The following is a 45,454-nucleotide window of genomic DNA, read 5'->3' as shown; positions in this document are numbered from 1 at the left end:
CCTGCAACTGCTCCTCACGACTCGAGGGACCGGCCTTACCGCCCTCGGCAACCCCGGCCCGGCCGCCCTCGAGGAACTGGGCCTTCCACCGCGACACCGACTGCTCCGAGACCTTGTTCCGCCGAGCGGCCTCGGCGATCGTCATCTCCCCGGACAGCACGCTCAGCACGATCCGGATCTTGTCCTCCACCGGGAACACCGGGGGACGGCTCATCGTCATACCTCCTGCTCAGGAACCTACATAACCCCTGAGCCACAAAGTCTGACGCGCGACAACCGGCGGTACCGAGCTTCGATAAGTGTGCGCGTCCCCAGCCAACGCCCTCACCCCCAGGGCAACTGACTGTAATCACGCTGCTACCGAAGTTCAATGAACGTCGCCCGAACTGTGAACACGCACAGTTGTCAGGCGGAAACCAGCTCGTCGAGCAGGGCCGGTTCGAATGCTTGCCCGATGACCATGAAGGCCGCGCCGAGCACACCCGCGCGTTCGCCCGCACGCGAGGTCACGATGCGCAGATGCTGGGTGGCGAGCGGCAACGACCGGCGATAGACGACTTCGCGAACACCCGCGATCAGGTGCTCCCCGGCCAGCGACAACGACCCGCCGATGACGATCACCGAGGGGTTGAACAGGCTCACGGCGGTGGCCAGCACCTCGCCGATGTCCCGCCCGGCCTGCCGCAACATCGTCAACGCGGGCACCGAGCCACTGCGCGCCAACGCCACCACGTCCGAGCTGGACGACGCGGGCGTGCCCGCGGCCGTGAGCTTGGCGGCCACCGCGGCGCCGCTGGCGATGGCTTCCAGACAGCCGACATTCCCGCAGCGGCACGGCACGTCCGCGCCGTGCGGCAGCTGCACATGGCCCATGTCCCCGGCCGCACCTTGGGCGCCGCGGTGCAAGCGGCCATCGCTGATCAGACCGGAACCGATACCGGTGGCGACCTTGACGAACAGCAGGTCCGACGCGTCCGGCCACTGGGTTCGGTGCTCGCCCAGGGCCATGATGTTCACGTCGTTGTCGACGTAGGTGCGGGCGTGCAGGCGCTGGTGGACATAGCCCATCACGTCGAAGTTGTCCCAGCCCGGCATGATCGGCGGGCTGTTCGGCCGCCCGGTGGAATGCTCGACCGGGCCGGGGAGCCCCACACCCACCCCGAGCAGGTCGTCCGGGTGCCGGTTGACCTGGGCGAGCAGCCGCTTGCCGCCGGCGCACACCTCGTCCAGCACCTTCTCCGGCCCCTCGGCGATGTCCTGCTCGTGGCTCTCCTCGGCGAGCACGTTGCCGTCCAGATCGGTGACGGCCAGCAGCATGTGCGTGGCCCCGATGTCGGCGGCCAGCACCACCCGCGCCGCGGGATTGAAAGCGAACATCGTCGGCGGCCTGCCGCCGGTGGACTCGGCTTTGTCGGCATGCCGCAGGAACCCCGACGCGAGCAGTGTCTCGATCCGTTCGGCGACGGTCGACCTGGCCAAACCGGTCTCCGCAACCAGCTCGGCGCGCGTGCGCGGCTTTCCGTCACGCAGCCGTTGCAGCAGCGCTGCGGTCCCAGCTGCCGGCCCGGGCGGCCGCAGGTCGTTCACCCTCATCGTCAACCGTCTTCCGCTTCGCCGTGCCTCTGCGTCAACCGTAGAACACCGAGGACTTTCGTCATCAGCATCGTGACTTCGAACCGATTGTTGCGCAAGTTTAGCTTGACGTACCTACAAAAGTCCTCGTACGGTTCGGCGCATGACCAATCCGGCGACGACGCCGCAGCCCGCCACCACGGGCCGGTCCCTGTTGCGGATGCAGGGGATCGTCAAGCACTTCCCCGGGGTGCGCGCGCTGGATGGTGTCGACCTGGAGGTCCTGCCGGGCGAGGTGCACTGCGTGCTCGGCCAGAACGGCGCGGGCAAGTCGACGTTGATCAAAGTGCTCTCCGGCGCCCACCAGCCCGACGACGGCACGATCACCTGGGAAGGCGAGCCGGTCCGGTTACCGCATCCGCAGTCCGCGATGGACCTCGGGATCGCCACGATCTACCAGGAGCTCGACCTGGTGGACGGGCTGTCGGTGGCGGAGAACATCTTCCTCGGCCATGAGCCGCGCACGGCGGGGTTCGTCCGTCGTCACGCCATGCGCCGCGCGGCCGCCGATCTTCTCGCGCGCCTCGGACACCCGGAGGTCGACCCGGCCACCGAGGTGGGCAGGCTGTCGGCCGCGGGCAAGCAGATCGTGAGCATGGCTCGCGCGCTGTCGCACGACGCCAAGCTGATCATCATGGACGAGCCGTCCGCCGTGCTCGACCAGCAGGAAGTGCAGCGCTTGTTCGGCGTGATCGGTGACCTGGCCGCATCCGGGGTCGCGGTCGTGTACATCTCGCACCGGCTGGAGGAGATCCGGCAGATCGGTGACCGGGTGACCGTGCTCAAGGACGGCCGGACCGTCGCCGCCGGGTTGTCCGCGGCGGACACGCCGACCAGCGAGGTCATCCGGCTGATGACCGGCCGCACCATCGCCCACGCCTTCCCCGAGCGTCCGACGGGCCGGCCTGCAGGGGGACCGGTCCTGTCGGTGCGGGGCCTGGCCAGGCCGGGCGAATTCGCCGACGTGTCGTTCGACGTGCACGCCGGGGAGATCGTCGGCCTGGCCGGGCTCGTCGGCTCCGGTCGCTCGGAAATCCTCGAGACGATCTTCGGCGCACGCAAGGCGGCGGCCGGGACGGTGACCGTCAACGGTGTCGAGCTGCGGCCGGGCAGCATCGCCGCTGCGGTGTCGGCGGGCCTCGGGCTGTGCCCGGAAGAGCGCAAGAGTCAGGCGTTGGTGCTGGACGACGCGATCTTCCGCAACGTCACGATGGCCAGCCTGGGCACGTTCGCGAAAGCCGGATTCCTGGACCGCGCCGCCGAGCGCTCGGCGGCCGAGGAACGCCTGGTCGACCTCGACGTCCGGCCCGCGGGCGTGGACCGGCTGGTGCGCACGCTCTCCGGTGGCAACCAGCAGAAGGTCGTGCTGGCCCGGTGGCTGCTGCGCGAGTGCAAGGTGCTGCTGCTCGACGAGCCGACCCGCGGGGTGGACGTGGGAGCCCGCGCCCAGCTGTACGAGCTGATCCGCGAGCTGGCCGACGCCGGGCTCGCGGTCGTGCTGGTGTCCAGCGAGATCACCGAGGTCATCGGGTTGTCCGACCGTGTGCTGGTCGTCTCCAACGGCCGCGTGCTCACCGACACCCCGGCGAGCGAGATCACCGAGCACGACGTGCTCGGCATGGTGATGGAAGGTGAAGTCGCATGACTGGCAGTGGTGCCGGTACCGCCGAAGGGGTGCGGGTCGATCGTCCGGAGAGCGGAAGCGGCCGCTGGCCTGTGCTGCTGTCCGGGGCGACGGGCCGCAACCTCGGCTTGGTCCTTGCCTTGCTGTTGCTCTGCGCGGTCGGCGCGATCACCGCGGGCGACCGGTTCGTCGACTTCGGCAACGTGATGACCGTGCTGCGACTGGCCTCGGTCATCGGCGTGGTCAGCGTCGGGATGACGTTCGTGATCGCCGGTGGCGGCATCGACCTGTCGGTCGGCGCGATCGTCGCGCTGGCGTCGGTGTGGGCGACCACGCTGGCCACGCAGCGGATCGCGACCGACTACGGCTGGGTCGTCGTCGTGACCACGGCGCTGGCGGTCGGCGCCGCATGTGGGTTGATCAACGGTCTGCTCATCGCCTACGGACGAATAGCACCGTTCATCGTCACGCTGGCGATGCTGGCAGGCGCCCGCGGCCTCGCCGAGATGATCGCGGGAAAGAAGACGCAGATCGTCACCGTGCCCGGGTTCGTCGATTTCTTCTCCGGCCGGGTACTGGGCATCCCGGTGCTGGTGATCATCTTCGCTGCGGTCGCCGTCGGCGGCTGGATCCTGCTCAACCGCACCACGTTCGGCCGCCGCACGCTGGCCGTCGGCGGCAACGTCGAGGCCGCCCGGCTGGCGGGCATCAAGGTGCAACGGCACACCACGATGCTGTACGTCCTGCTCGGCCTGGCGTGCGGTCTCGCCGCGATCATGCTGTTGGCCCGCACCACCGCGGGCACCTCGACGCACGGTCAGCTCTACGAACTCGACGCGATCGCCGCCGTGGTGATCGGCGGGACGCTGCTCTCCGGCGGCCGCGGCACCATCGTCGGCACCGTGCTCGGCGTGCTGATCTTCACCACGTTGACCAACGTGTTCACCCTCAACGACCTCGACACGTCGACCCAGGCCGTGGCCAAGGGCGTGATCATCGTGGTCGCCGTGCTGCTGCAGCAGCGGTTCGCCCGCCGCTCGGACAGTCCGCCGCACCCCGCCCGAGCCGGCGGAGCTGGGGGTGCCGCCGGCTCGAGCGGCACTTAGACCTGCGCGTTTCTGCCACGCATTCGTTCGATCCCACTCAGGAGGAACCATGGCCAGCAACTCCGCCCGGCTGCGCTCGGCCGGATTACTCGCGGCGATAGGCCTGATCATCGCCTCGTGCACCAGCAACACGCCGGAGGACAGCGGTGGCGGCGGCCCGGTCAACGCGGCCAGTCCGAACGACGACCCCGGCAAGAAGGTGGTGATCGGGTTCTCCGGGCCGGAGGCCGACCACGGCTGGCTCGGCGCGATCAACTCGACCGCGCTGAAGGAGGCGAAGAAGTACTCCGACGTCACGCTGCGGGTCGCCGAGGGCACCAACGACCCGAGCATGCAGATCAGCCACGTCGAGACGTTCATCAACGACAAGGTCGACGCCATCGTGCTGCTGCCCACCGACGGTGCCGCGCTGACCAAGGTGGCGACCGAGGCCATGGAAGCCGGCATCCCGGTGGTGAATGTCGACCGCGAGTTCTCCAGCGAGTTCGCGGCCCGCACCACGATCCTGGGCGACAACTACGGCATGGGCATGTCCGCGGGCACCTACGCGTGCAAGCTCATCGAGAAGGAGAAGATGGGCGACGACCCGGTCATCGCGGAGATCGCGGGCCTGGACTCGTTGCCGCTGACCCAGGACCGTTCGCGCGGCTTCCGGGACGCGCTCAAGGCGTGCGGGCAGAAGGTGGATCACCGGGTGGCGGCGGAATTCACCGTCGAGTCCGGCGAGGAAGCGGCCTCCAACCTGCTGCAGGCGGCCAAGAAGATCGACATCGTGTGGAACCACGACGACGACCAGGGGGTCGGCGTCAAGGCCGCCTTCGACGCGGCCGACCGGGACGAGTTCAAGTTCATCGGCGGCGCGGGCTCGGCCAACGCGATGCGCTGGATCAAGGCGGGCGAGATGGAGGCCACCGTGCTCTACCCGCCGACCCAGGCGGCCGACGGCATCCGGCTGGCCCGGCTGCTCGCCCAGAACAAGGGCATGTCCGACCTGGTCCAGGTGGAGGTCCCGCGGCGCATCGTGCTGAACGCGCCCGTGGTGACCAAGGAGAACGTGGACAAGTACATGCCGCTGGGCTTCGAGTCCTGACAACCGACAGGCAGGGATGAACACCGTGGGTGAACCGACGATCGGCATCGGCGTCATCGGCTACGCCTTCATGGGCAAGGCGCACTCGCAGGGCTGGCGCAGCGCGCGCAGCTTCCTGCGACCCGCGCTCGAACCCAAGCTGGTGGCGTTGGCCGGGCGGGACGCCGATGCCGTCGCCGACATCGCGCGCCGGTTCGACTGGCAGGACACCGAGACCGACTGGCGCGCGGTGATCGAGCGGGACGACGTGGAGCTGGTGGACATCTGCACCCCGGGGGACACCCACGCCGAGATCGCCATCGCCGCGTTGCAGGCGGGCAAGCACGTGCTGTGCGAGAAGCCGCTGGCCAACTCGGTGGCGGAGGCCGAGGCCATGGCGGACGCCGCGGACAAGGCGCGGGCGGAAGGTGTGCGAGCCATGGTCGGGTTCACCTATCGGCGGGTGCCCGCACTCGCGCTGGCCCGGTCGATGATCGCGGCCGGGCGCCTCGGCGAGATTCGGCACGTGCGGGCGCAGTACTTGCAGGACTGGCTCACCGACCCGCAGGCGCCGCTGACCTGGCGGCTGCAGGCCGAGCGGGCGGGTTCCGGGGCGCTCGGCGACATCGGCGCGCACATCATCGATCTCACTCAGCACGTCACCGGGCAGCGGATCACCGGCGTCAGCGCGACGACCAGGACGTTCGTGCCGGAGCGCCCGCTGTCGGACAACGGTGCAGGCACCGGGAAGGTCACCGTGGACGACGCGGTGGCGTTCACGGCCCGGTTCTCCGGCGGCGCGCTGGGCACGTTCGAGGCGACCCGGTTCGCCAACGGCCGGAAGAACGCACTACGCATCGAGATCAACGGGTCACAGGGGAGCTTGGCGTTCGACCTGGAAGAGCTGAACGTCCTGCAGTTCTACGACGGCGCGGCGGGCCAGGAGGCCGGATTCACCCGCATTCTGGTGACCGAGCCGGAGCATCCGTACCTGGCGGGCTGGTGGCCGCCGGGGCATCTGCTCGGCTACGAGCACGGCTTCGCGCATCAGGCGGCCGACATGCTCAACGCGATCGCCGAAGGCGTCGACCCGGAGCCGACGTTCGCCGACGGACTCGCGGTGCAGCGGGTGATCGGCGCGGTGCAGGAAAGCGCCGCGCGGGACTGTGTGTGGACCTCGATCGAGCAAGCGACGGAGGTGGCGCGATGAAGCGGCCGGTCACGTTGTTCACCGGGCAGTGGGCGGACCTGCCGTTCGAGGAAGTGGCGCGGCTGGCCGCGCAGTGGGGTTACGACGGCCTGGAGATCGCCTGTTGGGGCGACCATCTGGATGTGTGGCGGGCGGCCGAGGACGATGCCTACCTGCAGTCGCGGTTGGACATTCTCAAGGCCAACAACCTGCAGGTGTGGGCGATCTCGAATCACCTGAAGGGTCAGGCGGTGTGTGACGACCCGATCGACGAGCGGCACCAGGCGATCGTGTCCGAACGGGTCTGGGGCGACGGCGACCCGGAGGGTGTGCGGCAGCGGGCCGCCGAGGAGCTGAAACTCACCGCGAAGGTGGCGGCCCGGATGGGCGTCCGGACCGTGGTCGGCTTCACCGGGTCGTCCATCTGGCAGTACGTGGCGATGTTCCCGCCGGTGCCCGCCGAATGGATCGACGCCGGCTACCAGGACTTCGCCGACCGCTGGAACCCGATCATGGACGTCTTCGACGCCGAAGGGGTCCGGTTCGCGCTCGAGGTGCACCCGTCGGAGATCGCCTACGACTACTGGTCCACCAAGCGCGCGCTCGAGGCCATCGGACACCGGGAGGCGTTCGGGCTGAACTGGGACCCCAGCCACATGGTGTGGCAGCAGATCGACCCGGTCGGCTTCCTGGTCGACTTCGCCGACCGCATCTACCACGTGGACTGCAAGGACACCAAGATGGCGGTGGGCAACGGCCGCAACGGCAGGCTGAGCTCGCACCTGCCGTGGGGCGACCCGCGGCGCGGCTGGGACTTCGTGTCCGCAGGCCGCGGCGACATCAATTGGGAGGCCTGTTTCCGCGCACTGGACTACATCGGCTACGACGGACCGATCTCCATCGAGTGGGAGGACGCGGGCATGGACCGGCTGCAAGGCGCGCCGGAGGCCTTGCAGTTCATCCGCGACCAGCTCTTCGACCCGCCGGCAGGCGCGTTCGACTCAGCGTTCAGCAACCAGTGACGTCGATGCGGTAGAAACCGCTGCATGAGCGACTGGGCATCCGGGTCGTGGTTGGCTGCCGCCACGACGTGGCTGGACGAGCAGCTGGCCGCGGCGGGGATTCGTCGCACGGGCGAGGTCACCCAGCCCCACCTGAAAGCGTGGGCCACCGCATTGCGTGCGCCGACCGATGCCGGAACGGTGTGGCTGAAGGCCGCAGGTCCGGGGACCGCGTTCGAGATCCGGCTCTACCCGGTGCTGTTCGCGGCCGCGCCGGCCGGCGTGCTCGAGCCGATCGCGGTCGACGAGGAGCGCGCGTGGATCGTCCTCCCCGACGGCGGGCCGACCCTGTTCAAGCAAACCGGGGGCGACTGGGACAAGCTGGTGGAGCGTCTGGTCACAGCGGTGGCCGACTACGCGACGCTGCAGCGTGAAGTCCAGTCGTCGGTGCTCGAGATGCGGGAGCGAGGCGTGCCGGACATGCGGCCGGAGGTCATGCCGGACCGCTTCGACGAAGCCGTGGCCTCGGTCGCGGAATATGCAGGCACCAAGGCTGACGACGACCAGCGCGCGGCGTTCGAACGCGTGCGAGCGATGCGCGACGAGGTGAAGCGCTGGTCCGAGCGCCTCGCCGGCTCGCGGGTGGGCGTCAGCATCGACCATCACGACCTGCATCCGGGCAACATCCTGGGCGAGCCCGGTGAGCCCGCGCGCTTCTACGACTGGGGCGACGCGGCGATCGCGCACCCGTTCTTCAGCATGTTCGTGCCGCTCAACTTGGTCGCCGACGAGGCCGGGGAAGCCGCAGCGCGTCGGTTGCGGGACAGCTACCTCGACGTCTTCGCCGACGTAGCGCCCGAGGCCGAGCTGCGCGAGGAACTCGATCTGGCCTGCCGGTTGACCAAGGTGGCGCGCACGCTCACCTGGCAGCGGGCCTTGCAGCTGGCCGACGACGACCACAAGTTCGCCTCGGCACCACTGAAGACCCTGCTGTCGGTGGAGAAGCCGTCGTACGCGTCGTGAAACGGCACCGCCCCCGGGGGGTGGGATCCCGGGGGCGGTTTGGGGGGCGTCCGGTCCGGGGCATTGCGAGGGCGGTGAGTACCCCGGACCCGGCCCGAGCGCACCCGACACGGCGACCGGAAGGGGAACGGTCACCTGTCCGCCGGCAGGTGACCTGCCCGGCGGTGGTGCGTCCGGCCATACCGTACGGCCTGCGCTCGGCTCATGGCGTGATCGCCGGCCGGCAACCATGCGATCGTGCTACCGACACGGATACCGTCGGGTGGCCGGTTCACTCGGCCGAGTCATGACCTCACTGCGTGGGTGCCGTTCGGTTCAGCGCTGCCGGGTGGCCAGCAGCAGCTGCAGATGACAGCAGAGCCGTTCGCGCGGATCCTCCAGCGTCAGCCCGCCGATCTCGGCGGCCCGGCGAACCCGGTGGCGCAAGGTGTTCGGATGGATGTGCAAACCCGCCGCGGCGGAACGGACGTCACCCATCGCGTCGAGGTAGGCGAGCAGCGAGCGGGCCAGATCCGTGCCCTGATCCGCGTCGTGGTCCACCAGTGCCCGCACCGCCGGATCGCGCAGGTCGGTGTGCTCCTCCAGCAACTTCAACGTCTCGCCCAGCAGCACGTCGGCGCGCCGGTCGGTGATGGTGGCGACGTCGGTTTCCGGGGTGCGGGCCAGCGCATCGAGCACCCGGTCCGCGTCCGACCGCGACACCGGGACGTCGGCCAACGACGACACCGGGCCGCCGATCCCGACCTGCACGGTCTGCCCGGACCGTCGCCGCAAAACGGCCACCACGTCCCGCGCCAACGTGATCAGGCCCGGCTCGGTGCGGTCCGTCCGCACTTCGGGCAGCACCGCGTACACGCGTGAGTCCACCGCGCCGACGAGCGCGCCACGACGAAACGACGTCATGTGCACCGACACCGTGGTGGCCAGCTCGACCCGCTGCAGTTCGAGGGTCGGCCGGTCGTGCTGCGTACCCCGGGCCTCGAACGCCGCCACCACGGCGGACACCGAGGAGTCCAAGCCCAGCTGACCGGCCACCAGGTCCGCGCTCGCGCTGCCGTCGAGCAGCCCGGCGACCAACTCGCCACGCGAGCGCCCGGGCGCCCCGCGGCGCCGCAGGAGATGCACCGCGGCCAGGCGGGCCGCGCCGATCAGCGCGGACTCGGCATGTTCGGAGAACGGCTGATTGCCCTGCTGCACCCAGATCGCTCCCAGGTGCTGATTGCCCGCACGGATGCCGATGGCCAGCCGGGCCCGGATGCCGAGCTCGGGATGTGCCTGGATGCGCACGACTTCGTTCGACGTGCGGAGCCGGTGGTAGACGCCCCACTGCCGGAGCAGCTCCAGATACGGCTCGGGACCCTGCCACCCCAGAATCGACAGCCGCCGCAGGTCGTCGACCTCATCGCCGGAGCGTGAGTAGGCCAGCACGCGCGGCGCGGTGTCCTCGATGCTCACCGCCCCGCCGGTCAACGCGGCCACGGACTGCGCGAGCGCGAACAGATCCTCGGCCGGTTCCGCCTCGGGCGTGCTGTCCGCGTGCACGGCGAAGCTGTCCAGCACCTCGCGGATGACCGCGGCCAGCTGGTCCCACCGAACTTGCGGCCGCACCGCCAGCAACGCGACGCTCGCATCCTCGGCGGCCTCGCGCACGTCCCGTTCACCGCCCGGGCTCGTCTTGACCGCGACCGCCGACGCGCCGTGCTGACCGGCCATCCGGACCGCCCGCGCAGCTTCGCGTCCGCGCGCTCCGATGACCAGCACCAGCTCGTCGCGGTAGCTACCGGGATCGTCGTCGGGATCGAGGATCGCCAGTCCGCGCACGTGTGTCTGCGGGTCGCCGGAGCGCAGATCCATCAACGACGCGCCGACGGCCAGCAGCAGGCGGCTCAACTCGACCATTGTGCGACCTTACAACAGCGACCACGGAGCTCTGTCCGCACGGACAATCCGCACGCCTCGGTAATTCCTTACCGTTCGGTCAGGCATTTTTACCTGGCTGTCCGCTGGTGAGGAGAAACCATGTTGCGAGCGTCGCTGATCGCCGCATCCCGCTCGCGCCGGCTACGCGGTATCGCGGAGCGGTCGGCGTTGGTCGGACGAGTCGTCGATCGTTTCGTCGCCGGGAAGGACGCGCCGACGGCGGTCGCCACGGTGCGCGGGCTCGCCCGCGAACGGCTGGTCACCCTGGACCTGCTTGGCGAGGACACCCGCGACGAAAGGCAGGCCGAGCAGACCGCGGAAGCCTACGAGCACCTGCTGGCCCGGCTGGCCGACGAAGGCCTCACCGACCGGGTCGAGGTGTCGGTGAAGCTGTCCGCGCTCGGCCAGGCGCTGGGCAGGGACGGCGACAAGATCGCGCTGGACAACGCCAGGCGGATCTGCGACGCGGCGGCCGCCGCGGGCACCACGGTCACGGTGGACATGGAGGACCACACCACCACCGACGCCACGCTGCAGACCGTGCAAGACTTGCGGGTCGACTTCCCGTGGGTCGGCGCGGTGCTGCAGGCCTACCTTCGTCGGACCGAGGGCGACTGCGTCGCGCTGTCCGGGCCGGGATCGCGCATCCGGCTGTGCAAGGGTGCCTACGACGAGCCTGCCTCGGTGGCCTACCGCAGCAAGCAGGAGGTGGACGCCTCCTATGTGCGGTGCCTGCGCATCTTGATGAACGGCGACGGCTACCCGATGGTCGCCACGCACGACCCGCGGCTGATCACCATCGCCGAACACCTGGCGGGCCAAGCGGGTCGCACGGAATTCGATTTCGAGTTCCAGATGCTGCACGGAGTGCGTGAGCAGGAACAACAACGGCTGGCGCACGCAGGACGGCGCATTCGCTGTTACGTTCCGTTCGGATCACAGTGGTACCCGTATTTCATGCGGCGGCTGGCCGAGCGGCCGGCGAATCTGGCATTCTTCCTGCGCTCTTTCGTCAGTACCACCTGATTGACTGACCGAGAGGACAACCCATGTCGGTGATCTCGCACATACGGTCGGACATCCTCCGACGCAAACCGCTCGAGCACATCGAGGAGGTCGAGGGCGGAGGGCTGCGCCGCACGCTCGGCTTGTGGCAGCTGACCGCGATCGGTGTCGGTGGCATCATCGGCGCCGGGATCTTCTCGCTGGCAGGCGCGGTGGCCAACCAGACCGCCGGGCCAGCGGTGTTGATCTCGTTCCTGATCGCTGGTGTGGCCAGCGCGGCCGCGGCCTTCTCGTACGCGGAGTTCGCCGGCCTGATCCCGCGCGCAGGGTCGGCCTACACCTACGGCTACGCGGTGCTCGGCGAGTTCGCCGGCTGGTTCATCGGTTGGGACCTGCTGCTGGAGTACACCGCCATCGTGTCCGTGGTGGCGATCGGTATCTCCGGCTACTTCAACGACCTGCTGGGCTTTCTGAACATCGAGCTGCCGCTGTGGATGTCCGGCGCCCCGGGCACCGAGCCGGAGGGCGTGCCGGAAGGCTCGTACGTGGTCAACCTGTTCGCGGTGTTGCTGTGCCTGCTCATCGCGTTCGTGCTGAACCAGGGCATGAAGAGCGCCGCTCGGTTCGAGACCTCGCTGGTCTACCTCAAGGTCGGCGTGGTGCTGCTGGTGATCATCGTCGGCGCCTTCCACATCGACGCGGGCAACTGGGACCCGTTCGCGCCGTTCGGCCTGGCAGGTGCCCTGACCGGCGCGGCGACGGTGTTCTTCGCGGTGTTCGGCTACGACGCGATGTCCACCGCGGCCGAGGAGTCGAAGGACTCGCAGAAGCACATGCCGAAGGCGATCATCTACTCGCTGGTCATCTCGATGGTGCTGTACGTACTGGCCTGCCTGGTGCTGACCGGCATGGTGAACTACACCGAGATCAGCGCCGAGGCCGCCTTCTCCAGCGCGTTCGCCTCGATCGGTCTCGACTGGCTCGGCCTGATCATCGCCGTCGGCGCCATCCTGGGCATCCTCACGGTGCTGTTCACGTTCCTGATGGGTGCCGCCCGCGTCGGCTTCGCGATGAGCCGTGACGGGCTGCTGCCCAAGGGCCTGTCCAAGACCCACCCGACGCGCAAGGTGCCGACCCGGATCACCTGGCTGCTCGGTGTGGCCTCGGCGGTCATCGCCGGGCTGCTGCCGATCGGGGAGGCTGCCGAGCTGACCAACATCGGCATCCTGCTGGCGTTCGTCGTGGTGTGCACCTCGGTGGTGGTGCTGCGCTACCGGCGACCGGAGCTGCCGCGCGGGTTCCGCTGTCCCGGCATGCCGGTGGTGCCCATCATCGGCGTCGTCTTCTCGATCTGGCTGATCACGTTCCTCCAGCCGGAGACGTGGCTGCGGTTCGCCGTGTGGTTCCTCATCGGCTGTGTCGTCTACTTCGCCTACAGCCGCAAGCGGTCCAAGCTGAACGAGCTCTCGGTGGAAGAGAGGTAGGAGCACCGGACGAGGCCCTCGGGTGATCCCGGGGGCCTCGCCACGTGTTGGCCGCGTTCCTGCATCGCGCGGCGCGCTGATCGTCGAATAATGAGGGGCATGACTGACGTGAACGCGTCCGCACGCCTCGCGGAGCTGAAGTCCGGATGCACCCTTGAGCAAGCGCTCGCCCTGTTCGACGACCTGCCGACGGTGCGCTCGACCGAGCTGACCGGCCGGTGGAAAGGCGCCGAGCTGCCCACCGGCCATCCGATGGACGGCCTGCTGACCGCCTCCGGCTGGTACGGCAAGCAGTTCGACGGCCCCGAGGACGTGCACCCGCTGCTGTTCTCCGCCGACGGTGAGGTGTTCGCGGTCGATCCGCGGAAGCTGCCGGTGGGGGTGGCCGACCGACTTCCGCTCGGTGCGGTCGACCGGGTCCGCAAGGCCCTGCCGGTGTTGCGTCCCGCGCTGCGCACCCGCAAGCCGCGGGCTCGGCTGCGTGACGTGGAGTACCGGGGGAAGGTCAGCGCGGCGATGGTCTACGACCACCTGCCGATCATCGACAACTTCCGCCGCGTCGACGAGGACACCTTGCTGGGGGCGATGGACCAGCGGGGTGCGGAGCAGCCGTACTTCTTCCTGCTGTATCGCGAGCGCTGAGCCGGGCTTGCGCCCCGGCCGAGGTGCCGTGCAGCGGGATCGGCAGCGCGTGACGCGGCTGCCGGATGGTCCGGGCTTGCGCTCCGGTCGCGGCGTGGCCGCGTGGCCGGGCTCACGCTCCGGCCACCGTGCCGCGAGTGCCGCGCAGCCGGACCGGCACGCGCGCCGCGGATACCGGGTGGCTCGAGCCGCGCCCCGGCCACGGTGCCGGTGACGGCGCGTGGCCGGGGTGCGCCGCCTTATGCCAGCCCGGCCTTCCGCAACGCCTCGGCCATCGCGCCCTGCGGACGCGGCTCCCGCGAGCGGTTCTGCCTGCCCCGGCCACCCCGGCCGCCCGGCTTCCGCTGGCCGCCCTGGCGCCGGTCGTCCCGGGACCGCTGGGCGGGCTTGCCCGGCTCGTCCTCCAGCCGCATCGTCAACGAGATGCGCTTGCGCTCGGGGTCGACGTCCAGCACCTTCACCCGCACCACTTCACCGGAGCGCACGACGTCCCTCGGGTCGCTGACGAACGAGTTCGACATCGCGGAGATGTGCACCAGGCCGTCCTGATGCACGCCGACGTCGACGAACGCGCCGAACGCGGCCACGTTCGTCACCACACCCTCCAGCACCATGCCCGGCTTGAGGTCGGTCAGCTGCTCGACGCCCTCGGCGAACCGTGCGGTGGTGAACGCCGGACGCGGGTCACGGCCCGGCTTGTCCAGCTCGGCCAGGATGTCGGTGACCGTCGGCAGCCCGAACCGGTCGTCGACGAACTGCCGCGGGTCGAGCTTGCGCAGCGTCGCGCTGTTGCCGATCAGCTCGGCGATCGGCATGCGGGCGGTCTCGGCGATCCTGCGCACCACCGGGTAGGCCTCCGGGTGCACGGCCGAGGCGTCCAGCGGGTCGTCGCCGTTGGGGATCCGCAAAAAGCCCGCGCACTGCTCGAACGCCTTCGGCCCGAGCCGCGGCACGTCCTGCAGCGCCGTGCGCGAGCGGAACGGGCCGTGCGCGTCGCGATGCGCCACGATGCTCTCGGCGAGCGTCGGTCCGATGCCCGACACCCTGGCCAGCAGCGGCACCGACGCCGTGTTCAGGTCGACGCCCACCGCGTTCACGCAGTCCTCGACCACGGCGTCCAGCGACCGGGCCAGCGCGACCTGGGAGACGTCGTGCTGGTACTGGCCGACGCCGATCGACTTCGGTTCGATCTTCACCAGCTCGGCAAGCGGATCCTGCAGCCGCCGCGCGATCGAGACGGCGCCACGCAGCGACACGTCCACGTCGGGCAGCTCCCTGGCGGCGTACTCGGACGCCGAATACACCGACGCCCCGGCCTCGGACACCACGGCCTTGGTCAACTTCAGCTCCGGGTGCCGCCGGATCAGTTCGGCGGCCAGTTTGTCGGTCTCCCGGGACGCGGTGCCGTTGCCGATGGCGATCAGCTCGATGTCGTGCTTGACGGCCAGCTCGCGCAGCGTGGCCAGCGCGGGCTCCCACTGCTGTTGTGGCTGGTGCGGGTAGATCGTGGCGGTGTCGACCAGCTTGCCGGTCCCGTCGACGACGGCGACCTTGACACCGGTGCGGTAACCCGGGTCCAGGCCGATGGTCGGGCGGGTGCCCGCGGGCGCGGCCAACAGCAGGTCACGCAGGTTCGCCGCGAACACGCGCACGGCCTCGTCCTCGGCGATCTGCCGCAGCCGCATGCGCAGGTCGATGCTCAGGTGCAGGTGGATCTTGGTTCGCCAGGCCCAGCGCGCCGTGGTCATCAGCCACTGGTCCGCCGGGCGGCCTTCGTCGGCGATGCCGAACCGGGCGGCGATGATCCGCTCGTACTCCGCACCGGTGTCGGCAGGCTCACCGTCGGCGCCGACCGGCTCGTCCGCCGGCGTGGACAGCTCGAGGATCTCCTCCTTCTCGCCGCGGAACAGGGCAAGGATGCGGTGCGACACCAGCTTGGTGAACGGTTCGGAGAAGTCGAAGTAGTCGGCGTACTTGGCGCCCTCGGTCTCCTTGCCCGGCCGTACCCGGGACACCAGGTACCCGTGCGTCCACATTCGCTCCCGCAGCTCGCCGACCAGGTCGGCGTCCTCGGCGAACCGTTCGATGAGGATGGCCCGCGCCCCGTCGAGCGCCGCTTTGGTGTCCGCGACACCCTTGTCGGCGTCGACGTACTGCGCCGCGGTGGTCTCCGGATCGTGCGTCGGGTCGGACAACAGCGTGTCGGCCAGCGGCTCCAGGCCCGCTTCGCGGGCGATCTGGCCCTTGGTGCGCCGCTTCGGCTTGTAGGGCAGGTAGATGTCCTCCAGGCGAGCCTTGGAGTCGGCCGCCAGGATGCGTTCCTTCAGCTCGTCGGTGAGCTTGCCCTGTTCCCGGATGGACTCCAGGATCGTGGCCCGCCGGTCCTCGAGTTCCCGCAGGTAGCGCAGCCGTTCGTCGAGCTTGCGCAGCTGCGTGTCGTCCATCCCGCCGGTGGCCTCTTTGCGGTACCGCGCCACGAACGGCACGGTGGCGCCACCATCCAGCAACTCCACCGCGGCCCCGACCTGGCGCGGGCTCACACCGAGTTCTTCGGCGATGCGGTGATGGATGGTGGTCTGGACGCTCGGTGTCACGCTTGTCCCTTCTGGTCTTCCTCGTTCCGGCGGGCAATTCTCACCGAGCTGGACTACCCGGTCTGCACCGGGCCGGGATTAGCCCCGGACGTCACTCACCGAACTCGACTACCCGGTTTGCACCGGGCCGGGAACAGCCCCCGACGTCACGCGCGCCGGGCACCGACGATGCGCAGCGCCAGGTCGGCGTAGAAGTCGGCGATCTCGTCGGGCGACCACGGGCCGTCCTCGCGATACCACCGGGCGATGTCGATGCCCAGCGACAACACCGCCATCGCCGCCTTCGGCGGATCCGACGTGTCGAAGGCGCCGGCGTCCACGCCTTGTTGGATCAGCGCCTGCATCTCGTTCTTGATCTCCCGGCGAAGCGCGGCGATCTCGGACAGATGTTCCGGGCTGAGCGAATTGAGTTCGTAATTCACCACGCGCGCGCTGGTGTGCTCGCGCGCGTGGTGCAACGCGAACGCGCGCATCACCGCGACGAGCCGGTCCGCCGGATCGTCGGCGGAGCCGGCGGCGTCGCGAATGACGGCCAGTGTGTGCTCGTGGCCGATGCGGGAGATCAGGTACAGCAGCTCTTCCTTGCTGCGGTGGTGGACGTACACCGCGGCCGGGCTCATGCCCGCGGCAGCCGCGATGTCGCGAGTACTGGTGCCGTGGAAGCCCCGTTCGGCGAAAGCCGTGACCGCGGCCTGCATCAACCTGGTGCGGGATGCATCGGCTCGGGTGTTGTCCGTGCTGCTCATCGGCCTCGCTGTCCGGGAAGTACCCAGCGGGTGTGTTGACGCTGTCGGCGGCGGCGTGCCAGGGTGAGCCTAACGTACTAAGCGGTCGCTTAGTTGGAGTCGAGCTCAGTGGGGAGCGAGATGGGCAAGCGTTTCGCCGGACGCACCGCAATCGTGACCGGAGCCAGCCGCGGCATCGGCCTGGCGATAGCCCAGCGCCTGGTCGACGACGGCGCTCGGGTCGTCATCACCGCCCGGAAACCCGATCCGCTCGCCGAGGCGGTCGAGCAGCTCGGCGGGAGCGATCACGCTCTCGGGGTGGCCGGGCACGCGGATGACCCCGAGCACCAGCACGAGGTCGTGCAGAAGGCGATCGAAGCCTTCGGTGGGGCGGACCTGCTGGTCAACAACACCGGGATCAATCCGGTCTACGGCCCGCTCATCGACGTCGACCTGGGCGCCGCCCGCAAGATCTTCGAAGTGAACTGCCTGGCCGCGCTGTCCTGGGTGCAGCAGGCCTACCGGGCGTGGATGCGTGAGCACGGCGGAGCGGTGGTCAACGTGTCGTCGATCGCCGGGATCGGCACCGCGCCGGGCATCGGCTTCTACGGCGCGAGCAAGGCCATGCTCAACCACATCACCCAGGAGCTGGCGGTCGAGCTGGGGCCGGATGTCCGGGTCAACGCGGTTGCGCCCGGCATCGTCAAGACCCGCTTCGCCACCGCGCTCTACGAGGGCAAGGAGGCCGAGGTCACGGCCAACTACCCGCTCAAGCGGCTCGGTGTTCCCGACGACGTCGGCAGCGCCGTCTCGTTCTTGCTGTCCGACGACGCCGGATGGATGACCGGGCAGGTGGTGGTCATCGACGGCGGGGTCACGCTGACCGGCGGTGGGCTGTGATGGCCGGGCAACGGGTCGTCGTCACCGGCGCCGGCCACGGCATCGGTCGCGCGCTGGCCACCCGGATGGCCGCGGAAGGCTGCCGGGTCCTGGTCAACGATCTCGACACCGCGGCCGCCGAGCAGGTCGCCGGGGAGATCGGTGCGGAAGTCCTCGGCGGGGACGCCGCGTCCGAGGAGGGCGTCGGCAAGCTGGTGCACGCCGCGCGCGAATTGTGGGGCGGCGTCGATGTCTGGTTCGCCAACGCGGGTATCGAACGTGGCCGGGGCCTGGCGGCCAGTGAGGACGACTGGGCGGCCTCGTTCGAGGTGAACACGCTCGCCCATGTGCGGGCGGCCCGGTTGCTGGTGCCGGAGTGGCTGGAGCGGGCCAGCGGCCGGTTCGTGGTGACCGCCTCCGCCGCCGGTTTGCTGACCATGCTGGGCAGCCCGGCGTACTCGGCGAGCAAACATGCCGCGGTCGCGTTCGCCGAATGGCTGTCCGCGACCTACCGGCATCGCGGCGTCGTCGTACAGGCCATCTGCCCGCAAGGCGTGGAGACCCGCATGGTCGCCGAGTCCGGGCCGTTGCGGGAAGTGCTGGCCCACGACGGCATCGTGTCGCCGGAACACGTCGCCGACGTGGTGTGGGAGGCGATGCAGGACGACCGCTTCCTGATCCTTCCGCACCCGCAAGTGGCGAAGTACTACGCGGCGCGGGCGAGCGACACCGATCGCTGGCTGAGCGGCATGAACAAGGTGCAGCAAGGCGTGGAGGCGCACGATGAGCGGAACTGATGCGGTGGAGGACGTCCGCAGGCGGGTCGCGGAGCTGCTGGCCGCGCACGACCCGGCGACGACCGACCGGCTGGAGTTCTTGCGCGCTCGCTACGACGCCGGCTTGGCGTGGGTGCACTTCCCGCCCGGCCACGGCGGGCTCGGCTACCCGCGCGAGCTGCAGGAAGTCGTCGACGCGGAGCTGGCCGCCGCCGGGGCGCCGGACAACGACCCGCAGGGCAACTTCATCGGGCTCGGCATGGCGGCGCCGACCATCCTGGCGTACGGCACCGAGGAGCAGAAAAAGCGCTATCTCCGTCCGCTGTGGACAGGCGAGGAGATCTGGTGCCAGCTGTTCTCCGAGCCGGGTGCGGGCTCCGACCTGGCGGGCCTGGCCACCAGGGCGGTGCGCGAGGGCGATGACTGGATCGTCAACGGTCAGAAGGTATGGACGTCGTCGGCGCATCGGGCGGACTTCGGCATTCTCGTGGCACGAACCGACCCGGACCAACCCAAGCACCGTGGCTTGACGTACTTCCTGTGCGACATGCACGACCCGGGCGTCGAGGTCCGTGCGTTGCGGCAGATCACCGGTGAGGCGGAGTTCAACGAGGTTTTCCTGACCGACGTGCGTATCCCGGACAGTCAGCGGCTCGGTGAGGTCGGCGAGGGCTGGCGGGTTGCCACGACCACGCTGAACACCGAGCGGGTGGCCATCGGCGGGACGCCGACCCCGCGCGAGGGCGGGATGATCGGCGTGGTCGCGCAGACCTGGCGGGACAACCCCGAACGGCGTCGACCCGAGCTGCACGACGAGTTGCTGCAGCTGTGGGTCGAGTCCGAGGTGGCCAGGCTGACCGGCATGCGGCTGCGGCAGAAGCTGGCGGCGGGGCAGGCGGGCCCGGAAGGCGCGACCACCAAGTTGACGTTCGCGCGGCTGAACCAGGCACTGTCGGGCCTCGAGCTCGAGCTGCTCGAGGACGAAGGGCTGTGCTACGACGACTGGTCGTTCGTCCGCCCGGAGCGGGTCAACTTCACCGGGCGGGAGGCCGGCTACCGGTACTTGCGCAGCAAAGGCAATTCGATCGAGGGCGGCACGTCGGAGATCCTGCGCAACATCGTCGCCGAGCGGGTGCTCGGGTTGCCCGCCGAGCCGCGCACGGACAAGGACATCCCGTGGAAGGAACTGCCGCGATGAGCGAGCTGGATCTGCTCTACACCGAGGTGGAAGAGGACCTGCGGGGTTCGGTGCGCTCGTTGCTCACCGACCGGTGCCCGCCCGATGCGGTGGCCGCGATGTACGACGGCGACCGGTCGGTGGTCGACACGTTGTGGCGCGCGGTGGCCGGTGAGCTGGGGCTGGCCGGGTTGCTGGTGCCGGAGGCGCAGGGCGGCTCGGGCGCGTCCGCGCGGGAAGCGGCCGTCGTGCTCGAGGAGCTGGGCAGGTTCGTCGCTCCGGTTCCGTTCCTGACCAGCAGCGTCATCGCGACCACGGTGCTGCTGGACTCGGACTCCGAGCTGCTGCGGCAGCTGGCTTCCGGTGAGCGCACGGCCGCCTTGGCGGTGCCGTTCTCCACGGCTCCGGACACCGTGGTGCCGGTGGTGCGTGCCGACGGCGGCCGGTTGCACGGTGAGGTCGGCAAGGTGGCCGGGGCGATCGAGGCCGACGTCCTGCTGGTGCCCGTGGTGTCGGACGACGGCTGGACGGTGTACGCAACCTCCGAAGCCACGGTCACGCCCGTGACGTCGCTGGACATGTCGCGGCAGGTGGCCGACGTCCGGTTCGACGGGGTCGCCGCCGAGCCGGTGGTGACCGACGCCTTGCAGGCCGTGCGCCGGGCGCTGCGGGCCGGTGCGGCCCTGCTGGCCTCGGAGCAGTACGGGGTGGCGAGCTGGTGCTTGCACACCACCGTCGAGTACCTCCGGCAACGGCGGCAGTTCGGCCGGATCGTGGGTAGCTTCCAGGCGCTCAAGCACCGGCTGGCGGACCTGTACGCCGGTACGGAGTCCGCGGCGGCAGCCGCCCGCTACGCCGCGGCAGCGCTGGCCGCCGACGATCCCGACCTGCCGGTCGCCGCCGCTGTGGCGCAGTCCTACTGCGGTGACCTGGCGGTGCGGGCGGCCGAGGAGGCGCTGCAGCTGCACGGCGGCATCGGGATGACCTGGGAACACCCGGTGCACCTGTACCTGAAGCGGGCCAAGGCCGACCAGATCGGGCTCGGCACTCCGGGCAGGCATCGGGCCGCGCTGGCGGAGCTGGTCGACCTGCCCGCATAGTGCTCGGCGGGGCATCGTGGTCGGTGCCGATCAGCGGGTGCGCAGCGTGCCGTAGACGATGATGTTGTCGCGGTAGCTGTCGACGCGGTGGTCGAACACCCCGCCGCAGGTGATCAGGCGGATCTCCGGGGCTTCGGTGTCGCCGTAGACCTCGTCGGTCGGGAACTCGTCCTTGCGCACTTGCTGCACGCGCTGGACCACGAACGTGGCAGTGCTGCCGTCCTGCCGCTCGACGATGACCTCGTCGCCTCGCTTCAGCTCGCGCAGCCGGAAGAAGATGCCCGGCCGGCCACCACCGTCCACGTGCCCGAGCAGCACGGACGGGCCGACTTCACCGGGCGTCGGGCTGTGGCGGTACCACGCGGCCTGCATCGGCTCGGTAACCGGTGGCACCTCGACGGTGCCGTCGGCATTGAGGCCGACGGGTTCCAGCGACGAGCGGGCGCCGATGCGCGGTATCGACACCGAGACCGGCTGCGACGGCGGCATCCCGTCGTTGGTGACGGCACGCTTCACCGGAGGCGCTTCACGGGTGGAGGCACCAGCAGGCGGCCCGGCATTCTGCGGCGGCTCGGTCGAGCACCCGGACACCCACGCCAGGGCCAGCACCAGCGCGGCGAGTCCGCGGCGGTACCGGCCCTGGCGCACGGTCGACGACATGGTCAGCGCAGGCCCTTGGCCGAGCGGCGACGAAGCAGCACGCCGCCGGCACCGAGCGCCGCGGCGGCAGCGGCCGTCCCGCCGATGAGCAACGCGGAGTCGTCCTCGCTCACCGGGCCCCCGCCGGTCTCCGCGCCGCCCTTCGGGACGACCTCGACCTGCCCCGGTTTCTCCGAGATGTCCGGCCGCGGGGCCGCGGGTCGGGTCGCCTCCGGCCGCTCTTGCGCGCTGGGTTTGGCCGGGTTCGGCGGCTTCAGCGCGGGCGTCGTGGGCCGCTCCTTGGCAGGCGACGGCGGCTTCGGCGCGGGAGTGCCGGGCTGCTCCTTGGCAGGCAGCGGTGGCTGCGGAGTGGCGTCCGGGCCGTCGGCGGCGAGTGCGGGAGTCGAGCCCAACAGGATGGCTGCGCCCGCGCCGAATCCGGCGGCGATCACGCGAAGGGTTCTCATGGCGTTCCTCCTGACGGCCGGTGCGCACCGGCCCTGGTAACGGGTACCTGCGCTTGATCAAGACCGGGGAGGGCGCGCGTGGCGTTCGCCGACATCGGAATTCGTCGGCCTGCTCACAGCGGGCAACGCGGAACGGCAGCTGGGACGTCAGGGCCGGCTCAGTCCACCAGGTCCGGGCGATGACGAAGTCCGTCGCGCGGCAGGCGCAGGAGGTCCGGGCGATGACGAGGCCTTTCGCGCGGCAAGTGCAGGACGTCCGGGCGATGACGAAGCCGTTCCCGCGGCGGGTGCGGGAAGTCATCCACCGGCATCCAACTCGACGGCCAGGGAGGCGGCAGTGTGCCGCGAGAAGGCTTCGACCGAGGTCCCGGGGGTGTTCGACATGCGTGTGGCGTGCTGAAGATCGACACCGCCCGCGGCCGCAGCACCGTGGGGCGGAACGAACCGGTGTCGCCGGGCGCTCGCGTCGTCCTTGGTGCGGAGCGATCGACTCCGCGCAGCGCTCGGCAGGATGCGATCAGCCGGGACCCGGCAGGCCGGCGGGCGGGATGGTGCGACCGTCCGGATTCGTCGCGCTCGGCGCGATGTCCTCGATTCGTTCGGGCGGGCGCTGCGGAACGATGTCGGACCGTGGCGTCGGGGCGCTCGGCCGCATCTCCTTCTGGGCGGGCTCCTCGGAAACTCGCGGCTCGGTCGGGTTGCGTTGCGATGACCGTGCCGGTTCCTGCTCGATGCTTGCGCCGGGCACCAGGTGCGGTGACGGGCCTTGGGTCGGTGCCGAACCGGCCGAGCTCGTGACGATCGCCAAGCCCACCGTGACGGCGGCGACCGCCGCGGCGGCCCCGCACACACTGGCCACCCGCAGCCGTCGTTCCCTGCGCTGGGCCTGAGTCAACAGGGCATCGGGATCGAGCCGCATGTCCGGCTCGGTGCCGAGGGCATCGCCCAGCAGTTCACGGATCCTGTCCTGCTCGACCGGCTCGCTGTGCAGCCACAGCTCGTCGTAGCGCTTCATCGGACGGCCTCCATCGCCAGCAGGTGCGGTTCGCGCGCGAGCAGCTTGCGCAGCGTGGCCAGGCCTTTGGCCGCTTGGCTCTTGACCGTGCCTTCCGCGCAGCCGAGCATCTGCGCCACGTCCTCGATCGGCAGGTCCTCCCAGTACCGCAGCACGATGACCGCGCGTTGCCGGGCGGGCAGCATGGCCAGCACGCGGCGGGCGTCGAGGGTGGCGTCCGGGTTCTCGGCCGGGGCGACGACCTCGGGAACCGAGTCGCTGACACGCTCCCGTCGCCGCACTATCCGTCGGGACTCGTCCACCGCGGTACGCACCAACACCGTGCGCGCGTACGACTCGACGGCCTCCGCCGCCTTGATCCGCGACCACGCCCGGAACAGCTTCAGCAATGCGATCTGCACCAGGTCCTCCGCGCGGTGCCAGTCACCGCACAGCAAGAAGGCCGTCCGGCGCAGGCTCGGCCCGCGGGTGCGGACGAACTCGACGAATTCGGTATCTCGACCGGTCACACCCTGCCTCCATCTCCTGCCGACAAAGACGGATGGCACGTGCCGGGGTGTTGTACCGGCAGCAGGGGAGTGATGCGAGTCACATACGCGGATCGCCCTAGGCTGGCGGACGTGACTGGAACCTTCGTGACGCTCGGCGGGGGCGGGTTCTCGGCCGAGGGCCGGGTGACGCCGATCGACGAGCTCATCCTGTCGACCGCAGGCGGCGGCAAACCAGCCGTCTGCTTCGTGCCGACCGCCACCGGTGACGACGTCGAGTACGCGGCACGGTTCGAGCGCGCGTTCGCCGGCCGCGCCCGCACATCGGTGTTGTCGCTGTTCTGCCGCGACCCGTGGGGGTACACCGATCCGTCGATGCTGCTCGACCAGGACGTCATCTACGTCGGTGGCGGGTCGACGGCCAACCTGCTCGCCGTCTGGCGACTGCACGGACTACCGGACATCTTGGCGCAGGCCGAGCGGAACGGCGCCGTCTTCGCCGGGGTCAGCGCGGGCATGAACTGCTGGTACCAAGGCAGCTCCACCGACTCGTTCGGCCCGCTCGCCCCGCTGCCCGACGGCCTCGGCATGCTGCCGGGCTCGGCCTGCCCGCACTATTTCGGCGAGGCGGAGCGCCAGGAGTCCTACCGCCGGATGGTGCGTGACGGCGAGCTTCCCGCGGGCCACGCCGCCGACGACGGCGTCGCGCTCATCTGGCGCGGCGGCGAACTCGTCGAAGCGGTCAGCGAGCGGCCGAACGGTCAGGCGTTCGCCGTCGCACGCGACGGCGACGACGTGGTGGAGCGGCCGCTGCCGGTGCGCTACCTGGGCTGAGCCTCTCCCTGGCGGGTCAGCGGCACGGGCTCGCTGAGCTTGCCCATCTTGTGCGGGTTGCGCACGCCGTAGATGTGCGTGATCCGGCCGTTCTCGATGCGGAAGCTGAACGTGCCGTCGGGGGTGTCGTCGACGTACAGCCGCAGCGCGGGCGCGCCGTTGAGCACCAGCTCCTCGACCCGGCCGTTGGGCAGCTTCTTCGGGAACGCGGCCACCACCCGGGCCACCGCGTCGATCCCGACGATCGGCCGGAGGAAGGCCTTCACCACACCGCCGCCGTCGGACACCAGCACCACGTCCGGGGCGAGCACCTCCATCAGTCCGTCGATGTCGCCGGTGGCCATCGCGACGCGAAACCGTTCGACCACCTCCTGCTGCTCGCTGCGGCTGACCGCGCGGCGCGGGCGCCGGGCCGCCACATGCGACCGGGCCCGATGCGCGATCTGCCGGACCGCCGCGGGCGACTTGTCCAGCGCCTTGGCGATCTCCTCGAACGGTTCGGCGAAGATCTCGCGCAGCACGAACACCGCCCGCTCGGTCGGCGTCAGCGTCTCCAACACGGTCAACATCGCCATCGACACGCTTTCGGCGAGTTCGACGTCATCGGCGACGTCCGGGCTGGTCAGCACGGGTTCCGGCAGCCAGCTGCCGACATATTCCTCGCGCCTGCGAGCGAGCGTGCGCAACCGGTTGAGGGCCTGCCTGGTCACCGTGCGGACCAGGTACGCGCGCGGATCGCGCACCGCGTCCTGGTCCGCCGCGTTCCACCGCAGCCAGGTCTCCTGCACCACGTCCTCGGCGTCGGCCGCGGTGCCGAGCAGCTCGTAGGCCACGGTGAACAGCAGGCTGCGGTGGGTGACGAACGGATTGTCGGTCACGCTCGCTCGACCTCCCGCTCTTCCCGCTCGGCCAGCGGCGGCAAGCCGCAGTGTGCGGACATCCCAGCGGCCTCGAGCCCGAGCGCTACGCCCATGCGCGCGGTCATGTTCGCGCAGGCGATCCACGCGGTCAGCTCGAGCACACCCGCCGGGCCGAGGTCGGCCTGCAGCTCGTCGACCATGTCGTCGGTCACCGCGAGCGGCAGCTGGCACATGGCCTCGGCGTAGGCCATCACCCGACGCTCCAGCGGAGTGAAGACCGTCGAGGCGCGCCAGCGCGGCACTTCCCTGGCTTTGGCGAGGTCCAAGCCCTCATGCTGCGACTGGTAGTAGCCGAAGTCCAGGCACCACGTGCAACCGATGGTCGACGCGGCGACCATGTGCGACAACGCCTTCAAGTCGGACGGCACGTTCGGCCACTTGTTCGCCTTCCGGCCGAACATGCTGGTGTCCTTGACGACCTTCGGGCTGTGCCACATGACGCCGACGCCTTCGGGTATGTCGCCGCCCATCATGCGCTTGGCCATCGACTTGACGAGCCAGCCGCTGAGTCCGGTGATTTCGGCTTGGGGGAGTCTGGCAGTGCCGGTCATCTTCGTCCTCCTGTATCCGGGTTCGACAAGAAGACACCGGCCGGCACGCCGATGTGACACTCAGTCTCGCCGTTCCACGGTCGCCAGCCACGCGAGCATGTCCGCGGACTCGTTCGGCGTGAGGCCCAGTGCCGGGTCGACGTACGGCGGCACGATCACCCGGTACCGGCTTTCCTGCAGGTCAAGCAGCCGCCAGCCGTCGGTGAACGCGTCCCGGATGTAGTCGTCGGGAATCTGTGGCCCGAGACCAGGCCCGGCATCGGAGAGAGCCAGCACGTACACCCGACCGCCGGGGCGACACACGGCGTGCAGGTTTGCGGCGTACCGCAGTCGTTCCTCGCGCTGACCGAACACGTGGAACAGCGCGCTGTCGACGATCGTGTCGAAGCGGGGCGGCCCGGACAGGTCCATCACGTCCGCGACCTCGAACTTCGCCGGAACCCCCAGTGTTCTCGCCTGCTCCGACGCCCGGGCGATCGCCGTCGGTGAGAAGTCGATGCCGAGTACGTCGTATCCGCGCTGCGCCAGGTAGATGGTGTGTTCACCGGTGCCGCAGCCGGCGTCCAGTACCTGACCGGTGATCCGGCCATCCCGTTCCAGCTGCACGATGGTCGGTTGCGGCTCGTCGATGACCCACGGTGGGGAACCGGCTGCGTAGGCGGAGTCGAAATCCGACTGCGGGATAGATGCTGTCACGCTGTCAGTCTGCGGTACCGCCGTCGCGGCGGGCCACCGAATATCTCCGTCGCGTAGCGCTCAACCCACGTGCTCGGCGGTGGCGAGCCAGGCGGGGATGTCCGCGGGTTGGTTCGGCGTCAGCCCCCAGGCCGGATCGGTGTCCGGCGGCACGAGGACGCGAAGCGTGCTTTCCTGCACCCGCAGCCGCCAGCCTTCGATGAAAGCCTCCCGCAGCGGCTCGTCGCTCATGGCCGGGCCGATTCCGGGGCCGCGGTTCGACAGGGCCAGCACGTGCACGAGTGCGCCGGGACGGCACACAGCGTGCAGGTTCGCGACGTATTTCGCCTGGTCCTGTGCCCCGAAGACGTGGAAGAGGCCGCAGTCGACAACCGTGTCGAACCGCGGCGGACCGGTCAGCTCGAGCGCGTCGGCGACTGCGAACTGCGCCGGGGCGTTGCGGGCTGCCGCCTTCTGGTCTGCCAGCGCGATCGCGCGTGGCGCGAAGTCGATGCCCAGCGCGTCATAGCCCCGCTGGGCGAGGTAGATGGCGTGTTCACCAGTCCCGCAGCCCGCGTCCAGGACCCGGCCACTGATCTGCCCAGTTCGTTCCAGCTGCACGATGGCCGGTTGCGGCTCGCCGATGTCCCAGGGCGGGGTGCTGCCCTCGGCGTAGGCTGAGTCGAACTCGGACCGTGGTCTGGAGGTTGTCACGGCGACAGTGTGCGGTGTCGTCGGCGCTGCCGGCCAGTCGAATCCCCATCAGGGACCTCCGATCAGCACGCGCAGCGGCGTTCGGCGGTGTTGGACACGACAATCCCTTTGATCGCTGATGGCTGTATGCCGCCTGCACGGACGGCGGCCTGCATGGGGTTGTCGCTCGATGAGGTGAAAAAGTGTCGGTCAGCCGCTCGTCAATCCGTGCCGCACCAGGCTCTTCGCGGTGTCGATGACCGCGTCGAGGGATCCCTGGCGGGGGTCCCACCATTCCGTGGTCCAGTTCAGCGCACCCATCACCAGCATGCGCGCGGCGCGCAGGTCCAGGTCGGGCCGGATCGCCCCGGCCTTGCGGGCCTGCTCCAGCAGCCGGCGCCAGAGATCGATGTATTCGGCTCCTTCCGACCGCAGCCGGTCCCGCACCTCGTCGGGAAGCTGACCGAGATTGCGCGTGACCGCGGTGGCGAAGTCGGACAACGTCAACTCCACCTGCAGGTGGGCCTGCACGGCGACCTCGATGCGATCCATCGGCGGGGTCTGGTCGTCCAGCGCCGCGAGCGCGCCTTCCACGTGCTCTCGTAGCCTGCGCTGACCGGTCGCCATGACCTCGGCGATCAGCTCTTCCCGCGAGTCGAAGTAGTAGTACAGCGCGGGCGCACGCACCGACGCGAGCTCGGCGATGTCCACCAACCGCGTTGCCGAGTAGCCCTTCTTGCTCAGCAGGGCGGCCGCGGCTTGCAGAATGCGATCCCGCGTCGTTCCGGCAGCGTTCTTGGTGTCCTTGGTGCCGTTGTCGTTCTTGGTTGCCACCTGACCGTCCCATCGCCTCGTGGCATGCCTCAGGGCATGGAATATCCGCCGCTGACCGAGAACACCTGCCCGGTCACCTGCCGCGCGGCGCGCTCCGAGGAAACCCAGACGACGGACGCGGCGATGTCCTGTGCCGTGGTGAGGCGACGTAGCGGGATCTGCTTGCGGATGTAGTCGATCTGGTCGGCGTCGAACACCGAGTCCTGCCCGACCGCCCACAGGCTGGTCGACCCGATCGCGTCGTCGTCCTCCGGCAGGACCAGGCCCGGGCACACCACGTTGGACCGGATGCCGTGCCTGCCGTGTTCTTTCGCCACGGTCCTGGCCAGCGCGAGCACGGCAGCTTTGGTGGCGCCGTAGACCCCTTGCCGGATCTCGCCGAAGGCCGCGTCGCTGGAGATGAACACGATCGAACCCTGTCCCGCTTCGCGCATCGGGCCGATGGCGGCCTGCGTGCACTCGATGGTGCCGTACAGGTTGACCTCGACCAGGCGTTGCCAACGCGCCCGATCGGTGTCCTCGGCGATGAATCCGGGCACGCTCCAGCCCGCGTTGTTCACCAGCACGTCGATGCCGTCCCACAGCTCGAGCACCCGGCCGACGACGCGAGCACCCGCGCCCTCCTCGGTGAGGTCCTGCTGGACGACCTCGGCCGCCGCGGCGCCCCGCTCCAGGGCTTCCTTGCGCACCCGGCCGGCCTGTTCGCCGTCGATGTCGCAGATGGCCACGCGAGCGCCTTCCTCGGCGAACCCGTGCACGATGCCGCGACCGATGTTGGCGGCCCCGCCGGTGACGAGTACCCGAGCTTCCCGCAGGCCGAGATCCATTCCTGCCCTCCATGCTGGGCGGCCGTGGTTGACGGTCGCATCCTACCTAATTTATCTTCAATTCGAAATTCATGACCGTGCGGCAAATGAGGACGAGCGTGCGGATGCGCGCAAGTACCGACGGGGAACGCTCGCCCGGATCGGGGCGCAGGAGGCGATGACTGGTGTCGGAATCGGACGTGCGAGCCCTCCTGGGGGCGCCGTGGCCGTGGTAACCACCGGCGAGGACGGGCCGGTCGGGCACATCGTGCTGAACCGGCCGGAGGCGATGAACGCCATCACGGTCGAGTTGGGCGAGCAGCTCGAGCGGGCGCTGCGCAGCCTGGCCAGGACGGCGACCGTGATCGTCATCCGCGGCGCGGGCGGCAACTTCTCGGTCGGCGGCGACTTCAAGGAACTGGCCCGTCTGCGCGAGTCCGGCCCGGACGCGCTGCGGCCGCTGTTCGAGAACTTCCACCGTGCCTGCAACACCATCGCCGAACTGCCCGTTCCGGTGGTCGCGGTGGTCGAGGGCTACGCCATGGCGGGCGGCTTCGAGCTGATGCAGGCCAGCGACATCGCGCTGGTGCGGGCCGACGCCAAGCTCGCCGACAACCACGCCAACTTCGGCCAGATCCCGGGCGGTGGCGGGTCGCAACGGCTGCCGCGACTGATCGGCAGACAGCGCGCCCTCGGACACATCCTGTCCGGCGAACGGATCACCGGGCGGCAGGCCGCGGAGTGGGGCCTGGCTTATCGCAGTTTCGAAACCGAGGAGTTCGCCGACGGCGTCGACGCGTTCGTGGCGCGCTTGGCCGAGAAGGACCGGGCCGCTCTCGGCAAGATCAAGCGGCTGGTGCGTCGGGGCTTGACCATGGCGGAGGCCGACGGTCTGGCAATGGAGCTGAACGCCGTCGTCGAGCACGTGGGAGGCGATGCGGCAGGCAGCGGGATCGCCTCGTTCACCGAAGGCAAGGGAGCCTGACATGACCGAGGAAGTGATCGGTGCCGGCCCGGTGTTGCTGTCGTACGAGCCCGACGGCATCGCCCGAGTGCGCCTCAACCGTCCGGATGCCGCCAACGGCATGAACGTCGAGCTGCTCGAGGCGCTGCACGCGGCCGTCATGCGCATTCACGGCGACCCGACGGTGCGGGCCGTGATCCTCTCCGGCGAGGGCAAGAACTTCTGTGCGGGTGGCGACGTACGCGACTTCGCCAGCAAGGGCGACGGGTTGCCGGACTACCTGCGGGAAGCCACCGCACGGCTGCAGATGGCGGTGTCGGCGCTGGTGCAGCTCAAGCCGCCGGTGATTGCCGCGGTGCACGGGTTCGCCGCGGGTGGTGGCGGGTTCGGCCTGGTGTGCGCCGCCGATTTGGTGGTCGCGGCCGAGGGGGCGAAGTTCTTCTCCGGTGCGGTCCGGGTCGGGATGGCGCCCGACGCCGGCGCGACGGTGACCCTCAGCAGGCTCGTCGGGCTGCGCAAGGCCATGGAGATCCTGCTGACGAACCCGACGTTGACCGCGGCGCAAGCCCTGGAAGTCGGACTGCTCACCAAGGTCGTCCCGGACGAGTCGGTCTTCGACGAAGCGCTGGCGCTCGCGCGGACGATCGCCGCCCTGCCGTCGCAGGCCATCGCGGCGACCAAGCGCCTGGTGTGGCGGGGTGTCGGCTCGTCGCTGGAGGAGCAGCTGCCCGAGGAGGCGCGTACGGTGGCCGAGCTGTCCGGTACGGCCGATGCGTTGGAGGGCCTGGCTGCGGTGATCGAACGCCGGCCCCCGCGATTCACCGGGAAGTAACGATGGCCGACTGTGTGCTGACCGAGGATCGCGGGCCGGTGCGGGTGATCACGTTGAACCGCCCGAGCAAGCGCAACGCGATCGATCTCGAACTGCGCGTCGAGCTGGGGGACGCGGTGGAAGCCGCGATGGCGGACCCCGGCGTGCGTGTGGTGGTGCTCACCGGAGCGGGCGGCACGTTCTGTTCCGGCGGCGACATCTCCACCATGCGGCGGATGCCGCGCGAGGAGACGCTGCCCCGGTCGAAGGCCGCGCAGCGCGTGATCAAGGAGATCTGGCGCGGACCGAAACCGGTGATCGCGGCGGTCGAGGGCTATGCCTTCGGGGCGGGCGCCGCGCTCGCGATCGCTTGCGATCGGGTGGTCGCGGCTTCGGACAGCACGTTCAGTACCGCGTTCACCGGTGTCGGCCTGGCCGGTGACATGGGCATCTTCGCGTCACTGCCCGCCCGGATCGGGCCCGCGGCTGCCCGGCAACTGATGCTGTTGCCGCGCAGGCTGTCCGCCCAGCAGGCCAAGGACATCGGGTTGGTGGACGGTCTCGCCGAACCGGGGGAGGCGTTGCCGGATGCGCTCGCGGACGCGGCCGCGATGGCGGACGGACCGCCGCTGGCGCTGGCCGAGATCAAGGCGATGTTCGCGGCGTGGCCCCGGGACCCGTGGCGGGTGCTCGACGAGGAAACCGAGGTACAGGCTCGGCTGTTCGACACCGAGGACTTCGCCGAAGGGGTGGCCGCCTTCCACCGACGGCGGCGGCCGAACTTCCACGGGCGGTGAGGCTCGCCGGGCTCGCGTCCGGCGGGCATCGAGATCGTTTTCTACTTTGAATTAGGTGCCGTGGCCATGGGTAACCGTTCGAGGGCGGCAGGGTGTCGTGAGCGTCCGGCGGTGCTGGCGCGGACGGTTCGTGGCGCGGCTCACGCCGATGTCGCGCTCGAGCGATCTTTTCGTGTTCAACTTGCCCGTTTTGCACGCATTCGCGGCAGGGTGAACGGCTGCTCGTAAGCGAGGACTCGACAAGCGGAGAAGGGGTGTTCGTGTTGGTTGTGCCCCGTAGGTGGATCAGTTAATCTAACTACGATTAAGGAAGGAGGCCTGCCGTGGCGACCGACATCGAGCAACGACGCTCTAGGCTCCGGGCAAACTTTTCCGAATGGGTGCCGCGCACCCTCGGCGGGTGGCTCGACTACTGCACCAGCCAGTTCGCCGACCGGCCCTTCGTCATCACCGACGAGCGGACGATCAGCTACGCCGAGACCGCGGAGTGGGCGAGCAAGCTGGCCGACGGGCTGGCCGCGCTCGGCGTGCGCCCGGGTGACCACGTGGGCATCCTGATGGCCAACTACCTGGAATTCGCGCCGGTGAAGTTCGCGATCGCCAAAGCAGGCGCGGTGGCCATCCCGTTCAACTACCTGTACCGCACCGACGAGCTGAAGTACGTGCTGCGGCAGTCGGAGTGCTCGGTGCTGATCACCATGACCGGCTTCGGCGACCTCGACTACCTGGCCATGCTCGACGAGATCGCGCCGGGCTGGGAACAGGGGCAGTCGGACGAATTGCCGAACCTGCGCAAGGTCGTGCTCTTCTCCACCGACCAGCGGCAGCGCGACGGCGTCCTCGACGTGACCGGGCTGGCCGAACTCGGCGAGCAGAATCCGGGCGCAGCGAGCGACGAGGCGCAGCCGGACGACATCGGCGACATCCTCTACACGTCGGGCACCACGGGCTCGCCCAAGGGCGTTCAGGTCACGCACGACGCGGTGCAGCGCACCGGTTACGCCTCGGCATTGACCCGGGCGTTCGAGGACGGGCGCCGAATCCTGTTCTCGTTGCCCTGCTACCACATGTTCGGCTACGTCGAGGGCATGCTCGCCGCGATGGTGGTGGGCGGCGCGATCATCCCGCAGACCGCGTTCGACCCGGTCCGCTACTTCGAGGGCATTCAACGGCACAAGGCGACCGACATTCTGTGCGTGCCGACCATGACGGTCCCGCTGCTGGAGCATCCGCGGCGCAAGGAGTTCGACCTGAGCTCGCTGTCGGCGATCCTGTCCGGCGCCGCGCCCGCGCCGGTGTGGCTGTGGGAGCGGGTGCGCGACGAGCTCGGCGTCGACGAGATCGTCACCGGCTACGGCATGACCGAGTGCGGTGGCGCCATGACGATGACTCAGCCCGAGGACGACCTGTTCTACACGGCCAGCACGGTGGGCAAGCCGAAGCTGGCCGGCAGCGCGGGCGTGCCGGGCCAGGACGCGCTGACGGTCTACAAGACGGTGGACCCGGTGACCGGGGAGGACCTGCCGCCGCACACCGAAGGCGAACTGGCCTCCAAGGGCCCGACGAACATGCTCGGGTTCTTCAACAAGCCGGACGAGACCGCCGCCGCCATTCAGGACGGGTGGATCCGTTCCGGCGACCTGGGCCGGGTGCGTGAGGACGGCTACCTGGAGATCACCGGCCGCAGCAAGGAGCTGTACAAGAGCGGCGGCGAGCTGGTGATGCCCAAGGAGATCGAGGACCTGCTGAGCAAGCACCCGGCGATCAGTCAGGTGTACGCGGTGGGCATCCCGGACGAGCGCTGGGGCGACGCGGGCTGTGTCTGCATCGTGCGAGCCCCCGGCGAATCCATCACCGCCGACGAGGTCATCACGCTCTGCAAGGAGAAGCTGGCCCGCTTCAAGGTGCCCAAGTACGTGCTGTTCCTCGACTCGGCCCAGCTGCCCACCACGCCGACCGGCAAGGTGCAGAAGTTCCGGCTGGTGAAGTGGGCGCAAGAGCAGCTGGCGGCGACCAAGGACAACTGACCGAAGGGGATGGACTGCGTGACTGCCACAGTGCCCCAAGCAGGCACGGATCGACCCGACTACTCGGCCTTGATCCAGCCGGAACGGGTGCACGGAAGCCTCTACACCGACCCGAGGATCTTCGCCGAGGAGCTCGAGCGGATCTGGTATCGAACCTGGGTCTACGTGGGCCACGAGAGCGAAGTGCCGCAACCGGGCGACTACGTGCGCAAGAACATCGGACCGCAGGACCTGGTGATGACCCGTGACCGGGAAGGTCAGGTCCACCTGCTGGTGAACCGGTGCGCACACCGCGCGAACCTGGTGTGTGAGGACGAGCGGGGCAACTCGAACTCGTTCCGCTGCCCGTACCACGGGTGGACGTTCCGGAACAACGGCGAGCTGCTCGGGTATCCGTACCACCAGGGTTACGGCGGTCGCGGGAAGCTGAATCTCGGCATGGCGACGGTGCCGCGGGTCGAGTCGTACCGGGGTTTCGTGTTCGGCAGCTTCGCCGAGGACGGGCCGACGCTGACCGAGCACCTCGGCGCGGCCGCCGGGGAGATCGACCGGTTGTGCCGGCTGTCCCCGGAAGGCGAGGTCGAGCTCAACGCGGGCTGGCTCAAGCACCGCACGCGAGCGAACTGGAAGCTGCTCGCCGAGAACGAGACCGACGGCTACCACCCGCAGTTCGTGCACGGCTCGATCTTCAGCGTCACCGGCAGCCCGATCGGCGCGCTGTACAGCGAGAAGTCCACCGCGGTCACCCGCGATCTCGGCAACGGGCACAGCGAGAACGACCTGCGCCCGGAGTTCCGCAGGCACGGTGAGCCGATGCGGTGGTTCGGCACGACCCCCGACCGCGTGCCGGATTACGTGGCGAAGATGCGCCAGGCCTACGGCGACGAGGCGGAGCAGATCCTCGTCGAGGGCGCCCCGCACGTGATGATCTTCCCGAACCTGTTCATCGCGGAGATCCAGGTCTTCGTCATCCAGCCGCTGTCGGTCGACGAGTGCGTCCAGCACTCGACCGCGGTCCAGCTCAAGGGCGCGCCGGAGTTGAACCGGCGGATGATCTCGCAGTCGATCGGCTCGGTCGGGCCCGCGGGCATGTTGCTGGCCGACGACACCGAGATGTACGAGCGGAACCAGGTCGGCGCCGAGCAGCTGCGGCCCGAGTGGCTGGAGATCCGTCGCGGCATGCACCGGGAGCGGGTCGACGAACGGGGGCTGCGCGTGGGCACCGCCACCGACGAGACCGGGATGCGGGGTTTCTGGTCGCACTACAAGACGTTGATGGAGGACGACAAGTGACCGCGGTAGCCGATGCGGGGCTGGACCTGCGGCAGATCGAGCAGTTCCTGTACCGGGAAGCGCGCTACGCCGACGAGCACGACTACGACGCGTGGGAGGCGTTATGGACCGACGACGCGCTCTACTGGGTGCCCGCGGGTGACGACGCGGCCGACCCGCGCAGCCAGGTGTCGGTCATCTACGACAACCGCAACCGCATCGCCACGCGGCTCAAGCAGCTACGCACCGGCAAGCGCTATTCGCAGTCGCCGCCGTCGAACTTGCGGCGGGTGATCTCCAACGTCGAGATTCTCGGCACCGAGGGCTCCGACACCGTGGTCGGCGCGAACTTCGTGCTCGTCGAGTCCCGGACGCGGGGCATGGAGATCTGGGCCGGGCGCGTCACCTACAAGTTGCGTGTGGTGGACGGCGAGATCCGCCTGGCGTACAAGAAGGTCAGCTTGGTGAACAAGGACCAGCCGTTGCCGACGCTGGCGTTCTTGATCTAGGGGAGGACCGATGAGTGACGAACAGGATCGCCCCGGCGTGGTGGTCGGTCCTTCCTCGCCCGAGGTGGTCGGCAGCGAGTTCGCCGAGGTCGCGGTGAGCGTCGACCACGAGGGCAACGGCCCACGGTTGAAGCTGGAGGACCTGCGGACCGGTCGGGTGCGCTACCTCGACGCGCTGGAGCTGGAGACCGTCGTCTGGTTGCCGGACGGGCACCTGCGGCAGCTGCTGGACCCCTCGGCGCATCGCTGGCGAGAGGACAAATGAGCGTATGCCGCCGGTGATCGTGCGGCCGGACGAGCTCGACTTCGCCGAGTTCGTCCGGCCAGGGGACACCGTGGTCTGGGGCCAGACGTGCGCCGAGCCGGTGACCCTGACCGAGGAGCTGATGCGGCAGCGACACCAGGTGGCGCCGATCCGGTGTTTCGTCGGCATCCCGGTCACCCGGACGCTGCGGCCGGAGTTCGCCGACGCGATCTCGTTCGTCTCCTACTGCGGCAGCGGAAGCAACCGACGGATGCTGCGAGCCGGCGCGATGGACGTCGCGCCCGTGCACTACTCGACGTTGCCGACTCTGTTGACCGAAGGTCCGTTGCGCGCAGACGTCGTCCTGGTGCAGGTGTCCGCTCCCGACGAGCAGGGGCGGTACTCGCTAGGCATCGGCGACGACTACTACTCGGCGGCCATCGACACCGCCCGCGTGGTCATCGCCGAGGTCAACGACCAAGTGCCGCAGACGCGGTGCACGCGCTGGCTGACCGATGACGATCTGGATGTCGTCGTGCCCACGTCCCGGCCGCCAGCGGAATCGGCCACCCCGGCGCCGAGTCCGGTCATGCAGCAGGTGGCTGCCAACGCGGCGGCGTTGATCGACGACGGTGCGACGCTGCAGTTCGGGATCGGCGCGTTGCCTGCGGCCGTGCTGGCTCAGCTCGCCGACCGTCGCGACCTGGGCGTCCACTCCGGACAGTTGAACGACGCCGCCGCGGACCTGATGGATGCCGGCGTGATCACCAACGCCCGCAAGAGCATCGACCGGGGCGTGTCCGTGGCCGGGATGCTGATGGGCACGCGGCGGGTGTTCGCGTTCGCGCACCGCAACCCGGCCGTGCAGCTGCGGGACTCCGGCTACACCCATGACGCCTCGGTGCTGGCCGCACACGACCGGTTCGTGGCGATCAATTCGGCCGTGGAGGTGGATCTGTCCGGACAGGTCAACGCCGAGGTGGCCGCGGGCGACTACGTCGGAGCCGTCGGCGGTGCGGTCGACTTCCTGCGTGGGGCAGCTCGGTCGAAAGGCGGTTTGCCGCTGGTCGTGCTGCCGTCCACGGCGAACGGCACAAGCCGGATCGTGCCGAGTGTGTCCGGGCCGGTGAGCACGGCGCGGGCGGACGCCGGTGTGGTCGTGACCGAGTACGGGGTGGCCGACCTGCGTGGTCAGCCGTTGCGCGCCCGGTACGAGCGGATGCTGGCCATCGCGCATCCCGATCACCGCACGGCGCTGGCAGAAGCTGCGGAAGAATCTTTGCGACGAAGTGGAGTGCTGGTATGAGGCGAGCGGCGATCGTCAGTCCGCTGCGCACACCCGTGGGTGCTTTCGGCGGCACGCTGCGCCCGGTTCCCGCCGAGGACCTGGCCGCGCACGTGGTCAAGGAGCTGATGACGCGCACCGACGTCGACCCCGGCCGGGTCGAGGACGTGGTGTTCGCGCAGTCGTACGCCAACTCCGAGGCGCCGTGCATCGGGCGGTGGGTCGCGCTGCACGCCGGGCTGCCCATCGAGGTCCCGGGTCTGCAGACCGACCGACGGTGCGGGGGCGGGCTGCAGGCGGTGGCCACCGCCGCGATGATGGTGCAGACCGGCAACGCCGACGTGGTCATCGCGGGCGGCGTGGAGAGCATGAGCAACATCGAGCACTACACGACCGATCTGCGGTGGGGCAGGCGCGCGGGCAACGTGACCTTCTACGACCGCCTTGATCGGGGCCGGGAGCGTTCCCAACCGGAATGGCGGTTCGGTCCGATCAGCGGCATGATCGAGACCGCCGAGAACGTCATCAGTCGCTACGGCATCACCCGCGACGAGGCCGACGCGTTCGCCGCGCGCAGCCATCAGCGGGCGGCCGCCGCATGGCAGGCGGGCAAGTTCGCCGACGAAGTCGTGCCGGTGGAGGTGCCGCAGCGCAAGGGGGACCCGGTCGTTTTCGCCCAGGACGAAGGCATCCGGCCCGACTCGACCCCGGAGAGGTTGGCCAAGCTGCGGCCGATCATCCCGGGCGGCACGGTCACCGCGGGCAACGCGAGCCAGCAGAACGACGCCGCCGCGGCGTGCCTGATCGTGGCGGAGGACGTCCTGGACGAGCTGAACCTGCAGCCGCTCGGTTTCCTGCGGGCGTGGACGGCCGTGGGTTGCGATCCGGCGACCATGGGCCTGGGCCCGGTGCCCGCGGTGGCGAAGCTGTTCGACCGCACCGGGGTGTCGTTCGACGAGGTCGACCTGATCGAGATCAACGAGGCGTTCGCCGGCCAGGTGCTCGGCGTGCTGAAGGGCTGGGGCGTCAAGGAAGAGGAGATCGCCGACCGGCTGAACGTCAACGGCTCGGGCATCTCGCTCGGTCACCCGATCGGCGCGACCGGCGTGCGAATCCTGACCACCATGCTGCACGAGCTGCACCGCCGCGGCGGCAGGCTCGCGCTGGAGACGATGTGCATCGGCGGTGGTCAGGGGATGGCCGCGCTCATCGAGGGGGTGGCATGACCGCGCTCGTCGCCTACGCCACGTACCTGCCGAAGCACCGGCTCCAGTTGTCCGAGGTGGCGAGCACCCTCGGGACGGGGTCGGGTCGCGGTTCCCGCGTGGTGGCTTCGTTCGACGAGGACAGCACGACGATGGCTGTGGAGGCCGCCGCCGCGTTGCTGCGGTCGTATCCGGCGACGCCGCGCAGCATCTATTTCGCCACCACCTCGCCCGCGTATCTCGACAAGACCAATGCTTCGGCCATCCACGCCGCACTGGGCTTGCCGCCGGAGGCGTTCGCCGCCGACCTGGCCGGCTCGGCGCGGTCCGGCATGGCTGCCTGGCGCGCGGCCAAGGCCGACGGCGGGCTCGCGGTGTCGGCGGACGTGCGGGTCGGCCGGCCGGGGTCGTCGGACGAGCGGACCGGCGGTGACGGTGCGGTCGCCCTGCTGTTCGGAGACCCGAAAGGGGCGATCGCCGACGTCCTCGCCGAGCGTTCGTGGTCGACCGAGATCTTGGACCGGTGGCGGGCGCCCGGCCAACTTGCGGGCGAGGGGTGGGAGGAGCGGTTCGGTGTCGAGCACTACGTGCCGCTGCTGAAGCGGGCGGCCGGGGAGATGCTGGCTGAGGCCGGACTGGAAGCCGTCGACCACATGGTGGTCGTCTCACCCAATCCCGGCGTCCGCAAACAGGCTGCGCGACTTTTCTCCGGGGCGGCCACCTCGCCGCTCGGTCACTCCGGTGCCGCGGACTTCGGGCTCGGCCTGGCGTCGATGCTGGATCGGGCCATGCCGGGGGAGACGATCCTCGTGCTGTCCGCCGCCGACGGGTGTGACGCCGTCCTGCTGCGGGCCACCGAGAACCTGGTGCGCAAACGGCAGCAGCGCACAGTGGCCGACCAGCTGGGCGGCGGCATCGACGTTGCGTACGCGACTTATCTGAGCTGGCGTGGGTGGCTGGAGCGGGAGCCGCCGCGCCGCCCGGAGCCGGACCGGCCCGCCGGCCCACCGAGCGCCCGCGCAGCCGATTGGAAGTTCTCGTTCACCGGGAGCGTGTGCTCGCGCTGCGGGTTCACGCATCTGCCGCCGATGCGGGTGTGCAAGAACTGCGGTGCGATGGATGAGATGGAGGCACGTTCGCTGGCTGCGGCTACCGGAACAGTGGCGACGTACACCGTCGACCGGCTGGCCTACTCGCCGTCACCGCCCCTGATCGAAGCCATCGTCGATTTCGACGGCGGCGGTCGATACACGCTGGAGGTCGCCGACGCCCAGCCGGACGACCTCGCGGTGGGAACACGCGTCGACTTGTCGTTCCGGCGCCTGTACACCGCCAGAGGCGTGCACAACTACTTCTGGAAGGCGCGGGTGCTCGCACCGGAACGCAGCACGCCCGTCGGAGGTGCGGTATGAGCAAGGGAATCCGCGACAAGGTCGCCGTCGTCGCCATGGGGTGCACTCGCTTCGGCGAGCACTGGTCTTCCTCGGCGGAGGACCTGCTGGTCGACGCGACCAAGGAACTGTTCGACTCCACCTCGGTGAGCCGGGACGACATCGAGGCGTACTGGCTCGGCACGCTGGCCTCCGGCCAGTCCGGGCTCACGTTGAGCAAGGCGCTGGCGCTGGACTACAAGCCGGTGACGCGAGTGGAGAACTACTGTGCGACGGGCTCCGAGGCGTTCCGCAACGCCTGCTACGCGGTGGCCTCCGGCGCCTACGACCGGGTGGTCGCGGTCGGGGTGGAGAAGCTGAAGGATTCCGGCTACTCCGGCCTGTTGCGCTCCGACCCGCCGGGAGACGGCACGGCCGCGGAGCTGAGCCTGACCGCGCCCGCGGCCTTCTCGCTGCTGGACCCGGCGTACTGCGCACGCTACGGCGTCGACCCCGCGGACATGCGGGCCGCGATGACCCACGTGGCATGGAAGAACCACAGCAACGGCGCGCGCAATCCCAAAGCGCAGTTCCAGTCGCAGGTGACCAAGGAGAAGATCGAGGCAGCGCCCAAGGTGGCGGGCCGCCTGGGCGTGTTCGACTGCTCCGGGGTGTCCGACGGCGCGGCGGCCGCGCTCATCGTCCGCGCCGAGGAAGCGCACAACTACACCGACCGGCCGATGTACGTCAAGGGGCTGTCGCTGGTCGCCGGCCCGGCTCGCGGCGCCGCCGATCCGGACTACGACTACACGACGTTCCCCGAGGTCGTGCGCAGCGCCCAGGACGCCTACGAGCAGGCCGGGGTGACCGATCCACGCAGCGAGATCTCGCTGGCCGAGGTGCACGACTGCTTCACGCCCACCGAGCTGGTACTCATGGAGGACATGGGCTTCGCCGAGCGCGGGCAGGCGTGGAAGGACATCCTCGACGGCGCGTTCGAGCTCGGCGGGAGGCTGCCGGTCAATACCGACGGCGGGTTGAAGTCGTTCGGTCATCCGGTCGGCGCCAGCGGCCTGCGCATGCTCTACGAATGCTGGCTGCAGTTCCGTGGCCAGGCGGGCGAGCGGCAGCTGGACGACCCGCACCTGGCGCTCACCCACAACCTGGGCGGCCGTCCAGGCAGTTGCGTGTCGTTCGTGTCGGTGGTCGGATCCGACCGAGGCTGACGAAGAAAGGAGCGGGCGTATGCAGGTCGGTAACGCGGTCGCGCTGGTGACCGGTGGCGCGTCGGGGCTCGGGCTGGCAACGGTCAAGGAGCTGCACGGTGCAGGCGCCAAGGTCGTCATCGTGGACCTGCCCTCGTCGCAGGGCGAGGCGATTGCCGAGGAGCTGGGCGACGGGGTGACCTTCGCCGCGGCCGACGTGACCGACGAACAGCAGGTGTCGAAGGCACTGGACGCGGCCGAGCAACTGGGCACGCTGCGGATCGTGGTGAACTGTGCCGGCATCGGCAGCGCCATCAAGACCGTCGGCAAGAAGGGCGCCTTCCCGCTGGCCGAGTTCACCAAGGTGATCAACGTGAACCTGGTCGGCACGTTCAACGTGATCCGGCTGGGCGCGGAGCGCATCGCCAAGACCGATCCGGTAGGTGAGGAGCGCGGCGTCGTCATCAACACCGCGTCGGTGGCCGCATTCGACGGGCAGATCGGGCAGGCGGCGTATTCGGCGTCCAAGGGCGGGATCGTCGGCATGACGCTGCCGATCGCCCGTGACTTGGCGAGCCTGCAGATCCGGGTGGTGACGATCGCGCCGGGGCTGTTCCACACGCCGCTGTTCGCGACGCTGCCGGAGGAGGCGATCGCGTCGCTGGGTGCCCAGGTGCCGCACCCGTCGCGGCTCGGCGACCCGGCGGAATACGCGGCGCTGGCCAGGCACATCGTGGAGAACCCGATGCTGAACGGGGAGACGATCCGGCTCGACGGGGCCATCCGCATGGCGCCGCGCTGATCGGGGCTGACGGTCGACGGGCCGGCTGCCGGGTTGCGGTGCCGGTGGCCGGCCCTTGGTGCGTGTTCGACGCGCCCTCGGCCCTTCCGGTAGCGCGCGGTCGACGTCTCGGCTGCAGTTTCTTCCTGCGCGTACTCGATCCTGTCTTCAAAATTGGGTCCGAGTGGGTGACCGTAGCGTGCTGTGAAGGGTGCCACCCTAGCCACAGTTTCTTATTTACGTTAAATTAGAAGACGAATCGCGGGAGGTGAGGCCGGTGGACCGGGCGGCAGCGGAAGAGCTGGCCAGACGGCTGTATCGGGCACTGGCGTCGGGCGACCGCCAGGCGCTCGAGGAGGTGCTGCATCCCAGCTTCACGGGCCACACCACCGAGGGGCTCCCGCTCGGGCTCGGCGGTGATTACCAGGGTCCGCAGGCGATGCGCCGGGAGTTCTGGGGGCGGATCGGCTCGAGTTTCGTCGCGCGCGCCGAGCCGGAGGAGTTCGGTTTCCTCGAGGACGGACGGTTGCTGGTGCGCGGGCGCTACACCGGCAAGGCCCGCGCAGGCGACGCCCCGCTCGACGCCGAGTTCATGCACGTGGTGTCTTTCGCGGACGGCCGCATTCGTGAACTCGTCCAGCTCACCGACAGTGCGCGGTGGAACGAGGCGCTGGACCGGCCGGGCCAGGTGCTGCGAACCGTGGACTTCACCGTCACCGACGGCCTCGGCGAGATCCGCCTGAACCGCCCGGAAGCCCGCAACGCGTTGAACCAGCAGGCGGCCGACGAGCTGTACGAAGTCGCGTTGCGCTGCGCCGCGACGCCCGAGCTGAGGACTCTGCTCATCACCGGTGAGGGACCCGCGCTCACCGTCGGCGGGGACATCGCGGAGATCGGCAACCATGCCACGAAAGACCTGCCCGCGGTCTTGCGCCGGATGACCACGCCGTACCACGAAGCGCTGCGTATCTTCAGCGAGTTGAAGGCTCCGGTCGTGACGGCCGCGCACGGTGCGGTGGCTGGCGGTGGGCTTGGCCTGGTCTGCGTGGCCGACATCGCGTTCGCCGCCGAAGGCACCAAGTTCGCCACCGGATTCGCCGCGCTCGGACTGTCCGGGGACGGCGGCAACTCGTGGTTCCTGCCCAGGCTCATCGGCCTGCGCCGCGCGAAGCAGATGTATCTCGAACAGCGCGTGCTGAACGCGCAGGAGGCTGCCGAGTGGGGCCTGGTCACCGACGTCGTCGCGCCCGGCGAACTCGAGGACCGAGCTCGGGCCACCGCGCAACGGCTGGCCGAAGGGCCCACCGAGGCCTACGGAGCCATGCGCAGGCTGCTGGCCGGCTCCTGGTCGGCGACGCTGCCTGAGCAGCTCGCCGCCGAGACCGAGGCGATCACACGCACCGCCACCACCGCCGATGCGCGGGAGGGCGTGGCCGCCTTCCTGACGAAATCCACTCCGACATTCAGGGGACGGTAATCATGACGGGCCTCGTCATCGACAACGACGACCACCGCTTGCTGCGGGAGAGCGTGGCGAAGATCGCCTCGAAGTACGGGCACGAGTACTACGCCGAGCGTTCGCGGCGCGGTGAGCACATCGACGAGCTGTGGAGCGAGCTCGGCCAGGCGGGCCTGCTGGGCGTGCACCTGCCGGAGGAGTACGGCGGCGGTGGTGCGGGCATGTCCGAGCTCGCCATCGTCATCGAGGAGCTGGCGGCACACGGCATGCCGTTGCTCATCACGGTCATCTCGCCCGCGATCTGCGGTTCGATCCTGAACAAGCACGGCTCGCCGGAGATGAAGGCGAAGTGGCTGCCGGGCATCGCCGACGGCTCGCTGAAGATGGCGTTCGCGCTGACCGAACCTGACGCGGGGTCCAACAGCCACAACGTGTCCACCACCGCACGCAAGGAAGGCGACGGGTGGGTCGTCTCCGGCGGAAAGTACTACATCTCCGCCGCCGACGAGTGCGATGCGTTGCTGCTGGTCGCGCGGGACGGCGACCTGGCGACCGACGAGCGCAAGGCGTTGTCGCTGTTCGTGGTTCCGCTCGATTCGCCCGGGTTGACGCTGCAGCGCATCGACACCGCGCTGACGTCACCGGACCGCCAGTTCACCGTGTTCCTCGACAACGTACGGCTGGGGCCGGACAGCTTGATCGGGAAGGCCGGCGCCGGCCTGCGACAGGTGTTCGCCGGGTTGAACCCGGAGCGGATCCTGGCGGCGGCCCTGTGCACCGGCGTTGGGCGCTACGCCGTCGGCAAGGCCGGCGAGTACGCCAGGCAGCGGCAAGTGTGGTCCACGCCGATCGGTGCACACCAAGGTATCGCGCACCCGCTCGCGGAGTCCTACATCGCCGTCGAGATGGCGCGCCTGGTCATGATGCGAGCGGCCGAACTGTTCGACGCCGACGCCGATGCCGCCGAAGCGGCCAACATCGCCAAGTTCGCGGCGGCCGAGGCCGGTTTGAAGGCACTCGACCAAGCCATCCAGACGCACGGCGGCAACGGGCTCTCCCGCGAGTACGGGCTGGCCGACCTGTGGTTCGTCATCCGGCTCATGCGGACCGCCCCGGTCAGCAGGGAAATGGTGCTCAACTACGTCGCCCAGCACAGCCTCCGATTGCCGGACTCCTACTGACCGGCGGAAAGGCGAGTTGATGACCAGCACAGACAGGACTTTCGACGCGCTCGTGGTCGGTGCGGGCGCGGGCGGACTGTTCGCCGCCGCCCGGCTGACCAACCTCGGGTACCGCACGCTGGTGGTGGAACGCCTCGAGCACCTCGGTGGGCGCGCGTCCACCAGGGACATCGACGGGTTCAAGGTCAACAACGGTGCGATCGTGATCGAGGTCGACGGGATCACCCAGCAGACGTTCGAAGAGGTCGGCGCGAAGTTCGACGTCCGACGGCCGAAGCCGCCGATCCTGTATCGCATCGGGGGCAAGGACATCGACGTCACCGGCGGCGGCTGGGGTTTCCTGCTGTCCAAACTGACCCGCCAGGGCGCCAAGCTGCTCAACGGTCTCGGCGCGGCCCGCAGCGACGACGGGCTGCCGGACCACGAGCTGTCGACCGCGGACTGGGTCCGGAAGTTCACCAAGAACGAGAACGTGCACGGAATCTTCCGCAACATGTGCGGCTCGGTCTTCGCGGTGGGTTCGGAGGAGCTGCCCGCGCGGGTGTTCCTGACGTATTTCACGCGCAAGAGCGCGTTCAAGAAGTTCGGGTTCTGTCCCGAGGGGACGATCGGTATCTGGCGTTCGCTGGCCGAGGCGATCACCGCGAAAGGCGGCGAGATCTGGCTGTCGTCCGAGGTCAAGGCGTTGACGGTGGCGGAGGGCAAGGTCACCGGCGCTGTCGTCGAGCGGGACGGGGAGCAGATCGAGGTCGCTACGCGCATCGCGGTGAGTGACGTCGGCCCGGCCGCGACCGTGCAGCTGGTGGGCCAGGAGCATCTGCCCGGCGACTACCTGGAGCAGGTGCGCCGCGGCGATCGTCCGTGCGCGATGATCACGGTCAACTTCGCCAGCCAGGAGCGACTGGTCGACGTGCCGGGGATGCTGAGCTTCGCCAACACGCGTCGGCTCTGCTACGTCGCCAACTTCACCGACACCTGCCCGGAGATGGCGCCGGAGGGATGGAACCTCTACGTCGGCACATCGGTGCCGAAGCCGGCGGTCGGGGCGTTCGACGAAGAGGCGGAGAAGGAGCTGCTGCTCACCGATCTGCGGGAGCAGATCCCGGGTTTCGACCGGGCACGCATCTTGTCGTGGGCGGTGACCAAGGACGACTGGCCGCCGCAGCGTGCGGTCGCCGGGTTCGACCTGCCCAACACCACCCCGATCGCGAATTTGTGGAACGTCGGCGACGGCGTGAAGGAGTACGCCAACGGCGGGACGACCGCTTGCGCGGAGACGGCGAAGCTCGTGGTGGAGCAGATCGCCGAGCGTTTCCCGGTCGGCGCGCACGCCTGAGTCGTGTCGCTACGCCTGCGGCCCCCGCCAGTGGCGCCGCGGGCTCGGCCTGTGCTGGCCGCACGCGCCATCTCCACGCGTGACCACGTCCGAATCCGAAAGGAGTGAAGGCTTGTGAAGATCTCCGTTGACCGCAGCAA

The 45,454-nt window shown here is 69.6% G+C and carries 45 protein-coding genes (1 of these 45 cut by a window edge); 30 read left to right on the top strand and 15 right to left on the bottom strand.

All coding sequences use genetic code 11. From position 1 onward, the window contains the following. Both YWM_RS0109735 and YWM_RS0109730 read right to left on the bottom strand, forming a co-directional pair. Positions 1-214 (bottom strand): helix-turn-helix domain-containing protein (locus YWM_RS0109735; RefSeq protein ID WP_028849833.1); only part of this gene is annotated, 214 nt, incomplete at its 3' end. Between the two features lie 191 nt (positions 215-405). Continuing rightward, the gene (locus YWM_RS0109730) at positions 406-1,593 is read right to left on the bottom strand and encodes an ROK family protein (protein ID WP_028850577.1); all 1,188 of its coding nucleotides are present in this window, start codon (positions 1,591-1,593) and stop codon (positions 406-408) included. A gap of 142 nt (positions 1,594-1,735) precedes the next feature. Here YWM_RS0109730 and YWM_RS0109725 point away from each other — a divergent pair, with 142 nt between their 5' ends. Genes YWM_RS0109725 through YWM_RS0109700 form a run of 6 tightly spaced genes read left to right on the top strand, consistent with a single transcriptional unit; the run spans position 1,736 to position 8,644 of the window. Then, positions 1,736-3,277, top strand: coding sequence for a sugar ABC transporter ATP-binding protein (locus YWM_RS0109725; RefSeq protein WP_245565986.1), 1,542 nt, complete (start codon positions 1,736-1,738; stop codon positions 3,275-3,277). Continuing rightward, positions 3,274-4,362: an ABC transporter permease gene (locus tag YWM_RS22905; RefSeq protein WP_052344723.1), complete on the top strand. Its 1,089-nt coding sequence runs from the start codon at positions 3,274-3,276 to the stop codon at positions 4,360-4,362. The genes YWM_RS0109725 and YWM_RS22905 overlap by 4 nt, the downstream gene beginning before the upstream one ends. A gap of 49 nt (positions 4,363-4,411) precedes the next feature. Next, positions 4,412-5,452 carry a substrate-binding domain-containing protein gene (locus YWM_RS0109715; RefSeq protein ID WP_043660317.1) on the top strand — a complete coding sequence of 347 codons (1,041 nt, stop codon included), beginning with the start codon at positions 4,412-4,414 and terminating at the stop codon, positions 5,450-5,452. A gap of 16 nt (positions 5,453-5,468) precedes the next feature. Next, entirely contained in the window at positions 5,469-6,641 is a 1,173-nt protein-coding gene (locus YWM_RS0109710) for a Gfo/Idh/MocA family protein (RefSeq protein ID WP_028850574.1), read from the top strand. Beyond that, the gene (locus YWM_RS0109705; RefSeq protein ID WP_028850573.1) at positions 6,638-7,642 is read left to right on the top strand and encodes a sugar phosphate isomerase/epimerase family protein; all 1,005 of its coding nucleotides are present in this window, start codon (positions 6,638-6,640) and stop codon (positions 7,640-7,642) included. Before YWM_RS0109710 ends, YWM_RS0109705 begins: the two co-directional genes overlap by 4 nt. Positions 7,643-7,666: 24 nt before the next feature. Beyond that, on the top strand, positions 7,667-8,644 hold the full coding sequence (locus YWM_RS0109700) for an aminoglycoside phosphotransferase family protein (protein ID WP_028850572.1): 978 nt from the start codon (positions 7,667-7,669) through the stop codon (positions 8,642-8,644). A 315-nt stretch (positions 8,645-8,959) separates the two neighbouring features. On the opposite strand, the gene YWM_RS0109695 is transcribed toward YWM_RS0109700, so the two are convergent. Beyond that, entirely contained in the window at positions 8,960-10,543 is a 1,584-nt protein-coding gene (locus tag YWM_RS0109695) for a PucR family transcriptional regulator (RefSeq protein ID WP_028850571.1), read from the bottom strand. 120 nt (positions 10,544-10,663) lie between these two features. Here YWM_RS0109695 and YWM_RS0109690 point away from each other — a divergent pair, with 120 nt between their 5' ends. The 3 genes from YWM_RS0109690 to YWM_RS0109680 all read left to right on the top strand — a co-directional run bounded on the left by YWM_RS0109690 (position 10,664) and on the right by YWM_RS0109680 (position 13,695). Next, positions 10,664-11,590, top strand: a complete 927-nt coding sequence (locus YWM_RS0109690; protein ID WP_028850570.1) for a proline dehydrogenase family protein — start codon at positions 10,664-10,666, stop codon at positions 11,588-11,590. Between the two features lie 23 nt (positions 11,591-11,613). Continuing rightward, entirely contained in the window at positions 11,614-13,053 is a 1,440-nt protein-coding gene (locus tag YWM_RS0109685; RefSeq protein WP_028850569.1) for an amino acid permease, read from the top strand. Between the two features lie 99 nt (positions 13,054-13,152). Further along, positions 13,153-13,695, top strand: a complete 543-nt coding sequence (locus tag YWM_RS0109680; protein WP_211232471.1) for a DUF4334 domain-containing protein — start codon at positions 13,153-13,155, stop codon at positions 13,693-13,695. A gap of 239 nt (positions 13,696-13,934) precedes the next feature. Here the strand turns inward: YWM_RS0109680 and YWM_RS0109675 are convergent, their stop codons facing one another. Together YWM_RS0109675 and YWM_RS0109670 are read right to left on the bottom strand one after the other, a co-directional pair. Further along, on the bottom strand, positions 13,935-16,289 hold the full coding sequence (locus tag YWM_RS0109675; protein ID WP_028850567.1) for a Tex family protein: 2,355 nt from the start codon (positions 16,287-16,289) through the stop codon (positions 13,935-13,937). Between the two features lie 146 nt (positions 16,290-16,435). Then, positions 16,436-17,035 carry a TetR-type transcription factor C-terminal domain-containing protein gene (locus YWM_RS0109670; RefSeq protein ID WP_028850566.1) on the bottom strand — a complete coding sequence of 200 codons (600 nt, stop codon included), beginning with the start codon at positions 17,033-17,035 and terminating at the stop codon, positions 16,436-16,438. Between the two features lie 120 nt (positions 17,036-17,155). Between YWM_RS0109670 and YWM_RS0109665 the strand changes: the two genes are divergently transcribed. The 4 genes from YWM_RS0109665 to YWM_RS0109650 are packed head-to-tail and all read left to right on the top strand — an operon-like array spanning position 17,156 to position 20,946. Beyond that, positions 17,156-17,914 carry an SDR family oxidoreductase gene (locus tag YWM_RS0109665; protein ID WP_028850565.1) on the top strand — a complete coding sequence of 253 codons (759 nt, stop codon included), beginning with the start codon at positions 17,156-17,158 and terminating at the stop codon, positions 17,912-17,914. Beyond that, positions 17,914-18,690 (top strand): SDR family NAD(P)-dependent oxidoreductase, encoded by a 777-nt coding sequence (locus YWM_RS0109660; protein ID WP_028850564.1) that lies wholly within the window; start codon positions 17,914-17,916, stop codon positions 18,688-18,690. Before YWM_RS0109665 ends, YWM_RS0109660 begins: the two co-directional genes overlap by 1 nt. Next, complete coding sequence (locus YWM_RS0109655) at positions 18,677-19,867, top strand: acyl-CoA dehydrogenase family protein (RefSeq protein WP_028850563.1); 1,191 nt, start codon at positions 18,677-18,679, stop codon at positions 19,865-19,867. The genes YWM_RS0109660 and YWM_RS0109655 overlap by 14 nt, the downstream gene beginning before the upstream one ends. Beyond that, on the top strand, positions 19,864-20,946 hold the full coding sequence (locus tag YWM_RS0109650; protein ID WP_028850562.1) for an acyl-CoA dehydrogenase family protein: 1,083 nt from the start codon (positions 19,864-19,866) through the stop codon (positions 20,944-20,946). The genes YWM_RS0109655 and YWM_RS0109650 overlap by 4 nt, the downstream gene beginning before the upstream one ends. 30 nt (positions 20,947-20,976) lie before the next feature. Here YWM_RS0109650 and YWM_RS0109645 read toward each other — a convergent pair whose 3' ends face one another. From YWM_RS0109645 to YWM_RS0109630, 4 genes are all read right to left on the bottom strand, one after another. Continuing rightward, on the bottom strand, positions 20,977-21,606 hold the full coding sequence (locus tag YWM_RS0109645) for a class F sortase (protein WP_028850561.1): 630 nt from the start codon (positions 21,604-21,606) through the stop codon (positions 20,977-20,979). Between the two features lie 2 nt (positions 21,607-21,608). Continuing rightward, positions 21,609-22,052: a hypothetical protein gene (locus YWM_RS22900; RefSeq protein WP_156914719.1), complete on the bottom strand. Its 444-nt coding sequence runs from the start codon at positions 22,050-22,052 to the stop codon at positions 21,609-21,611. A 517-nt stretch (positions 22,053-22,569) separates the two neighbouring features. Next, positions 22,570-23,067 carry a hypothetical protein gene (locus YWM_RS0109635; protein ID WP_028850560.1) on the bottom strand — a complete coding sequence of 166 codons (498 nt, stop codon included), beginning with the start codon at positions 23,065-23,067 and terminating at the stop codon, positions 22,570-22,572. Continuing rightward, positions 23,064-23,576: a SigE family RNA polymerase sigma factor gene (locus tag YWM_RS0109630; protein ID WP_028850559.1), complete on the bottom strand. Its 513-nt coding sequence runs from the start codon at positions 23,574-23,576 to the stop codon at positions 23,064-23,066. Before YWM_RS0109630 ends, YWM_RS0109635 begins: the two co-directional genes overlap by 4 nt. Positions 23,577-23,687: 111 nt before the next feature. On the opposite strand from YWM_RS0109630, the gene YWM_RS0109625 reads away from it, so the two are divergent. Beyond that, on the top strand, positions 23,688-24,389 hold the full coding sequence (locus YWM_RS0109625; RefSeq protein ID WP_043660310.1) for a Type 1 glutamine amidotransferase-like domain-containing protein: 702 nt from the start codon (positions 23,688-23,690) through the stop codon (positions 24,387-24,389). Here the strand turns inward: YWM_RS0109625 and YWM_RS0109620 are convergent. The 6 genes from YWM_RS0109620 to YWM_RS0109595 form a co-directional block, all read right to left on the bottom strand. Continuing rightward, complete coding sequence (locus YWM_RS0109620; protein ID WP_028850557.1) at positions 24,377-25,267, bottom strand: RNA polymerase sigma-70 factor; 891 nt, start codon at positions 25,265-25,267, stop codon at positions 24,377-24,379. The genes YWM_RS0109625 and YWM_RS0109620 overlap by 13 nt on opposite strands. After that, a complete protein-coding gene (locus YWM_RS0109615) occupies positions 25,264-25,860 on the bottom strand; it encodes a carboxymuconolactone decarboxylase family protein (protein ID WP_028850556.1) in 597 nt (198 codons plus the stop codon). Before YWM_RS0109615 ends, YWM_RS0109620 begins: the two co-directional genes overlap by 4 nt. Positions 25,861-25,920: 60 nt before the next feature. After that, positions 25,921-26,556, bottom strand: a complete 636-nt coding sequence (locus YWM_RS0109610) for a class I SAM-dependent methyltransferase (RefSeq protein WP_028850555.1) — start codon at positions 26,554-26,556, stop codon at positions 25,921-25,923. 60 nt (positions 26,557-26,616) lie between these two features. After that, complete coding sequence (locus YWM_RS0109605) at positions 26,617-27,249, bottom strand: class I SAM-dependent methyltransferase (RefSeq protein ID WP_028850554.1); 633 nt, start codon at positions 27,247-27,249, stop codon at positions 26,617-26,619. Positions 27,250-27,438: 189 nt separating this feature from the next. Further along, positions 27,439-28,062, bottom strand: coding sequence for a TetR/AcrR family transcriptional regulator (locus YWM_RS0109600; protein ID WP_028850553.1), 624 nt, complete (start codon positions 28,060-28,062; stop codon positions 27,439-27,441). Positions 28,063-28,091: 29 nt separating this feature from the next. Further along, positions 28,092-28,889 (bottom strand): SDR family NAD(P)-dependent oxidoreductase, encoded by a 798-nt coding sequence (locus YWM_RS0109595; RefSeq protein ID WP_028850552.1) that lies wholly within the window; start codon positions 28,887-28,889, stop codon positions 28,092-28,094. A gap of 202 nt (positions 28,890-29,091) precedes the next feature. Between YWM_RS0109595 and YWM_RS0109590 the strand changes: the two genes are divergently transcribed. The 16 genes from YWM_RS0109590 to YWM_RS0109515 form a co-directional block, all read left to right on the top strand. Beyond that, positions 29,092-29,853, top strand: a complete 762-nt coding sequence (locus YWM_RS0109590; protein WP_028850551.1) for an enoyl-CoA hydratase/isomerase family protein — start codon at positions 29,092-29,094, stop codon at positions 29,851-29,853. Between the two features lies 1 nt (position 29,854). After that, on the top strand, positions 29,855-30,664 hold the full coding sequence (locus YWM_RS0109585) for an enoyl-CoA hydratase/isomerase family protein (protein WP_028850550.1): 810 nt from the start codon (positions 29,855-29,857) through the stop codon (positions 30,662-30,664). 2 nt (positions 30,665-30,666) lie between these two features. Then, positions 30,667-31,440 carry an enoyl-CoA hydratase/isomerase family protein gene (locus YWM_RS0109580; protein ID WP_028850549.1) on the top strand — a complete coding sequence of 258 codons (774 nt, stop codon included), beginning with the start codon at positions 30,667-30,669 and terminating at the stop codon, positions 31,438-31,440. 323 nt (positions 31,441-31,763) lie between these two features. Further along, complete coding sequence (locus YWM_RS0109575; RefSeq protein ID WP_028850548.1) at positions 31,764-33,467, top strand: class I adenylate-forming enzyme family protein; 1,704 nt, start codon at positions 31,764-31,766, stop codon at positions 33,465-33,467. Positions 33,468-33,485: 18 nt separating this feature from the next. After that, entirely contained in the window at positions 33,486-34,760 is a 1,275-nt protein-coding gene (locus tag YWM_RS0109570) for an aromatic ring-hydroxylating oxygenase subunit alpha (protein ID WP_028850547.1), read from the top strand. Next, complete coding sequence (locus tag YWM_RS0109565) at positions 34,757-35,248, top strand: aromatic-ring-hydroxylating dioxygenase subunit beta (protein ID WP_028850546.1); 492 nt, start codon at positions 34,757-34,759, stop codon at positions 35,246-35,248. Before YWM_RS0109570 ends, YWM_RS0109565 begins: the two co-directional genes overlap by 4 nt. Positions 35,249-35,258: 10 nt before the next feature. Continuing rightward, the gene (locus YWM_RS0109560; RefSeq protein ID WP_052344720.1) at positions 35,259-35,513 is read left to right on the top strand and encodes a hypothetical protein; all 255 of its coding nucleotides are present in this window, start codon (positions 35,259-35,261) and stop codon (positions 35,511-35,513) included. A 4-nt stretch (positions 35,514-35,517) separates the two neighbouring features. Next, positions 35,518-36,798: an acetyl-CoA hydrolase/transferase family protein gene (locus YWM_RS22895; RefSeq protein ID WP_043660307.1), complete on the top strand. Its 1,281-nt coding sequence runs from the start codon at positions 35,518-35,520 to the stop codon at positions 36,796-36,798. Then, complete coding sequence (locus YWM_RS0109550; protein ID WP_028850544.1) at positions 36,795-38,003, top strand: acetyl-CoA C-acetyltransferase; 1,209 nt, start codon at positions 36,795-36,797, stop codon at positions 38,001-38,003. Before YWM_RS22895 ends, YWM_RS0109550 begins: the two co-directional genes overlap by 4 nt. Continuing rightward, positions 38,000-39,394, top strand: coding sequence for an OB-fold domain-containing protein (locus YWM_RS0109545; protein ID WP_028850543.1), 1,395 nt, complete (start codon positions 38,000-38,002; stop codon positions 39,392-39,394). The genes YWM_RS0109550 and YWM_RS0109545 overlap by 4 nt, the downstream gene beginning before the upstream one ends. Beyond that, positions 39,391-40,578 (top strand): acetyl-CoA acetyltransferase, encoded by a 1,188-nt coding sequence (locus tag YWM_RS0109540; RefSeq protein ID WP_028850542.1) that lies wholly within the window; start codon positions 39,391-39,393, stop codon positions 40,576-40,578. Before YWM_RS0109545 ends, YWM_RS0109540 begins: the two co-directional genes overlap by 4 nt. A gap of 19 nt (positions 40,579-40,597) precedes the next feature. Further along, positions 40,598-41,359, top strand: coding sequence for a 3-hydroxyacyl-CoA dehydrogenase (locus tag YWM_RS0109535; RefSeq protein ID WP_028850541.1), 762 nt, complete (start codon positions 40,598-40,600; stop codon positions 41,357-41,359). A 256-nt stretch (positions 41,360-41,615) separates the two neighbouring features. Then, positions 41,616-42,815 (top strand): enoyl-CoA hydratase-related protein, encoded by a 1,200-nt coding sequence (locus YWM_RS0109530; protein ID WP_028850540.1) that lies wholly within the window; start codon positions 41,616-41,618, stop codon positions 42,813-42,815. A gap of 2 nt (positions 42,816-42,817) precedes the next feature. Further along, positions 42,818-43,978 (top strand): acyl-CoA dehydrogenase family protein, encoded by a 1,161-nt coding sequence (locus YWM_RS0109525; protein ID WP_028850539.1) that lies wholly within the window; start codon positions 42,818-42,820, stop codon positions 43,976-43,978. A 19-nt stretch (positions 43,979-43,997) separates the two neighbouring features. Beyond that, positions 43,998-45,314: a phytoene desaturase family protein gene (locus YWM_RS0109520; RefSeq protein ID WP_028850538.1), complete on the top strand. Its 1,317-nt coding sequence runs from the start codon at positions 43,998-44,000 to the stop codon at positions 45,312-45,314. Between the two features lie 114 nt (positions 45,315-45,428). Beyond that, positions 45,429-45,454 carry the 5' portion of a ferredoxin gene (locus tag YWM_RS0109515; RefSeq protein WP_028850537.1) on the top strand. It continues 169 nt past the right edge of the window, so only the first 26 of its 195 coding nucleotides appear in the window; its start codon is at positions 45,429-45,431; its stop codon lies off the right edge, out of view.

The sequence above is a fragment of the Thermocrispum municipale DSM 44069 genome (assembly GCF_000427825.1).
Classification (GTDB): domain Bacteria; phylum Actinomycetota; class Actinomycetes; order Mycobacteriales; family Pseudonocardiaceae; genus Thermocrispum; species Thermocrispum municipale.
This window is presented reverse-complemented; position numbering and strand designations above follow the sequence as displayed.

Excerpts from the sequence above, each read along its gene's own strand:
- YWM_RS0109730 (WP_028850577.1), bottom strand. The coding sequence starts at position 1,593 with ATGAGGGTGAACGACCTGCGGCCGCCCGGGCCGGCAGCTGGGACCGCA.
- YWM_RS0109725 (WP_245565986.1), top strand. The coding sequence starts at position 1,736 with ATGACCAATCCGGCGACGACGCCGCAGCCCGCCACCACGGGCCGGTCC.
- YWM_RS22905 (WP_052344723.1), top strand. The coding sequence starts at position 3,274 with ATGACTGGCAGTGGTGCCGGTACCGCCGAAGGGGTGCGGGTCGATCGT.
- YWM_RS0109715 (WP_043660317.1), top strand. The coding sequence starts at position 4,412 with ATGGCCAGCAACTCCGCCCGGCTGCGCTCGGCCGGATTACTCGCGGCG.
- YWM_RS0109710 (WP_028850574.1), top strand. The coding sequence starts at position 5,469 with ATGAACACCGTGGGTGAACCGACGATCGGCATCGGCGTCATCGGCTAC.
- YWM_RS0109705 (WP_028850573.1), top strand. The coding sequence starts at position 6,638 with ATGAAGCGGCCGGTCACGTTGTTCACCGGGCAGTGGGCGGACCTGCCG.
- YWM_RS0109700 (WP_028850572.1), top strand. The coding sequence starts at position 7,667 with ATGAGCGACTGGGCATCCGGGTCGTGGTTGGCTGCCGCCACGACGTGG.
- YWM_RS0109695 (WP_028850571.1), bottom strand. The coding sequence starts at position 10,543 with ATGGTCGAGTTGAGCCGCCTGCTGCTGGCCGTCGGCGCGTCGTTGATG.
- YWM_RS0109690 (WP_028850570.1), top strand. The coding sequence starts at position 10,664 with ATGTTGCGAGCGTCGCTGATCGCCGCATCCCGCTCGCGCCGGCTACGC.
- YWM_RS0109685 (WP_028850569.1), top strand. The coding sequence starts at position 11,614 with ATGTCGGTGATCTCGCACATACGGTCGGACATCCTCCGACGCAAACCG.
- YWM_RS0109680 (WP_211232471.1), top strand. The coding sequence starts at position 13,153 with ATGACTGACGTGAACGCGTCCGCACGCCTCGCGGAGCTGAAGTCCGGA.
- YWM_RS0109670 (WP_028850566.1), bottom strand. The coding sequence starts at position 17,035 with ATGAGCAGCACGGACAACACCCGAGCCGATGCATCCCGCACCAGGTTG.
- YWM_RS0109665 (WP_028850565.1), top strand. The coding sequence starts at position 17,156 with ATGGGCAAGCGTTTCGCCGGACGCACCGCAATCGTGACCGGAGCCAGC.
- YWM_RS0109660 (WP_028850564.1), top strand. The coding sequence starts at position 17,914 with ATGGCCGGGCAACGGGTCGTCGTCACCGGCGCCGGCCACGGCATCGGT.
- YWM_RS0109655 (WP_028850563.1), top strand. The coding sequence starts at position 18,677 with ATGAGCGGAACTGATGCGGTGGAGGACGTCCGCAGGCGGGTCGCGGAG.
- YWM_RS0109650 (WP_028850562.1), top strand. The coding sequence starts at position 19,864 with ATGAGCGAGCTGGATCTGCTCTACACCGAGGTGGAAGAGGACCTGCGG.
- YWM_RS0109645 (WP_028850561.1), bottom strand. The coding sequence starts at position 21,606 with ATGTCGTCGACCGTGCGCCAGGGCCGGTACCGCCGCGGACTCGCCGCG.
- YWM_RS22900 (WP_156914719.1), bottom strand. The coding sequence starts at position 22,052 with ATGAGAACCCTTCGCGTGATCGCCGCCGGATTCGGCGCGGGCGCAGCC.
- YWM_RS0109635 (WP_028850560.1), bottom strand. The coding sequence starts at position 23,067 with ATGAAGCGCTACGACGAGCTGTGGCTGCACAGCGAGCCGGTCGAGCAG.
- YWM_RS0109615 (WP_028850556.1), bottom strand. The coding sequence starts at position 25,860 with ATGACCGGCACTGCCAGACTCCCCCAAGCCGAAATCACCGGACTCAGC.
- YWM_RS0109595 (WP_028850552.1), bottom strand. The coding sequence starts at position 28,889 with ATGGATCTCGGCCTGCGGGAAGCTCGGGTACTCGTCACCGGCGGGGCC.
- YWM_RS0109585 (WP_028850550.1), top strand. The coding sequence starts at position 29,855 with ATGACCGAGGAAGTGATCGGTGCCGGCCCGGTGTTGCTGTCGTACGAG.
- YWM_RS0109580 (WP_028850549.1), top strand. The coding sequence starts at position 30,667 with ATGGCCGACTGTGTGCTGACCGAGGATCGCGGGCCGGTGCGGGTGATC.
- YWM_RS0109560 (WP_052344720.1), top strand. The coding sequence starts at position 35,259 with ATGAGTGACGAACAGGATCGCCCCGGCGTGGTGGTCGGTCCTTCCTCG.
- YWM_RS22895 (WP_043660307.1), top strand. The coding sequence starts at position 35,518 with ATGCCGCCGGTGATCGTGCGGCCGGACGAGCTCGACTTCGCCGAGTTC.
- YWM_RS0109550 (WP_028850544.1), top strand. The coding sequence starts at position 36,795 with ATGAGGCGAGCGGCGATCGTCAGTCCGCTGCGCACACCCGTGGGTGCT.
- YWM_RS0109545 (WP_028850543.1), top strand. The coding sequence starts at position 38,000 with ATGACCGCGCTCGTCGCCTACGCCACGTACCTGCCGAAGCACCGGCTC.
- YWM_RS0109540 (WP_028850542.1), top strand. The coding sequence starts at position 39,391 with ATGAGCAAGGGAATCCGCGACAAGGTCGCCGTCGTCGCCATGGGGTGC.
- YWM_RS0109535 (WP_028850541.1), top strand. The coding sequence starts at position 40,598 with ATGCAGGTCGGTAACGCGGTCGCGCTGGTGACCGGTGGCGCGTCGGGG.
- YWM_RS0109525 (WP_028850539.1), top strand. The coding sequence starts at position 42,818 with ATGACGGGCCTCGTCATCGACAACGACGACCACCGCTTGCTGCGGGAG.
- YWM_RS0109520 (WP_028850538.1), top strand. The coding sequence starts at position 43,998 with ATGACCAGCACAGACAGGACTTTCGACGCGCTCGTGGTCGGTGCGGGC.